Here is a 53,507-nt window from a genome sequence, read left to right as displayed (position 1 = left end):
GATTTTCGCTTTCACGCCAACCTGACGTTTAAAGGGGAGTATCAGTCGGGTGATTGGCAATGGTCACCGTATGCCAAAGTGCGCTACAAAGACGCTGACTTCAACAGCTACTACTACGCGATGTCCGAGTTTAGCGGCGAGACAGTCGGGGCAGGCGTTGATGTGAATGTGGGAATGAGTGCCCGTTATCATGTGATCTCGAATCTCTATCTTTTGGGTGAGACCAGTGTGACGCGCCTTGATGACAATGCCTATCAGGCCAACATGGTCCAAGACCGCTATCAAGGCGAGCTGTTTCTCGGCTTTGGCTTTTTTAATGATCAAGCACGCGCGCCAAAGTCTGAGCTGAATAACCATCGTTATCTTCGCGTCGCACACGGCTGGGCGACACCATCGAATATCGGTGAAATCTTCCGTTTTGATGCGGAAAAAGATCCTGATAACAACCAGTTGACGTCGCTGTTTTATGGCCATCCCTTAACGGATGAGTTGTTTGGCTTGCCGCTGGATATTTATTTAACGCCGGGGATCGTTCACCACTGGTCATCGGACGTACAATCGGCGTCAACCGAATACGTCGCGGCGATCAAAGCCTACTACACGTTCAACTGGCCAACGCAATGGCGCTTTGGCGTCGCGGAGGGGATGTCGTACATTGACAGCATAACCCATATTGAGGGGACAGAAATGGAACGTAAAGATAGAGAACCCAGCAAGCTTCTCAACTATCTTGATTTCTCATTTGATGTCAATGTGGGGTCATTGCTCGGCAATACCGACCTGAAACGTCTCTGGTTTGGCTACTCTCTGCATCATCGCAGCGCCATTTTCGAAAAAGCCTCCCAGTATGGTCGCATTAAAGGTGGCAGTAACTACAACACCGTGTATCTGCAATACGAGTTCTAATGAGTCGGCGTATTGGCGTTTCCTTTTCCTGTCACGCGCCCAGCATGTTTGCGACGGGCGCGTCGCCACACAGTTGTGATACAATCCGCGCAGTTTTATCGACAGTAACAAAATAGGACATGCTTTGACCTCGTCACAGCCAGATAAAAAGAGCGCGCCAGCCGCGCAAGTGAATTCACCCGCTCAATTACGTAAGGCGCTGGAGCAGTGTATGCTTCGCGATCGCTTTCGTTTCAGTAAACGCATCAGCGGGGCAAGTAAAATCAAAAAGGACGCGGCGCGTCATGCCGCGTTTGATGACATCGCACTCGATATGGCCAAGTCTATCATGCAGGCCGAGCTGCGAGGGCAACACACGCCGACTATCGACTACCCAGCGCAGCTGCCGGTCAGTCAAAAGAAAGACGATATCGCGAAGGCGATTGCTGAGCATCAGGTCGTGATTGTGGCCGGTGAAACCGGCTCAGGTAAAACGACTCAGTTGCCTAAAATTTGTGCCGAGCTTGGCCGTGGTCAGTATGGCTTGATTGGCCATACCCAGCCCCGTCGTCTTGCAGCGCGCTCAGTAGCGAACCGTATTGCTGAAGAGATGGAAACGCCGCTCGGCGAGTTTGTCGGCTACAAAGTGCGCTTTAACGATCAGATTTCTGACAACACCCAGATCAAGTTGATGACAGACGGTATTTTGCTGGCTGAAATTCAACACGATCGTTTTCTCAATCAATACGACACCATCATTATCGATGAAGCGCACGAGCGCAGTCTGAACATTGATTTCATCCTCGGCTATCTGAAAGAGCTGTTGCCAAAGCGCCCAGATCTGAAAATCATCATTACCTCGGCGACCATCGATCCAGAGCGTTTTTCAAAGCACTTCAACCAGGCTCCGATCATTGAAGTTTCTGGTAGAACCTACCCAGTGGAGACGCGCTATCGCCCACTGAGCGGTGAAGACGAAAGTGATCGTGATCAGCTTGAAGGTATTTTTGATGCGGTGGATGAGCTGTGCGATGAAGGGCTCGGCGACATTTTGATCTTCATGAACGGTGAGCGTGAAATTCGCGACACCGCGGACGCACTCGCTAAGCGCAACCTGAAAAGTACCGAAATTGTGCCTTTGTACGCGCGATTGTCTGCAGGTGAGCAGAACAAAATTTTCCAACCTCACGCAGGGCGTCGAATTGTGCTCGCGACCAACGTCGCGGAAACCTCGCTAACGGTACCGGGAATCAAATACGTGATTGATCCTGGTACGGCGCGCATCAGTCGTTATAGTTACCGCACCAAAGTTCAGCGCTTACCGATTGAGCCCATTTCACAAGCCAGCGCCAATCAGCGTAAGGGTCGTTGTGGACGTGTGGAAGAGGGGATCTGTATTCGCCTCTACTCAGAAGAGGATTTTAACTCTCGCCCAGAGTTTACCGATCCTGAGATCTTACGCACCAACTTAGCGTCGGTCATTTTGCAGATGACGGCTCTGGGCCTTGGTGACATCGAAGCTTTCCCATTTGTTGAAGCGCCTGATAAGCGCAACATCCAAGACGGTGTGCGTTTGCTCGAAGAGCTCGGGGCGATCAACGAAAAAGCCAAAGATCCGAAAAAACGTCTTACTCCGACTGGGCGTCAATTGGCCCGTTTGCCGATTGACCCACGTTTGGCGCGTATGGTGTTGGAAGCGCCGAAGTATGGCGCACTCAAAGAGGTGATGGTGATTGCCTCTGCGCTCTCCATTCAAGATCCGAGGGAGCGCCCAAGCGACAAACAGCAATCGTCCGATGATAAACATCGCCGCTTTTTCCATGAAGAGTCGGACTTTCTGACCTTCGTTAACCTATGGGATTACATCCAAAAGCAGCAGAAAAAATTGACGGGCAACCAGTTCCGTAAGCAGTGTAAAGAGGACTATCTCAACTACTTGCGAATTCGTGAGTGGCAAGATGTCTATTTCCAACTGCATCAGTCAATGCGAGAGATGGATGCAAAACTCAATGATGAGCCTGCGAGTTACCAAGGGGTGCACAGTGCACTGCTAGTGGGGCTATTGTCTCATATCGGTATGAAAGATCAGGAGAAGAATGAGTACCAAGGGGCACGTAATGCGCGTTTTCATATCTTCCCTGCCTCTGGCCTATTCAAAAAGCAACCTAAGTGGATTGTCTCTGCCGAGCTGGTGGAAACATCGAAACTTTGGGGCCGCATTATTGCCAAGATTCAGCCTGAGTGGGTGGAACCTCTAGCGAAGCACCTAATCAAACGAAGCCACAGTGAGCCTCATTGGTCGAAGAAACGCGCAGCGGTCATGGCGTATGAAAAAGTGATGCTGTATGGCATCCCTATTGTACCCAAGCGCTTAGTCAACTACGGAACGATTGATGCTGCGGTCAGCCGCGAAATCTTCATTCGCAGCGCATTGGTTGAGGGAGAGTGGGAAACCAAACACGCTTTCTTCAAGCAAAACCGTAAGCTACTCCAAGAAGTGGAAGAGCTCGAGCACAAGTCACGTCGACGAGATATTTTGGTCGATGATGATGAGCTGTTTGATTTTTACGATCAGCGTGTGGGGACGGACGTCGTTTCTGGGCGCCATTTCGATACTTGGTGGAAAGCGGCGGCAAAAGAGAATCCTGAGCTGCTCAATTTCGAGAAAGAGATGCTGTTCAAAGGTGATGCGAGCCATGTGACTGAGCTCGATTATCCGAATTTCTGGTATCAAAATGGTCTCAAACTCAAATTGAGCTATCAGTTCGAGCCCGGTGAGAATAGTGACGGCGTCACTGTGCACATTCCACTGCCGATTTTGAACCAAGTGGAACCCGTGGGGTTTGACTGGCAAATTCCTGGCCTGCGCCATGAGTTGGTTGTCAGCCTGATTAAATCCTTGCCCAAAATGGTGCGGAAAAACTTTGTCCCCGCGCCCAACTACGCGGATGCCTTTCTTGCCCGTGTGACGCCGATGGCGCTGCCACTACTCGATGCGTTGGAAAAAGAGCTGCGCCGCATGACGGGTGTGGAAGTGTTACGTGAAGATTGGAATCTTGCTCAGCTCCCTGATCATTTGAAAGTGACGTTCCGCGCAGTTGATCATCGCAACCGTAAACTGAAAGAGAACAGCGATTTGCACGCGCTCAAAGAGAGCCTGAAAGAGCAGGTGCAAGAGACGTTATCGAAAGTGGCCGATGATGATATCGAACAGCAAGGTCTGCACACGTGGAGTTTTGGTGAACTGCCAAAAGTCTACCAGCAGAAGCGGGGTGGGTATGATGTCAAAGCTTACCCTGCCATCATTGATGGCAAAGACAGCGTAGAAATCAAGCTATTTGAAACCGAGCAAGAGCAGATTCAAGCAATGCAAGCGGGTCAGCGCCGTTTGATATTGCTCAATGTGCCATCGCCGATTAAGTATCTGCACGCCAATCTGCCCAACAAATCGAAACTCGGTCTCTACTTTAACCCGTATGGCAAAGTGATGGACTTAATTGATGACTGCATCGCGTGTGGCGTCGATAAGCTCATTGAAGAGCAGGGCGGCTTGGTGTGGCAGCCTGAACAGTTTGAGCAGCTGAAAGAGCATGTACGCGGCGAGCTTGGTGACACAGTCGTGGATATCGCCAAGCAAGTCGAAACAATATTAACGACCGCGTTTAGCATCAACAAAAAGCTCAAAGGCAAAATCGACTTTACGATGGCGTTCGCTTTATCAGACATCAAAGCGCAAATCGAGGGGTTGATCTTCAAAGGGTTTGCGACGGAATGCGGCTGGAAGCGATTACCAGACATCTTGCGTTACATGAAAGCGATTGAACGTCGGATGGAAAAACTGCCCATCGACCCGAATAAAGATAGGCTGCATATGCTGAAAATTGAGTCGGTGACCAATGATTACAAGGAGCTGCTCAATAAGATCCCTAAAGGGATGGCGATTCCTGAGTCCGTTAAAGAGATTCGCTGGATGATAGAGGAGCTGCGTGTCAGTTACTTTGCCCAGCAACTGGGTACGCCGTACCCGGTGTCAGACAAACGGGTGAAGAATGCGATAGATGATATCTAAGGTTACTTACCGAGTACGATTAAGCAGTGAATAGATAGGCATAATACTTGCTTAGATTTAATCACGGTACGGTATTTTGACGATTGACAGGTAATGGATTGCCGCTTGCTACTCTCCATTACCTTTTTAAACGAGAGAAGGTTAATTATGAAAAAAACACTACTAGCGCTCGCTTTGATTGGGGCATCAGCGACCGCGTCAGCAGACTCATGGATTTACGGCGGCGCTTCAGTCGGTAACTCGGATTTCTTAGGAGATAGTTCAACGGCGTACAATGTTCATGTCGGTACGGGTATTTTGCCTTTTATTGGCCTTGAGGCGGGCTACAACAATCTTGGTGAGTTTGAGACGGGTACTTCAAAGGTCAAACTAGACAACGTTTACTTTGCGGCAAAACCAAGCATCAATCTTGGTCCCCTTCAAGTGTATGGTAAAGCTGGCGTGCACTCTTGGGAGCAATCTTCAAGCAACGCAGCACTAGAAGATGATGGCTACGACATCATGCTTGGTGTGGGTGCAGACTACCAAATCTTTGGCCCGCTCACTGTCGGTGCCAAATATGAGAACTACAAAATGGATAAAGAAGACATGGGCGTGTTCTCTCTAACGGCGTCGTTGAACTTCCTATAATCTTTGTTTATCCAGTCTTTAATGACCCAATGATCGAGGCGGCCAAATTGGCCGCTTTTTTTTGTTGTTATACTTTCTGTTTTCTTTTGGACTTGTCGCACTCTTAAAACGGCATAACTTAAAACCATAGGTTTTGACGATTGAATATATAGGCGAAATAACCTCGTGAAATAGACAAATCTTTTCTATGCTTCCTGTGTCAATTCAAGCAATTCCTACACAACGTCAGGCTGTGTTTTTGATTTAGATCAAATAGGGTTTTCAGTGCCCCTGCCAACATAGATGTGGTATAGGAACAAATACATAAGAGCAAGAAAGGGATAAGCAATGAAAGATCAAAGCACTCAAGGGGCTGGTCAATGTCCGGTCATGCACGGTAGCCATACCGATGCCAGTTCATCCAATGTCGCGTGGTGGCCAAAGGCGTTGAACCTAGACATCTTGCATCAACATGACAACAAAACGAATCCTCTCGGCGCGGATTTCAACTATAGAGAAGAGCTCAAAAAACTCGACGTAGAAGCACTTAAACAAGATTTAAAAGCGTTGATGACCAACAGCCAAGAGTGGTGGCCTGCAGATTGGGGACACTATGGTGGCTTGATGATTCGTATGGCGTGGCACTCAGCAGGTAGTTACCGTACCGAGGACGGTCGCGGGGGCGGTTCGACCGGTAACCAGCGCTTTGCACCACTCAACTCTTGGCCAGATAACGCCAACCTAGACAAAGCACGTCGCTTACTTTGGCCAATCAAACGCAAATACGGCAACAAAATCAGCTGGGCGGATTTGATGATTCTTGCCGGTAATATGGCGTATGAATCAATGGGCTTTAAGACCTTTGGTTTTGCCTTTGGTCGTGAAGACATTTGGCACCCAGAAAAAGACATCTATTGGGGTAGCGAGCAAGAGTGGCTAGCGCCATCTGGCTCAGAGAATAGCCGTTACTCCGGTGAGCGTGATCTTGAAAACCCATTGGCTGCGGTAATGATGGGCCTTATTTACGTTAACCCAGAAGGGGTCGACGGTAACCCAGATCCACTGAAAACCGCTCAAGATATGCGCGTGACGTTTGCGCGTATGGCGATGAACGATGAAGAGACAGTGGCACTGACGGCAGGTGGACACACCGTCGGTAAGGCGCACGGTAACGGTGACGCGGGCGAGCTTGGTCCAGATCCAGAAGCCGCAGGTCTTGAAGAGCAAGGCATGGGCTGGATGAACCACAAGTCGCGTGGCATTGGTCGCAACACAGTGACCAGTGGTATCGAAGGTGCCTGGACAACTAACCCAACCCAATGGGACGACGGCTACTTTGATTTGCTGTTTAAGTATGAGTGGCAGCTCACCAAGAGCCCAGCTGGTGCGTGGCAATGGGAGCCGGTGGATATCGCAGAAGAAGATAAGCCGGTTGATGTGGAAGACTCATCAAAACGTTACAATCCAATGATGACAGACGCTGACATGGCGCTGAAAGTGGATCCTGAGTACCGTAAGATTTCTGAACGTTTCCACAAAGATCCTGCCTATTTCGATGAAGTATTTGCTAGAGCATGGTTCAAGTTAACCCACCGCGATCTTGGCCCGAAAGCACGTTACTTTGGCCCTGATGTTCCAGCGGAAGATTTAATTTGGCAAGACCCAATCCCAGCCGGCAAATCCGATTACGATGTTGCGGGTTTGAAAGCGGCGATCGAAGCAAGCAACCTGAGCGTCAGTGAATTGGTGACAACGGCTTGGGATAGCGCTCGTACCTTCCGTGGTTCGGATAACCGTGGCGGTGCAAACGGTGCGCGTATCCGTCTTGCTCCACAAAATAACTGGGAAGGCAACGAGCCTGAGCGTTTAGCCAAGGTACTGGCTGTGCTAGAACCGCTTGCTGCGCAGTTTGGCGCTAGTGTTGCGGATACCATCGTACTTGCCGGTAATGTCGGTGTAGAAAAAGCGATTAAAGCGGCTGGGTTCAATGTGCCTGTTCCGTTTGCACCGGGTCGAGGTGATGCGACCGATGCGATGACGGATGTGGAGTCTTTCGACGTGCTGGAGCCTTTGGCGGATGGTTTCCGCAACTGGCAGAAGAAACACTACGTGGTGAACCCAGAAGAAATGCTGCTCGACCGAGCTCAGTTGATGGGCCTAACCGCGCCAGAAATGACAGTACTGCTTGGCGGTCTGCGCGTTATTGGCACTAATCACGCTGGTACTGAGCATGGTGTGTTTACTGACCGTGTCGGAGCACTGACCAACGACTTCTTCGTTAATCTAACGGATATGGCGTACAGTTGGGAACCGAAAGGTCGCAACCTGTACCACATCAATGACCGTAAGACAGGCGAAACTAAGTGGACAGCCACACGCGTTGACTTAGTCTTTGGTTCTAACTCTATCCTGCGCGCTTACGCTGAGGTGTACGCACAAGACGATAACCAAGAGAAATTGGTTAAGGATTTCGTCGCGGCGTGGACCAAAGTTATGAACGCGGATCGTTTTGATTTAGCGTAACTCTTGTTACCTAGTCTAGGTTTCACAAACCGCTCTTCGGAGCGGTTTTTTTGTGGCGGATTTTTTGTGAGAGGTTGAGGGTAGTGAATAGTGTGATCAAAGAGGTTTCCAATCATGAGCAATATGGGTCACAGTGTTGCCATGTGAGAGACTCGAACCAATAAGGAACAGGCATGACTAACCAACCACCGCTGATGTTGAACAAGGCGACCACGGGGTTGCTGATCATCGATGTGCAAGGTGAGTTAGCGCGTCTTGTACAAGAGAGTGATGCGCTGATAGCGCATTGTCTCGCCTTAGTGGAAGCGGCGAAAACGCTAGCGCTGCCTATTGTCTGGGTCGAGCAACACCCAGATAAATTGGGTAAGACCACGCCTGAGCTTCAAGCCGCCTTAACCCCGCATCAACCATTGGCAAAATGGACATTTGACGCCAATGCTGAGCCAGCGGTGTTGGAGGCTCTCAATCAAAGCGCTCGAACCCAGTGGTTAGTGTGTGGCATAGAGACGCACATTTGCGTCTATCAAACAGTGCTTGGGCTTAAGCGTTTGGGATGGGAGCCTCATCTTGTGGTGGACGCAACATCATCGCGAACGATGAGCAACAAGCAGTTGGCGTTAGAGAAGATAGCGCGAAGCGGTATAGCGCTGACTAGCGTGGAAATGGCGCTCTATGAACTGGTAAAAGATTGCCGAGACCCTGACTTTAAAGCGCTATTAAACCTGGTGAAATCACTCTCCAACCGCAATCTCCCAGATAACAAAACGGCCTCGTAATGAGGCCGTTGGACAATGAATAGCGAGTGGCTTGCGATTAAGCTTCTTGCTTTTGCAGCTCTTGCTGTTTCTCTTCTTCAACCAATGCATCAACGATAACCGCACACGCTGCATCACCTGTGATGTTAAGCGCAGTACGAATCATGTCAAAAATACGGTCTAAAGCGAACAGCAGTGGTAGACCTTCGATTGGAATCCCCGCCGCAAGCAGGACAGCAACCACAAGGAATGATGGACCCGGTACGCCCGCTTGGCCAACTGCACCTAAGGTCGACGTGACGATGATCGCAATGTATGCACCCATCGATAGGTCAATATTGAACAGTTGTGCGAAGAAGATGGCCACCAAGCCGTAGTAAATGGCGTTACCAGACATGTTGATGGTCGCACCTAGCGGCAGTACGAATGATGCCGTTGAGTTTTTCACACCCAGCTCGTGCTCCACGGTGTCCATGGTGACGGGTAGTGTTGCCATAGAAGAGGCGGTAGATAGTGCAACGGCTTGTGGCTTCTTCATTGCAACTAGGAACTTCTTCGCAGATGTCTTAGTGAAGATGTGAACCATCAGCGGGTAGGCAATGAAACCGAAGATAAGAATCGCGGCAACGTAGACAACGAATAGTTTGAATACCACCATGAGTGCGCCAAATCCAAACGTACCGACTGCTTCAGCCATCAGGCCAAATACACCGATAGGAGCGATGATCATCACTTTGTTGATCATCCAAACCATCGCGTCAACAATGCAGTTTACGCCGTTGATGATAGGTTCGCGGCGTTCTTTCGCTTGCTTCGAAATCGCAATACCAAAGAACAGACAGAACACAAGGATCTGAAGGATGTTCGCATCATTGAGTGATTGGAAAACGTTGGTTGGGATCATACCAGTGACGGTTGCCCAGAAAGTTGGAAGTTCACCCTTTGAAGCATACTCAGCTGAGAACATGCCTTCAACACCAGAGACATCAACGCCTAGACCCGGTTTGAAGACTTCACCCATTACCAAAGCGAGGGCAACGGCAGCGGCAGAGGTCAGGCCGAAGTAGGCCAGTGTAGTGATGCCCACTTTACCCGCATTTGAGCTGTTGCCCAGACCCGCAGCCCCTGAGATCAATGCCACAGCGACCAATGGGATCACGAGCATCTTGATTAGGTTGATAAAGATGGCACCAAGAGGCGCAAATACTGTCGCACCATCACCCATCATGGCACCAACGGCAGTACCAACGATCATTGCAATCACGACTTGCACGCCGATGTTGCTTAGTAAACTCTTTTCTTTTAACACTTCCATAACCTCTGTGCTAATAAATTATAAAATCCTAGAATTACCCTCTAAGTGAAAACTTATCTTTGGATAATAATATCGTGAGGTTTTTTACACGTAATTTTTACAATTGGCAATAGTCGGAGGGAGTGATCGGAGGAATAAAATACAAATTTATTGATAAACGACAAGTTTTCACAACAAAGCAAACGTTTGCCTGTTTCGGTTTAATGGTAAATATAATGACTTGGCGAATAACTTGGACTGGAATGATTGATTGGAAGGGTTGTTTGTTTTGTTAATGAAATGTTCGGTTTCTCACAAAAATGAGAAACCGACTTCATAGAAAGTAAAACGGAAAGGGGTTAGCGTTGTGTGGCCGCTTTCATCTCGCGAGTGAAAGTGGCGAGTTCCGTTAACATTTTTTCACAATCTTCGCGGTTTGTTTCGATGATTTTTACCACGGCCGACCCTGAGATCGCGCCTGCTGCACCGGCATCGAGCGCTTGTTTGACCTGACTAGGCTGCGAAATACCGAAACCGAGTAACGCCGGTGGCGCATCGAACTGGCGCAGTTTATCCAGCATATGATCAACGGGCATATTCGCTTTGGTTTCTGCACCGGTGACCCCAGCACGTGAGAGCAAATAGGTATAACCACCACCCAGGCTAGCCACCTGCTTCAACGTTTCGTCACTGGCGGTCGGCGGGGCGATGAAAATCGGGTGTACACCAAATTTCTCCGCGGCGGCGACAAACTCAGCACTTTCATTGGTGGGAACGTCGGCGATCAATACCGAATCAATGCCTACTTGGGCACAGCGTTGGTAAAAATGCTCAATACCGCGTGCGTAGACGAGGTTGGCATACATCAACAGACCGATCGGTAGCTCAGGGTATTGCGCGCGAATCTTGCCGATTTGCTCAAAACAGAGATCGGGCGTCGCACCGGCATCAAGGGCACGAATGTTGGCCCCTTGAATGGTCGGGCCATCGGCCAGCGGATCTGAAAACGGAAAGCCAAGCTCTAGCGCATCCGCACCTGATTCGACAAGGGTCTGCATTATGCGCAGGGATTGGTCTGGGTTTGGATCACAGACTGTGACGAAGGGGACAAATGCGCCTTGGTTACGTTCAGCGAGTCGCGCAAACATGTTTTGATAACGGCTCATTAGATCACTCCTTTTTCTTCTAATAGGGCGTGCACAGTGAAAATGTCTTTATCCCCACGACCGGATAGGTTGACGACCAACAACTGTTCTTTTTCTGGATTTTCTCTCGCCATTCGCAGCGCGTGAGCGAGGGCATGCGAGGACTCGAGCGCAGGAATAATGCCTTCATGGCGAGCGAGTTCTTGGAAAGCGTCAAGGGCTTCGTCGTCAGTGACGTTGTCGTACTCCGCTCGGCCAATCGCATTGAGGTGCGCGTGCTGAGGACCAACCGATGGGAAATCCAAGCCAGCCGATACTGAGTAGGACTCTTCGACTTGTCCGTGCTCGTCTTGCATCAGAGGCGCTTTCATGCCAAAGAAAATGCCGGTTTTACCGTGTTTGAGCGGTGCGCCGTGTTGGTCGGTATCGATGCCTTTGCCAGCGGGTTCCACACCTATGAGGCGAACACTCTCTTCTTCGATGAAATCTGCAAACATGCCGATGGCGTTTGAACCGCCGCCTACACAGGCAATCACGGCATCAGGCAAACGCCCTTCGCGGGCAAGAATCTGGTTTTTGGTCTCTTCGCCAATTATGCGTTGGAATTCACGTACAATGGTCGGGAAGGGGTGCGGGCCTGCCGCCGTACCCAAGAGGTAATGCGCGGTTTCGTAGGAGCCAGACCAGTCACGCAGCGCTTCATTACACGCATCTTTCAGGGTCGATGAACCAGAATGGACGGGAATCACCTCTGCGCCCATCAATTTCATGCGAAATACGTTCGGGCTTTGACGTTCGACATCTTTGGCCCCCATGTAGACGCGACATTTAAGACCAAGTAGTGCGCAAGCTAACGCGGTGGCGACCCCATGTTGACCCGCGCCTGTTTCGGCGATGATCTCGTTTTTACCCATGCGTTTGGCGAGCAGAGCTTGACCCAACACTTGGTTGGTTTTATGCGCGCCGCCGTGAAGTAAATCTTCACGTTTCAGGTACAGCTTTGTCTTGGTACCTTTGGTGAGGTTGCGCGTCAAGGTAAGTGCGGTTGGGCGTCCTGCATACTCTTGCAGCAGAGACATGAACTCGCTGCGAAAGCCATCATCCTGCTGCGCATCAATAAAGGCTTGCTCAAGCTGTTCAAGCGCAGGGACTAGGATTTGAGGGACATATTGACCGCCATATTCACCAAAGTAGGCGTCGAGTTTTGCCATGATGTAATTCCTATCTATGTTGTCGCGATTGCTCGCGCAATCAGTAATGTCTAATGGCTGCAAACGCTTGTTGCAACTTCTCTTGATCTTTTTTACCCGGCTCGCTTTCGACCCCTGAATTGAGATCCAATCCGAGGCAGCCCTGTGAGGCCGCTTTTTGGGCATTAAATGGGGTGATTCCACCTGCGAGCATTATGCGCTCAGGGTTGTCAATCAGTGACCAGTTGAACACAAGGCCGGTGCCGCCTGTCTGGCTGCCCACCTTGGTGTCCAACAGATGACGATCCACTCCCTGTTCGATAAGCGTCGGGAGCGAATCTTTAATGCCGTACGCTTTCCAAATCTCAACCCCTTCTGGCAGTGCGGCTTTCAGCTCGCTCACGTAGCCTTCATCTTCATCGCCGTGTAACTGCACCGCGCTTAAACCGAGGGATTGTACGCGCTCAGCAACGCTATCAAGCGGCTGGTTTTGAAACACGCCGACATAGCGCAAAGGCGCGCCGCTCATGGTTAAGCGCGCGGTTTCAAGGTTGACATAACGTGGAGACGCGTCGACAAAAATCAGCCCGCCGAACACGGCGCCAGCGTGGTACGCTTTGGCGGCATCATCAGGGTGAGTGAGGCCACACACCTTGTTTTCACCAAGGGTGACTTTGCGCACCGCCAGCTCAAGATCTTCTTCAGCCATTAAGGAGCTGCCAATCAAAAAGCCATCGGCGTATCGGGCCAGATCTCGGACTTGCTGGTGGGTATAAATGCCTGATTCCGAGATGATAATGGCGTCTGGCGCGAGTTCGCGTAGCGTCGGCGCCAGTGCTTTCGTGCGATTAAGATCGGTGCTCAGGTCGCGCAAATTACGGTTGTTGATGCCAATGACGCGGGCACCCAAGTGAACGGCACGGCTCAACTCTTCTTCGTTGCTCACCTCGGTCAAGACGCCCATGTTGAGGCTATGAGCCGCCGACTCCAAGGTTTTGTATTGCTCGTCATTAAGTACCGAGAGCATCAGCAGAACCGCATCCGCGCTGTAATGGCGAGCTAAGTAGACTTGGTAGCTGTCGACCATAAAGTCTTTACACAACACGGGTTGTCTCACTTGGCGGCGCACTTGAGGCAGAAAATCGAAGCTGCCTTGGAAGTATTTCTCATCGGTCAGTACCGAGATCGCATTGGCATGCTTGTCGTAAACAGAGGCGATGTAGTCCAGATTGAAATCATCGCGGATCAGCCCTTTTGATGGTGAGGCCTTTTTGCATTCGGTAATGAACACCGTCTGTTCACTGCTTAACGCGTCATAAAAGCTACGGTCAGAAGGCTCGAGTGCTGACTGAAATGTGCTCAGAGGCTCGGCGACTTTGCGCTCTGCGACCCACTGGTACTTATCACGTACGATCTTAGCCAGCACTTCCGCCATTTGTGCTTCTTGCTGTGAGACGTGTTCGGAGAGTTGCTCCGTTGAAGGTATGTTGACGTCAGTCATGGTCTCTATTCCTTAAGCATGGGCGGCAAGGCGTTGAACAAGCTCAAACGCTTTACCGGAATTCATTGCCTCGATGGCTTGTTGAGTGTTGGCTTTGAGATCGTCGTGGCCAAATAAGCGCATCAACAACGCAACGTTTGCCGCGACCGCCCCGAGTTGCGCCTCTGTGCCTTTCCCGGTGAGCATATCGGTAATGATGGCTTGGTTTTCTTGTGGTGAGCCACCTTTGATCGCCTCTAGCGGGTGTTCACCTAAGCCAAAATCCGCAGGAGTAAGAGTGTATTCAATGATTTGCCCCTCTTTGATCTCAGCCACCGTTGTCGGGCCATGAATGGCCACTTCATCCAAGCCACTGCCGTGCACCACGGCCGCGCGCTTCATTCCCATTTGTAACATGGTTTCCGCAATAGGACGAACCAGTTCTTCACTGTACACGCCCATCAATTCGATGTTAGGGCGGGCTGGGTTAATCAGTGGGCCTAAAATATTAAAGATGGTGCGAGTTTTCATCGTTTGGCGCACCGGCATCGCATGACGAACGCCGCCGTGATATTGCGGCGCGAACAGAAAGGCGACGCCGAGTTCATCCACCGCTTTACGGGTCTCTTCTGCGCTCATCGCGAGATTAATACCAAACGAGTCGAGTAAATCTGATGAGCCCGATTTGCTCGATACGCTACGGTTGCCGTGTTTGGCCACCTTTAGCCCACACGCGGCGGCGACAAATGCGGCAGTGGTCGAAATATTGATGGTGTCGTGACCGTCGCCACCGGTGCCGACGATGTCGGCAAAATCGTAATCTGGACGTGGGAACGGGTTGGCGTTCGCCAGCAGAGCTTTGGCCGCACCAGCGATCTCATCGGGTGTTTCCCCTTTGATTTTTAGTGCCGTTAGCGCTGTGGCCATTAAGATCGGATCCAATTCGCCACGGATAATGACATCAAACAGCTGTTGGCTTTCAGCTTGCGTCAGTGAGATTTGGTCATACAGTTTGTTGATGATGGCTTCCATTGTGCTTCTCCAATTCTTATCCGTGTTGTTTCTCAAGTGCCCAGTCAATCGCGTTGGCGAGCAGTGTGGCGCCATAAGTCGTCATAATCGACTCTGGGTGGAACTGGAATCCACACACTTTATCGTCTTCTTGAACCACTGACATCACTAAGCCATCCACTTCTGCCGTGACCGTTAACGTGTCAGGCACCTTGGTGGCCACTAAAGAGTGGTAACGAGCGATGGCAAGCGGTGACGGTAGGTCTGCGTAGGTCGCGTGCTTTTGATGTGACATCATGGAGACCTTACCATGAACGATGTCTCCTGCACCTTCCACCACGCCACCATAGGCTTCAACAATCGCTTGGTGGCCAAGGCAAATGCCGATCATTGGTACTTGGCCTTTTAGGCGTGTAATCAGTTCTGGCATTGAGCCAGCTTCGGACGGCGCCCCCGGACCCGGTGACAGCAACACCACAGGGTTGTCGAGTTGATGAACGGCTTGCTCAATTACCTCGGCCGCAATGTGGTTGCGATAAATTTTGACGGAGTGACCTAGTGAGCGAAATTGGTCGACCAAGTTGTAGGTAAAGGAGTCGAAGTTATCAATAAATACGATGTTCGCCATGAGATTACTCCTTATGAGCCGCTTGAATAGCGGCAATCACCGCCTGTGCTTTGCCACGGGTTTCGTCGGCTTCAGCTTGTGGGTCGGAATCAAACACCACACCAGCCCCCGCTTGGACTTGTGCAATACCATTCTCAACGTAGGCCGAGCGAATAACGATACAGGTATCGAGCGTCCCTTCGCCAGTTAGGTAGCCGACGGCACCGCCATAGCTGCCGCGCCTGGCGCCTTCGACATCGCGAATCAATTGCATAGCGCGAATTTTAGGCGCGCCAGTGAGGGTGCCCATGTTCATGCACGCTTGGTAGGCATGCAGCGCATCAAGGTCGCTGCGCAGTTGGCCCACCACGCGTGACACGAGGTGCATCACGTGGCTGTAACGGTCCACTTTGAGGAGATCGGCGACGTGCCGTGTCCCCGCTGCACTGATGCGAGCGACATCGTTGCGCGCCAGATCCACCAACATCATGTGCTCGGCGTTCTCTTTTTTGTCTGTGCGCAGCTCCAGTTCAATTCGGCTATCGAGGTCAAAATCAATCTCGCCGTTTGCACGTTTACCGCGACGGCGGGTGCCGGCAATAGGGTAAATCTCGACTTGGTTGGTGTGGGTTTCGTATTTCAACGCACTTTCAGGTGAGGCGCCAAACAAAGTGAAGAGCTCATCTTGCATGTAGAACATGTAAGGGCTTGGGTTGCTCTCTTTGAGTGCTTTGTACGCCGCCAGTGGTGAAGGGCAGGGCAAGGTAAATCGGCGTGACGGCACCACTTGAAACACATCACCTTTAACGACGTACTCTTTGAGATCGCGAACGGTCTGGCAGAAATCATCATCGCTGACGCTTGGCACGGCATCGACTTGAGCCAATTTTTTTGCCTCAGGCAAAGGTTTTAGTACTTGGCACTGGCTTTTGATCGCCTCGAGACGAGCGCGCAGCGTCGGCGCTTCACTCTCGTTGGCAAATAGGGTCGCTTGAAGTTCGCAGCTTTCGCGTTGGTGGTCGACAACCAACAGAGTTTCAGCCACATAGAAGACGTAGTCAGGACATTGGTTGGCTTGGGTTGCATCACCGAGTGGCTCAAAATTGGCGACCAAGTCATAGGCAAATAAACCGCCAAGAAACAGCGCGTGCTGATCGTGCGCTTTGAGATCGAAGCTATGTTGGATCAAACGTAACGCATCGAACGACGATGCTTCGCGCAGACGAGAGTCCTCATCGAGTGTGTCGCACGGCGCCTCAAAATGCAGCGTCAGCGTGGTTGGGGTCGCTTGGTGTTGAATCGTGTCACGAATATTGTGGCGAAGATGGTTAAGTAGGTGCTCGCCGTTGGCTGTGAGAGCAGTTAAGGTAACACTGTGGCCCATACAGACGATGCGCACTGCCGAGTCAACAATCAGCAAGCTTTTCAGGTTTTGCTTCGAGTCGATTTCTGCCGATTCAAGCAGCAGGCTATCTGTTTTGTTCTCACACAAGGTGTGGAAAAGCTGCGTCGGGTCTTTGGCATACGGCGCACTGTCTTGAATGATATCAAGTTGACCTAGCTTTTTAATTTCAATGGCCTTGTTCACAAGACCTCCTTATTCATTCTTATATCCTGGTGCCATAGTGGCATAAAGCATCGGTTTACCCAATCGAGATTTGGCAAAAAATGCCTACTCTTTAAACACTTAAACCAGAATTGTAAACAACAAAAAGCCCGCATTGGAGCGGGCTATGACACGATGAAGAATCGATTACTTACGTGCAACTGCCCACTTAGCCTGTAGCCAAGTGCGCCACCACACCATAACGTGCGTTGCAAACGTGGTTGGCAAACAAAAAATCGTATCCACCAGAACGCGAATCGCATCGGTAGCGATCACTTTCACATTCTGATTTAGGTTAATTTCTTGTAACATAGTGTGCCTTGACTAAAAATAGTACGCCTTAACGTTTTGCCGGTTAGCGAGCTAACTCAACGACTCTGAATTTATGTACTAGTTAACTAGTGCAAAGGTAAAAAGTCAACCAAAAAATGAAAATATGAGAATTGATTTACACAGCCATACCACCGCCTCAGACGGTCGACTCAGCGTCACTGAACTGATCGACCGAGCGCTAGGCTTTAACATTGACGTATTGGCGATCAGTGACCACGATACGGTTGAGGCGCTCGCACCTGCCCGCGCCTACATCCAAGAGCAAGCGCTGCCCATTACCTTAATCAATGGAATCGAGATCTCTACCGTATGGCAGAACAAAGACATTCATATTGTCGGGTTGAATATTGATCCTGATGCCTCGTCACTAACCCAGTTGATTGAGCAGCAACAGCAGCACCGTGTCGGTCGAGCGCAGCTCATTGCGCAGCGTTTAGAAAAAGCGACCCGCGAAGGCATATTTGAAGAGGTGAGTGCCATCGCGGGCGACGCGCCCATCACTCGCGCGCATTTTGCCAAGTGGTTAGTGGATAATGGTTTTGCGAAGACGATGCAACAGGTGTTTAAAAAATATCTAACACGCGGTAATCCCGGCTACGTGCCGCCCAGTTGGTGCTCAATGTCTGAGGCGGTAGAGGCCATTCACGCCGCGGGTGGTCAAGCGGTACTCGCTCACCCCGGTCGCTATGACTTAACCGCCAAATGGTTGAAGCGGCTGTTGGCGGCATTTGTGGAAGCCAACGGCGATGCAATGGAAGTGGCTCAGCCACAACAAAGCCAACAAGAAAGACGCAATTTGGCCGATTATGCTATACAATACAAACTATTAGCTTCCCAAGGCAGCGACTTCCATTATCCTTCTCCTTGGATGGAACTGGGGCGCAATCTATGGCTGCCTTCTGGCGTCGAACCAGTATGGAAAGAGTGGGGCTTATCGCTCACTGATGACCTTACTGGCCAAGACTAAACATGATGTGTTATAGAGTCGTGAGACTCGATATTGAGGATTATTATGAGCCAGTTCTTTTATGTTCACCCAGAAAACCCGCAAGCGCGCTTGATTACCCAAGCGGTCGCTATCATTCGTAACGGCGGGGTTGTGGTTTACCCTACCGATTCTGGTTATGCGCTTGGCTGCCAACTTGCAAACAAACAGGCACTTGAACGTATTTGTCAAATTCGCCGTTTGGACGAGAAGCACAACTTTACACTACTGTGTCGAGATCTCTCTGAGTTGTCACTCTATGCTCGAGTGGATAACACCGCCTTTCGCTTGTTGAAAAACAATACGCCAGGTCCGTACACCTTTATCTTCAAAGGCACGAAAGAAGTCCCACGCCGTTTGATGAACGCAAAGCGAAAAACCATCGGTATCCGTGTCCCTGATAATCGCATTGCTCTGGATTTACTCGAAGCGTTAGGCGAGCCTTTGATGTCAACCTCGCTTATCTTGCCGGGCAACCAGCACACTGAATCAGACCCGGAAGACATTCGTGATAAGTTAGAGCATGCAGTGGATGTGATCCTCAACGGTGGATACCTAGGCGAACAGCCCACCACAGTGGTCGATTTTAGTGATGGTGACCCAGTCATCGCACGCATTGGCGCAGGGGATCCGCAGCCGTTTGAGTGATCAAAAAAACGTGATCTTTGGCAAGGATTTTGAGATAATATGCGGCCGCGATTTTTGGGTCGCACTTTTTTATTTCGACGTCTGTGAAGACGACACATAGGTAAATCAATGAACGAAAAATTACAGAAAGTTTTAGCACGAGCTGGTCACGGATCGCGACGCGAGTTAGAAGCTTTAATCAAAGCTGGCCGCGTGAGCGTTAATGGCGTTGTCGCTAAACTTGGTGAGCGACTAGAAGATGAGAACGCCATCGTTCGTATCGACGGCCACACTGTCAACGCTAAAGCGCAAGAAGAAGTGATTTGTCGCGTACTAGCGTACTACAAGCCGGAAGGCGAATTGTGTACTCGTCATGACCCTGAAGGTCGTCGCACTGTATTTGACCGTTTGCCTAAGATCCGTGGTTCACGTTGGATCTCAGTAGGGCGTCTGGATGCCAACACCTCGGGTCTGCTGTTGTTTACCACCGATGGTGAGCTCGCCAACCGTCTGATGCACCCAAGCCGTCAAGTAGAACGTGAGTACCTTGTACGAGTCTTCGGTGAAGTGAACGAAGACAAAGTGAAAAACTTGGTTCGTGGTGTTCAACTCGAAGACGGTTTAGCCCGTTTTGAGGATGTGGTTTACGCGGGTGGTGAAGGTATGAACCACACCTTCTATGTGGTGATCAACGAAGGTCGAAACCGCGAAGTTCGTCGTTTGTGGGAGTCTCAGGACTGTACCGTTAGCCGCCTGAAACGTGTGCGCTATGGTGATATCTTCCTCGACAAAAAACTGCCTCGTGGCGGTTGGATGGAGCTGGATCTCAAAGAAGTGAACTACCTGCGTGAATTGGTGGAGCTTCGTCCTGAAAAAGAAACCATGTTGGATGAGAACAAAGCCAACACCTCACGCAAACGTGAGCGCTCACGCAGCCAGAAGATTCGTCGTGCCGTGAAACGTCATGAAGAGCGCGTCAACAGTGGCGGTGGTCGTAGCAACAACCCTGCACGCCGTAAGCCACGCAAAGGCGCAACCGAGCAGTCACCTCGTAAAAATACCCGTCAGCGTTGATACCACAGGTGTTAATGTGTAGGTATCACTGATACATCTATTGATTGATGCCATTGTTCAATTTGTGAAAGCAGCCGAGTTAGGCTGCTTTTTTTTCATCAATTTATGACTAACCTTAACTTTAGAGTGAAAACTGATACTTATCTCAATTGTGATGGGTGAAGAGAGACAAAGAATCGTATAGTGTGTTCGATCTATTTTAGGTCGGTGAGCTATGACGCTTTACACTATCCTTAAACAGAACGGAAATAGAGCCGCGGCTTGTCAGGGATCTTAGACGTATGGCATTGATTAAAAAAAATATTTGGTTAGCGTTTTATTTTATTCTGGCTCTATGGTCAGTGATAAGCGCGATCGCTGCCTATATGTCGTACCAAGACTCCTATGAAGATATTACTCAATCGCAAGTTAATCTCACTCGTTTGACCGCGCACGCATTCAAGTCATCCCTCACCCAGTACCAAACCATCATAGATATTGTCGGCAGTGAATTATCACGATTGGATTTTGAGCACGATCTCGACCATATCAATGCTGTGCTCGATGATACCACCGGGATTGAAAAAACCATTTTAGCGCTGGCGCTGTTTGATGTAGAGGGCTATCCGCTCACGAGTTCGCCGCGGATGGTGGATGGGCACACCAACTATCTGCGCGATAATCCTGAAACCAAATTGACCTTCGAGAAAACCCTCGCAAGTGACGAAGCGGTGATCGGGCGTACCTATTTTCACAAAGACATTGGCGAGCTTATTATCCCTTTTCGCAAAGCCATTCGTGACGAAAAAGGTGTGCCTAAGTTTGTCTTGTCCATTTCTATCTCACTCAAAGGTGGCTTTGAGTACTTCTTGACTAATAAAACAAAAATGGAAATTCACAGCTTTGATACCTTCTTATTTCGTGAAAATGATCGTTACTTCCAGATTGCGCCAATGGAGCGCATTTACGATCCGCAAGTGTATCTATATCAAGTACCACAAGAGGAGATCGATCGCAGTATACAACGTTTAGAAGTTATGACGGGGATGACGTTTGAAGAGATAAAACAAAGCAACGACGTTTATATTAACGAATTGGCCTCTCCATCAAGGCAATCATACGCTGCCAGCACTTACATCAACAAATACGATCTTTGGATAACTACTGAAGTGAAAAAGAGCGTCATAATGGCGCGATTTGTTGAGAAATTGCCTAATCTTATCGCTCTCTATGTGGTGGCAGTGAGTGTGATGTTTTTCCTATTTCGTAATATTGCGCTCAGTGAACAGCGCAAGCAACAAGAGCTTGCTCACCAAGCGAACCATGACTATTTAACCGGTATTGCCAATCGCTATAGTCTCGAGCGTTATTTATCGGGGTTGGATAAGCACGCTCGCTACAGCCTGCTGTGTATCAATGTCGACAGTTTTAAATTGGTCAATGACAACTTTGGTAACCCGGCAGGGGATGCGGTGCTGAAAAACATCGCCAATCGTTTAGTGGCCAGTGTCGGTGAAAAGCACGCGGTGTTTCGCTCAGGTAGTGACGAATTTGTTGTAGTGGCACATACGTTAGACAGAGAAGCGCTCGATGCCACCATTGATCTTTGCCGAAGCTGTTTTACCCAAGCGTTCCTCTATCGTGACTACGAGATTGTGTTAAGTTGCAGCATCAGCGTCGCCTCATCCGGTCAAGACGATGTCGATGCAGAAGCGGTCAAGCGCAACGCCGAACTGGCGATGTCACACGCTAAACAGACACGCAACGGGATTGTGTTTTATCAGCCGCGCTTTCTCACTGAGCACCTGGATAAGAGTAAAATCGAACTCGAACTCAAACGAGCGATTGAGCGCGATGAGATTTATATGATGTATCAGCCGCAATTTACCTCAAGTAAAACACTTAAAGGGGTCGAGGCGTTAGTGCGTTGGGAGCACCCTGAACTGGGTTTTGTACCACCGGATAAATTCATTCCTGTGGCTGAAAACTGTGGCTATATGAACGAACTCGGTGAGTTTATCGTGCGCCGCACGTTAGCCGAGCTCTCTGAGCTGTTTGAGGCTTTGCAGGTGGAGCTTGATGTCGCGATCAATGTTTCCGTTAAGCAGTTTCAAAGTATGCAGTTTATTCCAATGTTGGAACAGGCGATTGAGGAGCGACGCTTTAACAAACAGCGGTTGATTGTTGAGATCACGGAGAGCGTCTTAGCCGACGATTTTGAGCGCATTTGTGCCTTGCTCAATGCCCTAAAAGCCGAGCAGATACGTGTCTCATTGGATGATTTTGGTACCGGTTACTCTTCACTGAGTGTACTTAAACATTTCCCCATTGACGAAGTCAAAATCGATAAGAGTTTTGTCTCAGATATGTTGGTAAGTGAGTCCTCTTATTCTATGCTGGCTGGCGTGTTAGGCATGGTGCAAAAATTGGGGATGGAAACGGTCGCCGAGGGGATTGAATCAGAAGAGGAAGCGGGGGTGTTGAGGCGTCTCGGTTGTGATGTCTTCCAAGGTTATCACTTTGCCCGCCCGATGAAATTAGAGGCCCTTCGCCGCTTTATCCTCGACAACCGATAAGCTACTTCGCAGCACATCTAAAACACAACGGCAGCTTGTGCTGCCGTTGTGACTGATGGTTTAGAGCGTTTGGGTCAACTGATAATAACGGCCTTGTTGTTCGAGCAATGAGGCGTGGCTGCCATATTCGACCACTTGACCTTGCTCGACCAGACAAATGGCGTCCATCTTATCCAAATGAACCAGTCTGTGGGTGATAAACAGGACGGTTTTGCCGACAAAGTGCTGCTCAAACAACGTCATGATCTGTTGTTCAGTTTGTTTGTCTAGCCCTTCCGTTGGTTCATCAAGCAGTAAAATCGGCGCATCATGCAGTAGCGCGCGGGCAATCCCGATGCGACGCTTTTCGCCGCCGGAGAGTTGTCTGCCCCCGTCCCCAAGCCAAATATCTAATCCTTGAATGTCGAGCAGTGCAGCAAGGCCAACTTTATCCAGTGTCGCGCTGAGCTCGGCATCATCGGCCTCTGGCTTAGCCATCAATAAGTTATCACGCAGAGAGCCGTTCAGTATGTCGACCCGTTGGCTGACCACACTAATAGCATCTCGCAGCTGTGATTCACTCCACGCCGCTATTGGGCGCCCAGCGAGGCGTATCTCACCTTGATTGACATCCCAGTAGCGGTTGAGTAACTGAATCAAGGTCGATTTACCACTGCCGGTTTGGCCGACAATGGCGACACGATGTTGAGAAGGTATGGCAAGGGTAACGTCTTTAAGCACCCTCTGATGGCTATCAGGATAAGAGAAGCAGACCTGCTCATACTCGATGGAAAACTCGCCGTCATGAGCCACCTCTTGGTCAGGAAAGACCACATCCGGCGTAGACAAAATAATGTCATTGAGACGTCTTGCTGAAGTGAGCGTTTGGCCTAAATGCTGGAAAGCCGAGGCAATTGGCATTAGAAGCTCAACACTGGCCATGGTGGCAAAGACCACCAACGCAATTTTAGGATCAGGCGACAAGCCGCCCACACCATCCGCCGCCAACCACAGCATTAAGACTAACGTCCAGCCATTGACCAGCAGTAACAGCGCTTGCGCTAACCCGGAAACATGAGCGTTGAGGCGCTGATTGGCAAGCAGTTTGTATTGGGCGTTGAGGATCGCGTCTCGGTAGCGCCGATTGGCGCCAAATAACGTCAGTTCGCTGTAGCCTTGCAGCCAGTCGAGCGTAGTAATGCGAAGATCCGCTTTATGTTGTGTCAGCTCGCGGCCATTGCGTTTGCCTAACTTATAGAACAAAACAGGCCAGGTGAACAAGACCACTAATAGAATGGCGCCTAGCGTTAAGCCTAACTGCTGATCAAACCAAGCGACCAGCGCAGTGAGACCAAAGATACCGAGGGTACCAACGATCATTGGGCTAACCAAACGTAGGTAAACGTGATCCATCGCATCAATATCAGACACTAGGCGGTTGAGCAGATCGGCATCGCGCAAGTTTGACACTCGGCCCGGAATGAGCGGTGCGAGTTTGCTGAAGAAGAAAATACGCAGATCGGTGAGCAGCTTAAAGGTGGCGTTGTGGCTGACCACGCGCTCACCCCAGCGTCCTGCGGTGCGTCCCATGGCAAATCCACGCACAAACGCCCCGGGTAACATGTAGTTGAAGGTTTCCCGCGCAATAGTCAATCCGGCCACGGCGGCGGCAGACAAAAACCAACCGGACAGTGTTAATAGGCCGATTGAGGCAAACAGGGTAAGCAGTGCCAGTAGCATACCGAGCGACAAGCCAAACCAATGCTTTTTATACAATTTGAGGTAGGGGGCTAATTCACGCATCCAGGTTCCCCTTATCGGTGTTTGTCATAGACATACTGGCGTCCAACATCTGCGCAAAGCGTCCTGGTTGATGGGCTAAGCTGGCGAAGTCCCCACATTGAATCAACTGACCTTTGTCCATCACTAAAATCTGATCCACATTCTTTAAAGGCGTGAGTTGGTGAGTGACCATCAAACAGGTTTTGTCTTTGATTTTTGCATCCAGACCTTGCATAACAAGACGTTCGCTACGTGCATCTAAGCTGGCGGTTGGCTCATCGAGGAGCCAAAATGCACCGTCTTGAATCATAGCTCGCGCCAGGGCCAAGCGCTGCGCTTGACCGACGGACAAGCCACCGCTTCGGTCTGTCACGACATACTCTAACCCGTGATGCTCGACAAATTCGCGGCTGAAAGATTCATCAAGCGCGCCATCCAGTGCTTGTTGGCTCGGCTTGTTGACCCCAAGCGTGAGATTGTCATAAATGCTGCCGTGCAGCAGCAGTGGGTTTTGTCCTACCCAACTGATCTGCTCGCGCCAGTGCGCCAAATCCAACTCACTGCGCTCAATGCCATTAATGGTTAAACTGCCTTGGTAAGGAAGGAAGCCGAGTAGGGCGTTAATCAGGCTTGTTTTCCCCGCACCGCTCGGGCCGACGAGTGCGCAGGTTTCCCCTGCTTTTAGTTCGAAACTGACAGGGCCGAGCAGCGCCGTACCTTGCGGAGAATAAACGCTTAACTCAGTGGCCTTAATGGTTATCTTGGCTGATTCTGTCAACTTGCGATCGCCCGATTTTACCGAAGTGACATCGGTATTAAGAAATGCCACGATGCTTTCTGCAGCGCCAACGGCTTGCTGTTTACCATGATAAAAGGTCCCTAGGTCACGCAGCGGTTGGTAAAACTCCGGAGCGAGAATTAATACAAATAGGCCAGAAAATAGGGTGGCGCCCGCGCCGTAGTCACCGAAATTGAGCTCACCAATAAACGCGAAGCCGAAATACACCGCAGTGAGGGCGATAGAGATAGAGGTGAAAAACTCCAATACAGCCGAGGATAGAAACGCAATTTTCAACACGTCCATCGTGCGGGTACGAAACACTTCAGATGCGCCGCGCAGCGTGTCGGTTTCTGCGCGCGTGCGATCAAACAGTCGAATGGTGGTCATCGATTGTAAGCGGTCATAAAAATGGCCAGACAGACGTTGCAGCGCCTTGAAGTTTTTGCGGCTGGCATCCGCCGCTTTGATGCCCACTAAGGCCATAAACAGAGGCACAAGGGGGGCGGTGATCAGAAATATCAGCCCGGCTGCCCAGTTGACAGGGAAGACCACTACTAAGATAACAAGCGGTATCAACACGGAAAGGGCCATTTGCGGTAAGTAGCGGGCGAAAAAGTCGTGCATATCTTCGACTTGTTCCAGTAACAGCGTTGCCCACGCCCCAGCAGGCTTTCCTTTGATATACGCAGGGCCGAGTTCGTCGAGCTTGTCGAGAATCAATTGACGAATATAAACGCGAATCTGTTCGCCGCAGCGAAAGCCGGCGATCTCTCGTCCCCAAGCGCACAGCGCACGCACAACGACAGTGGCGGCGAGACCGGCGAAATGGGGCATAAGTTCGGTTTTATCGACGTGTTCGATAATAAGAGCATGCAATATGTGAGCGAGGAGTGATGCACCAATCAGCAAAAATACGCTTGAGAGCACACCAAGGCCAACGGCAATCATCAACCAGCGCTTGGCTTGGCGACTTTGCTGCTTTAGCCATTGATTCAAGCTACGCTGTTTCTTTTTATCCATGGTAAAGGCTTAATGAGAATTATTATTTTGATTTAAGCCGCGCATTATACAAAAGAAAACCTCGCGGGAATACCGCGAGGTTTTAGGGATTTGAGATAAGCGCCAAAAAGCGCCACAAGCGATTGGCCGTTAGGCTGATTGTGTATCCGCGAGTCCATCCAGGTAGCGCTCTGCATCTAACGCTGCCATACAGCCCGTTCCCGCAGAGGTGATGGCTTGACGGTAATTGTGATCCATCACATCACCTGCTGCAAAAATGCCAGGGATGCTGGTTTGGGTTGCGTTCCCCTCTAGACCCGATTTCACCACGATGTAGCCATCTTTCATTTCAAGCTGATCAGCGAAAATGGCGGTATTGGGTTGGTGACCGATGGCGATAAATGCCCCCATTACGTCGATTTGCTCAACCGCATCGGATTGGGTGTCCTTGATGCGTACGCCTGTTACGCCCATGTCATCGCCAACGACTTCGTCAAGAGTACGGTCGGTGTGCAGCACAATATGGCCGCTTGCCACTTTATCCATCAAGCGTTTGATGAGGATCTTTTCCGCTCGGAACGTATCGCGGCGGTGAATCAAATGCACTTCAGAGGCGATGTTGGATAGGTACAGCGCTTCTTCAACCGCGGTGTTACCACCGCCCACGACGGCGACTTTCTGGTTACGATAGAAGAAACCGTCACAGGTCGCACAGGCGGAAACACCGCGCCCTTTAAACGCTTCTTCTGACTCCAGACCAAGGTATTTTGCCGACGCGCCAGTAGAGATAATAAGAGCATCACAGGTGTAGTGACGGCTGTCGCCTTTGAGCGTAAATGGACGCTGACTGAAATCCACTTCATTGATGTGATCAAACACAATCTCGGTCTCAAAGCGTTCTGCGTGCTCTTTCATTCGCTCCATTAAACCGGGTCCGGTGAGACCTTCAGGATCGCCAGGCCAGTTTTCTACTTCCGTTGTGGTGGTCAACTGACCGCCTTGCTGCATGCCGGTAACCAGTACTGGGTTAAGGTTGGCTCGTGCGGCGTAAACCGCTGCCGTGTAGCCAGCAGGGCCAGAACCGAGAATGAGTAATTTACAGTGTTTTACGTCGCTCATTTGTGCTCCATCGCGGTGACGCTTATTGATTTTTAACTTCTCGATTATATGGGTCTAAGCACGGCGTTAACAAGGTCTGTCACTGGAATAAATGGTTATAGATTAGATCAACAAGGGTGGAGTGTGGGCGCAAAAACAGCCACTAACTCTTTGATTACAAGCATCCTCTTCAATTTGACTAGTGAACCGTGCTGGTTTTCTCATCTTCCTTTGTTATCAAATGGTTTACTTCACTAACTATTAATTATTAATTGGATAAAAATTTTGTATTGTTAATATTGTTGGATGTAAATGCCAAATAAAGTTGATTTAACGGGATATGTGCGCAAATAATAAATGTAAAATATATGTTACAAAAATTGCAGTGTATCTTCATTAAGGAGTCGATGATGCTACATAACCATGAAACAACTCTACAATTAACTCAGCTTAGTAAGGAGGCGATTCAACAACTTGCGCCTTCCTTTTCCCATCTACCGCACACTGAGCACGCCGATGGTCAGTATCGTTTGCGTCGCTACTCCGTGGTGGCTTTTCGTGATGGACAAGTGGTTGATCTGGATAAGCATGAGTTTATGCAAACCAACGATATCAACCGTTTTCAAGGGGATGTAGTGCGTCAATTCGAACCCATTGAAGCCTCGACCTTGCAAAGTGATGGCATGAGAGAGATCTGTGAGGTGTTTGTCGAATCGAACGGTTTGGCCAATGGTCAGGAGATCGAAATTCATCAAATCCGTATTTCTGCGGTTTACGACGAAACCCAAGTGGCGCCAGAGGGCGTCCACCAAGATGGCTTTGACCATATTGCGATGGTCGGGATGGGCCGCCACAATATCGAAGGGGGTGACATCATGCTCTACAACAGCTTCAATGAAGCGCCGTTTTTTAGAAAAACCTTACAAAGCGGTGAAGTGGCGATGCTGGCTGACAACAAACTTTGGCACAATGCGACGCCGATTCGCACCGTGATAGAAGGAGAAGAAGGGCATATGGATGTGTTTGTGTTGACGGCAAAGGATGCGGTAAATGAACTTCACTCCTAATTTAGTCCGCTCACAATTTGGTGCCTTAAATCAGATCCACAACCAATTGCCAGTCATCTTTCTCGATGGTCCGGGAGGCTCACAAGTGCCATTTTCGGTGCTGGAAGCGATGCAGGGTTACCTTGGTCAATACAACGCCAATTTGGGTGGACACTATTTCTCCAGTCAGCACACGACCTCGTTGATGGCTAAAGCGCGGGAGACCGCCGCTGCGCTACTCAACGCGCCTTCGGCCGACAATATTGTCTTTGGGCCCAACATGACCTCTCTCACTTTTCAGCTTAGCCGCGCCATCAGCCGTGACTGGCAAATCGGCGATGAAGTGATTGTGTCAGCGCTGGATCACTACTCGAACGTCTCTAGTTGGCAACAAGCGGCGCAAGACAAAGGTGCGGTGGTTCATCAAGCACGCGTCAATCAAGACGATTGCAGCTTAGATATTGACCATCTGCTCACGTTACTTTCACCGCGAACTAAACTGGTGGCGCTGACTTTGGCGTCGAACACCACCGGTTCTATTGTGGATGTCAAACGTGTCGTTGAGGCAGCGCAACAAGTAGGTGCTATGGTGTACGTTGACGCAGTGCATTACACGCCGCATCACTTGGTGGATGTCATTGCACTCGGTTGTGACTTTCTTGCCTGTTCCGCCTATAAGTTTTTTGGTCCTCATGTCGGCATAGCGTATGTAGCGCCAAAATGGTTGCAGGCACTAACGCCTTACAAGGTGGGGCCCGCAACAGACTTAGGCCCCGGTCGCTTTGAGACGGGTACGCAAAACTTTGAAGGCTTGGCTGGGCTGATTGCCGCGGTGCACTATCTTGCTCAGTGGGGCGAGCAAGGCGATTCGTTGCGTGACAAATTGGTGGCTTCATTTCGTCAATACAATCAGCATGAAACGGCGCTCAACGAGCGTTTTCTCTCTCGTTTGGATGAGCTACAAGGTGTCACCTTGTGGGGGCGGACTCATGCAAGCAGTGAGCTGCGCACGCCGACCTTTGCCTTAACCTTTGATGAATTTACGTCAGAAGAGGTCGCGAAACGTTTAGGTGAGCGCAACATCTGTGTCTGGAGCGGCCATTTTTATGCGCTGGGTTTGGTGAGGCAATTAGGGCTTGAAGCCAGTGGTGGTGTATTGCGTGTCGGTTTTATGCACTACAACACGCTACAAGAAGTGGATCTGTTTTTTGACGAGCTAAAACGCATTCTCAATCCATAGCACATCGCCACACTAACCTTTAGAAAAAAGCGCCAAAGGGCGCTTTTTGTACGTCGGGATTAGGTAGGCACAATGACTATGCGATCCACTCATCATTAAGTCTGATAATGCGGTTGGGGCAGTGATTATGCACTCACTTCCACTTCGTATGAGGTGAATTTACGAATATTGATCACACCTGTGTCAAAAATCATGTATTGACCTTTGATGCCTTGTAGAACGCCACTCACGACCGGCTCTTTGTCAAAGTTGTGCGAGGTGATCTTAGTCGGGTGCTTTGTCACGGGGTAGTGAATCGGAGTGATCTGGCTCGGTAGCACCTCAATGGCGTCGTCACCAAATTGTTGTTTGATCTCGGCGATCTTCTCTTCAACCAGCGGCAGTAGCTCGGCAAACTTCTCTTCCAGCGCTATTGGGGCACCGTCTTCTTTAAGCAGGGTTCGCCAGTTGGTTTTATCAGCAATGTGTTTGGCCAATTCCACTTCAATCAGACCAGAAATATGGCGCGTTTTCACTTTAAATATGGGAAGACCTTGCGTGGCCCCTTGGTCAATCCAGCGGGTTGGGATCTGGGTGTGTCTGGTAATACCCACCTTGAGACTAGAGGTATTGGACAGATACACATAGTGATCGACCATGCAGTTCTCTTCGCCCCACTGCGGCTCACGGCAGGTGCCTTGATCATAATGGCAGGTTTCTGGCTTCATGATGCACATATCACAACTGGCCAGTTTTTTCATACAGACAAAGCAGTGACCTTGTGAGTAACTTTTTTTGGTTTTCTTGCCACACGAACAGCAAAAGATGTTTCCAGTGTGCGTTAGGGTCAGCGTTTGACCGATGAGTGGGTTGAGTGCGACAGATGACTCACCGACAGGCAGTGAGTATTGGACTTGTTCTCCCAGCGATGCCGTCATTTTGCTGAGGGTGCCTTTTACGATTAGTGACATGACATTACTCTGTTTTATTTTTTATCCGCATGGCTTACGCCAAATACGTGTTCGGCCTGAGTGTAACAGAAAACAGGATGGGATTCTTGCCACCATTTTTCGCGACATTGGCCGAGATTCTCGGGCGAATGTGTGACATTGAGTCAAGGATAATGTCGCATTGTGGTAGAGTCTGTCTCATACTTTATTGACTCTTTTCGTTATAGCTATGGGTGTAGATTGAAAGCAATCCATAAAACGGTATTTGGCCTTGTGGTGCTGACCTTAGTGGTGGTGTTGCTGTATGGGATATATGGTGACCGGCGAGTGTTAGCCGTGACGCCCGATGCGTATTCGTTTTATCCGACCAGTGATCAAGGCCAAGGCGGACGCTCTCAAGCATCGTTGGCGATAGAGTCTCAGCGCAGCTTACTCCAATGCAAAATTCGCTCCTCGGAGAAATACCGTTGGCCCTATTGCGGCGTCTCTATTCATATTGATAGCCGGCCTGATATCGGGCTTGACCTGAGCCATTATCACACCATCAAACTTGCTGTTTCACTCACAAATCAAGAGGGTGAAAGTGTGCCGATGCGCTTTTATTTGCGCAATTTTAATCCAGCCTATTCAACCATCGATGATGAGTATACTCACAAATACAACGGGCTTGAGTTTCTGCCATCTGCTTCAGCGCAAGAGATGACATTACCCAAAGCCAATTTACAAGTGATGACGTGGTGGCTGGCGGATTTGGATATTCCTATTGAACATGCCGCGCCTGAGTTTACCAATGTGAATCGAATTGAGTTTGCCACCGGGTCAGGCATGGACGAGGGCGACTACACTCTGGTGATTGAGCGCATTGAATTCATCGGGGAGTATGTCTCTGGCGAAACCTTGATGGCGCTATTGTTGGCCTGTTGGGTGGGCTTAGCGCTGTCTTACAGCATGTACGAAATTAAGCGAAGTCGCCTTGCCATTCAACGAGTCAAAGCGCGCCAACATCACTTACACGCGATGAACCAATCGTTGCGCGCCAAGAACATCGAATTTGCCGAGCTTGCTCATCGCGATCCCCTTACCGGCGCGATGAACCGCCACGCGATCCGAGATTGGCTCAATGAGTATTATGATGATCTGCCGATAGGCGGCAAAGTGTTGTCGATTCTCTATTTGGATATTGACCATTTTAAACAGGTCAATGATGAGTATGGCCATGCCATTGGCGATGACATTTTAAAAGAGTTTACAATGGTACTGCTGACGTCGCTTCAAGCAGAGCAGCGTTTGGTTCGTTGGGGCGGCGAAGAGTTTGTGGTGTTCTGTCCGGGGATGAATTTGCTCGACACCTACGAACTTGGCGAGCGGCTACGACGTAAAGTTGAGGCGCACATTTGGGTGCACGGTGACCCGCTCACCACCAGTATTGGTGTGGCAACACTGGGCGCAGAGCGCACTAATGAGATGTTGATTCGTGCGGATGAAGCGCTCTATAAAGCCAAGCGCAGTGGGCGGAATCGTGTTGAACTGAGCGAGTAGTGGCGTTATTGCGCTGGTTCTGCGTCGCCGCCCGCTGCATCTAGATACTCGAACAGCGGTTCGTCGAAGTCGTCACTCTCTACCTGTTGTTCGACGGGCTCGGCGCTGGCCATAATTGGCTCTTTGGGGCCAAGAAATTTAGGCTTGGCGTTAGTGATGTAAAGGTCCAACACCGCTTTTGCCCGCGCAAACACTTCTCTTAAGCGCACCTTAGATCCCGATTGATCCGATGGGCCTGCGACGGCATAACAGCGGGCGTTGATTTGGTGATAGTTGGCAATGAACAGCGCGCGTTCACAGTGAAATTTCTGGGTGATGATTAAGAAGTTATCGGTATCGAAAATCTCTTTGGCTCGCACCACAGAGTCAAGGGTTCGAAAACCCGCGTAATCGAGAAAAATGTGGTTTTCAGGGACGTTGGCGCGCAAAAGATCGCGTTTCATCGTCCAGGGCTCGTTATACGAACGGTGGGCATTGTCACCGCTGAGCAAAAAATTCGATACTTTACCTTGATCATAAAGGGCGATCGCGGCGTCAATACGGTTGATGTAGTATGTGTTGAGTATTTTACCGAGGTATTTGCTCGTTCCGAGAACCACGGCCACATCAAATTGGTCAATCTGCTCCGCGCTGGTAAACAACTGCTCGCGAGTTTGCATCGATACCCAACGATCGATCGCGACTAACGCGATGGCGAGCGCAATCGTGGCCAATAGCAGCCATTTCACCAGTGATTTGATAATTCCCAGTGTGTGTTCGGTGGTTGAGCGGCGGTGAAACAGTTTACGCACTAAATTTGTCGATTCCTTTGAGCCCATAATCCTATGATGATGAAACAGAGTATCACGATGGAAAACATCATCCCAGGTTGGAGATTTCTCAGTGTCATATTGAGGTAAGGCGTTGCTTTTACGATGATTAAGCCGTAACCAAACGCATTAATCAAGATAAACACTGCGGTGCGGATTAAGAAATGGTAAGGGCGTAACCAACGTCTCAAAAGCGCGTTAATATCACCCCCTCCCATGACTAACAAACAGGCGATGAGAGCAGTGGATATTTCACTGAGGTAGGGCAAAAGCCCGCGACCCAATGGGTCAAGATAGTTAAATACAATCATCATAAATAAAAGCGCCCCTGCTGAGCAGAGGCGTTGAGACGGGTTAGAATGCAGTACGTTTGTAGCGGCGGTAAACTGGCTGCCAGAAACTATTATCAATCGCTTCTTCTAGCGCTTCGTCAGTAATCTCAAGGGCGACCCCTTGTTCAATGGCTTTTTTGCCCACGGCGAAGGCAATCTTCTTCGATACAGAATGAATCGCTTCGAGCGGCGGCAGCAGCGCCCCTTGACCATTAATCGCCAGCGGTGAGCAGGTCGCCAATGCGCGGCTTGATTCCATCAGCATTTCGTCTGTCACTCGCTTAGCTTGTACGGCAAGGACACCCAAGCCGATGCCTGGGAAGATATAGCTGTTGTTGCACTGTGCGATCGGGTAGGTTTTGCCGTCCAACACCACCGGCGCAAACGGGCTACCTGTTGCAACCAGTGCTTCACCATCTGTCCAGCGAAGGATGTCGTTTGGCGTCGCTTCCACGCGGCTTGTTGGGTTCGACAGTGGGAACACAATCGGGCGAGGGCAGTGCGCGTGCATCTCTTTGATCACTTCTTCACTGAACAGCCCTGGCGCGCCTGAAACGCCGACCAGCACGGTCGGTTTGGCGTTGCGCATCACATCAAGCAGCGAGAAGCCCGTCCCTTCAGATTGCCACGCTTTGGTGTTGCTGTGTTTTTGTACCAAACGCTGTTGGAAATCGAGTAGATTTGGCATGCCTTCTTGAAGCAGGCCCCAACGGTCGACCATGTAGACTTGAGAGCGCGCTTGCTCATCAGAAATCCCTTCAGAGACCATTTGCGCGATGATCGCTTCAGCAATGCCGCAGCCAGCCGAACCTGCGCCTAAGAAGGTGACGCGTTGCTCAGAGAGTTTGCTACCAGCTGCCTGACACGCGGCCAACAACGAGCCCACAGTGACGGCTGCAGTGCCTTGAATGTCATCGTTAAAGCAACACACGCGGTTTTTGTATCGTTCAAGCAGTGGCATTGCGTTCTTCTGCGCGAAATCTTCAAACTGAATCAACGCGTCAGGCCAGCGGCGGGCGACGGCTTGCATAAATTCTTCAACAAATGCGTCATACTCAGCACCAGTAATACGCGGATGACGCCAGCCCATATACATAGGGTCAGCGAGGCGTTGCGGGTTGTTTGTACCCACATCCAATACGATCGGAAGCGTGTAGGCAGGGCTGATGCCGCCACATGCGGTGTAGAGCGCCAATTTACCAATAGGAATGCCCATGCCGCCAATGCCTTGGTCGCCCAAGCCGAGGATACGTTCGCCATCGGTCACCACGATCACTTTGACGTTGTGGTTCGATGCATTGTTGAGGATATCATCAATGCGATCTCGATTGGCGTAAGAGACGAACAAGCCTCGTCCGCGACGGTAAATATTGGAAAAATTCTCACATGCTGCCCCAACGGTTGGGGTGTAGATGATCGGCATCATCTCTGAGACATGATTTTGCACCAAGCGGTAGAAGAGCGTTTCATTAGTGTCTTGAATGTTGCGCAAGTAAATGTGCTTATCCATGTCACTTTCGAAGCTTTTGTACTGCTGGTAAGCGCGTTCAACCTGTTCTTGAATGGTTTCCGTGGTTTCGGGAAGTAAACCTTCTAAGTTAAAAGAACTGCGTTCTTCTGCGGTGAACGCACTGCCTTTGTTGAGCAGAGGAGTGCTAAGAAGTGCTGGCCCTGCAAAAGGGATATAGAGTGGGCGTTTATCGTTATTCATCACATGCCTATAAGTAGGGTGTTGGCCAATGGACCTTTGGAACTAGGAACCTGAAAATGATAGGGATTCGCAAACCTAAAGTAAACCGAATATTAAACGCACGCACAGAGGGTGTGAGGTTGGGCTTTACCTCGATGCTCGTTATACTCACCCCTTTTACTATCAGCGCTCATCAACTATGTCATCGTTACCCATTGATCACTTAAAAACCGAGTTTCTCAAACGCATCCAGCACACGGATTTGGTGGTGGAAGCGCAAACTGGATCGGGAAAATCGACCCGTTTGCCTCTGTGGCTCAGTGAACTAGGTCGAGTGCTAGTTGTCGAGCCAAGGCGCATTGCCTGTACCTCGTTAGCGCAGTTTCTTTCAACCACTACCGAGAGTGAGCTTGGTAAAGAGATAGGCTATGCCATTAAGCTAGACAACCGCTACGACGACAAGACAAAAGTGGTGTTTGTCACTCCGGGCGTCGCACTGCGTTGGTACAGTGAGAACCAATTGGCCGATTTCGATTACATTGTGGTGGATGAATACCACGAGCGCCGCTGGGATACCGATTTACTGGTTGCCTTGCTTCGCCGCCCAAGAGCGCAAAAACTGGTGGTGACGTCAGCGACGCTGGATGGTGAAAAGCTTGCGCGTTACCTCAGCGCCGAACGTTTATCGGCAGAGGGTCGAGTGTATGAGGTCTCCCTTTGTCATCGTGCTACTCACTCGCAACAGTTGCCAGATGGACGTCGGTTAGACGAGCGAGTGTTCGAGGAGGTAGCTGCGATGCGCGATCTCGATGGTGACATTCTGGTGTTTCTACCCGGGCGTAAGGAGATCGCACAATGTGCCAGCCGACTTGCGCAATTAGAGCAGATTATCGTTGCGCCCTTGCATGCGTCTGTTACTGATCATCAACGAGATGTCGCCTTGACGGTACAAGCCAAGAAAAAGATCGTGCTGGCGACCAATGTGGCGGAAACGTCGTTGACCATTGATAACATCGGGCTCGTCATCGATAGCGGACTTGAGCGCAGAACCGAGCAACGCAATGGTAAAACGACCTTGAGTTTAAAAGCGATCTCAAAAGCGAGTGCCAAGCAGCGAGCGGGGCGAGCAGGGCGCGTGATGGAGGGCGTCTGTGTGCGTTTGTATGGTGAGCATGCTGCGCTGATTGAGCACACCCCACCAGAAATGCAGCGCGAAGCCCTGACCGAAGCCATGTTAGCGGCGGCGGTGTGCGGCAAGCCTCTGTCACAGCTGGATTTTTTAGAGCCACTACCAGAACGTTCGCTGAATCAAGCGGCGTCACTTCTTCGCGCGATGCAAGCGGTGGATGAGAAGGGCGTGGCGACGGAGCACGGTAAGCGACTCTATCCTTTACCCATTGACGCGCTCTATGCCGACCTTGTCTCACGTATGTCGAAAAAAGCACTCAAAGAGGCGATGATTGATATGACCGCAGTGCTCGCCACGCCGGCTTCATTGTACAAACTGACTGCGGATGAGGAGCGTCTGAGCAAGTTGGATCAGCAAGAGCCGCTAGGCTGTGATGGCGCCTTGGCCATTGGGTTAGTGCGTGGCAAGCGATATACCGGAGTAGAAGTCGACGACGCTGCTCTTGATGAAGCTCAGCGGTTATCCATGCAAATGCGTGAGCTGTTTGAATTACCTCAACTTGAGGTGGCTTCTCGCTATCAACACAGCGAGCTGATTGCGGAAATCGCACGCTTGCACCCAGAGCTCGCGTTTGTGCGTCGCTTAAAACGACCAGACGCATTCGCTAATGGAGAACTGGAGGTACAACTGCCTCGCCAGCACCGCCTGAAAGCGCAGACGCAGGCAGCACTGGTCTTAGATACGCACAGCTTACCGGGGCGAGGCGTCAAACAAACGCTGAATCTGGCGACGTTTATTCTTCCTTTGGCGTTAGACACCTTTGCAACGTTAAATCTAGGTGAGTGGCGAGAGGGTGAAGTGGTGGAGGGTGAGCAAACCCAAGTCACCCTTGAGCTGGTGTATGCAGGAAGAGTCGTGGCTACTCGCCTTGAAGAAGCGACAGGGGCACTGGCGATGACGCCGCTCATGGACGCGGTGTATGCGCAGCGTGTGTTGCCAGGATTTGCTCACAAGATGACCAAAGCGATCAAGCATTACGTGCTCTACCAGCAGTTGGCGGGTGAGGAGGCGCCAGTGGTGACATTTGAATCTTGGTTCCGAGAACAGCTGGCGCTACTTGAACTGTCGAGTGTCGAAGAGCTCGCCCTATTTAGTGAAGACGACTTCGCGTTCGAAGGTATTCCGTATTGGGAGTATGAAGAGTTTGCTCAGACGTATCCGTTTGAATGTCATCTCGGTGATTTAAACCTGCGTGTCGAATACTACCCGACAAGAAAATGTGTTGAGGTGATTTATGACTCGGGATTGAGGAAAGGCGACCCAAAACGTTGGGAGTTGCCAAAGTGGCAAGGGTGGCGCGTTCAATATCGCAAAGCAAGTCGAGTCGTCGATATTCGCTAGGATAAATTTCGCTGCTGAAAATATTTCTAGCCAATATCCAGCTTGTCTCGCTCTTGTACAGCAATTGTTACCGTATTGCTTTTTATATAGCTGTTTTAAACGAAATAGAGCTATAAAAGACCAATCTTCTATATCCTATTGCTATATGCAACCGAATCATTGATATTGAGTGTAACGTGTTGCCATGTGTACGGGGGATGATATGGAACATCAAAATAGCGCAAGAGTAGAATTTGACTACACGTCGTTCTTAAGTGCCTCATGCAGTAAAAAGTGGACATTTCTCGAAGCGATGAGCACTTTTGCCCCGATCTTTAGCCTTGCATGGAAAGACACCATCAAAGAGACGGTATCGGTTGAGGATAGGCTGTGGGACAACGCGCTAAAATCACTCTCAGCAAATCGCAGTGATGAATCCAATATTGTTATCTTGTTGGAACTCGCAAAACTTGAAGGGATATCTGAACTCAAGTTGGTGATGCCCTACGAATTGGAGCCGTCTCAAATCGAGCGAGTGTGTCGCCAGTCGCATGCTAAAATCGAATCTAATCAACAAGATGAGCTGATTATTACTTTGTAGATCAGGCGCACGCAGCCGTGATGAAATTTGCGCTATAGTGAAAATATTGAGTGAATACTTTCATGGAGCGTAAGTAGTAACAATGAAACGCCATCTCACATCTTCTCTTCTCGCTAGCCTTGTCGCTTTGCCGATGAGTGTATGGGCTGAATCTTCACCGTCAGCGCCTTCTTCAAACTGGCACAACCACTATGATTACTTGGGTGCGTACCTCAGTGCAGGCTCAATGGATCAATCTGACGCCGATAGCAAAGTGACCGATCTCACCGTCGCTGGCCGCTGGGCTGTCGGGGAACACTGGTTTACTCAGCTCGATTATTCCGCGCGTTTTTTGCACCCAGACGACATCACCACTAACCTTTATACCCTTCTGCCAGGCGTCGGCTATCGTATTGCGGCCAGTGACAAACTTGATCTGTTTGCAATGGGTAAGTTTGGTTACCTATGGGCTTCGCAAACCGATGATGCGACGGATGATAAATTTTACAGCGATCATGGCGGCGTATGGGGCGCAAGTATCGGTGCTCAATATGCGTTATCGACACATTGGAAATTGGAAGGCCAGGCGCAGTTGACGCGCAGTAACATCGTTGATGAGCAGAGCTATTCCATCAGTGCGCATTATCGCGTCAGTCAACGTTTCGTTCTGGGCGGCTTTTACACTTATCGTGACAGTGATTATGATACTGCAAGCCAAGCCGGTAGCGCGCAAACCAACGAAGCGGGCGTGTCACTGCGATTTCTGCTCTAGCCTAGGCGACTGTCCCGCAAAATAAAGCGCTTATCGAGACGAGAGTATTTGGCGAACTAGCGCACCGATAAACCCCACAAACAAAAATAGCCAGCGTATCTGCTGGCTATTGTCTATCCACTTATCACTACCGAATTAAAGTACGGCGGCGATTCCCTGACAAAGTGGCAGCATGTTTGAACGTGTCATGCCTGCAACGCTGATGCGGCCAGAGCCGACGATGTAGATAGCAAACTCATCTTTTAGTCGCGCGACTTGCTCTTTGCTGAGGCCAGAGAACGAGAACATGCCGTTTTGACGTTCAATGAAGCTAAAGTCAGCATCGACGCCTTGCTCTTTCAAGGTCGCAACAAACAGTTCACGCATCGCTTGAATACGGTCGCGCATCTCTTTCACTTCCGCTTCCCACTCGGCACGAAGCTCGGCGTTGCCAAGAATGTGCGTGACGACAGCACTGCCGTGTGCTGGTGGGTTCGAATAGATCGAACGGATGATGGCTTTGACTTGAGAAAACGCAGTTTCAGCGATTTGCTCAGTTTGTGCTACTAAGGTGAAAGCACCCACACGCTCGTTGTACAGACCAAAGTTTTTAGAGAACGAGCTCGCGACCAAAATTTCTTTGTTGTATTGAGCGAAAATACGTAGACCTTCCGCATCTTCTTCCACGCCTTTAGCAAAACCTTGGTAGGCGAAGTCAAACAGAGGGAGAAGTTGTTTTTCAGCAACCAGCTTTGCAAGAGTTTCCCACTCTTCCAATGTTGGATCGATGCCGGTTGGGTTGTGGCAGCAGCCGTGCAGCAGGACAACATCACCTGCAGACGCGTTGTCAAGATCGGCGAGCATTGCTGCGAAATCTTTGTCTTTAGTTTCGGCGTTGTAGTAGCTGTATTGCGCTGTTTCGATGCCTGCGGCGGTAAATACGCCGTTGTGGTTTGCCCAAGTAGGGTTACTGATCCAGATCTTCACATCGCCCAATTGACGCTTAATGAATTCGCCAGCTACACGTAGCGCGCCTGTACCACCAGGGGCTTGCGCTGTTTTAGCCAGTTTGTTCACGACAATGTCCGACTGCTCGCCAAACAGCAACTTTTGTACGGCAAGACCGTACTCTGCTGTGCCTTCAATCGTTAGGTATGACTTGGTTTTTTCAGTTTCGACCAGTGCAGCTTCCGCTTTTTTTACCGTGGCAAGAACAGGGGTTTCGCCTTGTTCATTTTTGTAGATACCGACGCCAAGGTTAATTTTTTCAGCGCGTGGATCTTTTTTAAACTCTTCAGTGAGTCCAAGAATAGGATCTGCCGGAGCAGCTACAACTTTTTCAAACATAATCGTCATCCATGTTAGTCGAAGGGAGGCGTTAATAAACTTGGTTATTTATACCTTTCTCCTAACAGCCATACAACCGACAATTCAGGGAAAAATGAAGAAAAGTTATATTTGGTCAATTTTTAACATCAACGCGCCTTTTTCTTGGGTTAAGTCCTCCCCTGAAGAGGAAAAGCGGGTCGCAATTTTTATGAGAAAGCGAAAAAAACCTCCGCGTGAGACGGAGGTTTTTTGCACTAAATCGAGAGGCCGAACGTTTAGAAGTTCGCCGAGCGTGGTGTACGTGGGAATGGGATCACGTCACGAACGTTGCCCATACCTGTTACGTAAGAGACGAGACGCTCGAAGCCTAGACCAAAGCCTGCATGTGGCACGGTGCCGTAACGACGTAGGTCGCGGTACCAGCTCATGTGCTCAGGGTCGATGCCGACTTCGCGCATACGTGCATCTAGGATGTCTAGACGCTCTTCACGCTGAGAACCACCGATGATTTCGCCGATGCCAGGTGCCAGTACGTCCATTGCGGCAACGGTTTTACCGTCATCGTTCGCACGCATATAGAATGCTTTGATGTCTTTCGGGTAGTTCTTCACGATAACCGGTGCTTTGAAGTGTTCTTCAGCAAGGAAGCGCTCGTGCTCAGAAGACATGTCGATGCCCCATTCAACTGGGAACTCGAACTCACGACCAGAATCAAGCAGGATCTGGATCGCGTCTGTGTAGTCCACTTGTGCGAAGTCAGAAGAGACAAACTGCTCTAGACGAGTGATGGCCTCTTTGTCGATGCGCTGTGCGAAGAACTCAAGGTCATCACGACACTCTGCAAGAACGGCTTTAAAGACGTACTTCAGCATGTCTTCCGCCAGTTTAGCGACGTCGTCTAACTCGGCAAACGCCACTTCAGGCTCAACCATCCAGAACTCCGCTAGGTGGCGGCTGGTGTTTGAGTTTTCCGCGCGGAAAGTCGGACCAAAGGTGTACACCTTGCTTAGTGCACAGGCGTAAGCTTCCGCGTTAAGCTGACCAGATACGGTTAGGAAAGTCTCTTTACCGAAGAAGTCTTCGTTATAGTCCACTTTACCATCGTCAGTGCGAGGCAGGTTTTCCATGTCTAGCGTAGATACGCGGAACATTTCACCAGCACCTTCTGCATCAGAAGCGGTGATCAGTGGCGCCGATACCCAGAAGTAGCCTTGTTCGTGGTAGAAACGGTGAATGGCTTGAGATAGACAGTTACGTACACGTGCTACCGCACCGATTACGTTGGTGCGCGGACGTAGGTGTGCCACTTCACGTAAGTACTCGATAGAGTGGCGAGTTTTCGCCATTGGGTAGGTTTCTGCGTCTTCGACCCAGCCGACCACTTTTACATCTGTAGCGGCAAGCTCAAAGTCTTGGCCTTTCGCAGGAGACTCAACAATCTTACCCGTTACTTCAACAGAGCAGCCCGTGGTGAGCTTAAGTACTTCGTCGTCGTAATTATTAAGATTATTAGGGACCACGGCCTGAATCGGGTCGAAACAAGAGCCGTCATAAATGGCAAGGAAAGAGATTCCAGCTTTGGAATCACGACGTGAACGGATCCAACCTCGTACAGTGACTTCACTGTCTACCGCTAGCTGACCTTTCAAAACGTCTGATACAGGCGCGTAAGTCATGTTTTCAATATTCTCCATTGAGTAAAAATTCAACCCAATGTTTGCAAAACCGTCATTGGACAATGCGTGAGCAAAACATTGGGTTGGGTAGAATTCTAACTATTCAATGGCACATATTACCTTTCAATTAATATGCTTCAACCATTAATGTCGATAAGTTGGCGAAAAACTGTTCATATCCACTCATTTCGGTTGAGAAAGAGAAAACTGGTTAAGAAGATCCTCTAGTTGTTCGGATAACTGTTCAAGATTCATACTAATGTCTCGTGTTTGTGCCGCCGAATCCGAGGTTGCCCGGGCGTGTTGAGTGATGACGTCGACTTTCTGCTGAACTTCTTGCGTCAAGTGCGAGGTATTGCTGCTCTGACTTTGAATGCTGGTGGCGTGGGAGAGGGCTTGCTGCATCTCTGACACCACTTCGGACATGGCGACGGATAACTGCTCCACCTCACTTGATCGTTGATGGGCGGTGTCGCACACCGTATCGACGGATGCGAGCGACGTTTGGCTATCGCTTTGAAAATCCGCAATGATCTTTTCGATACTGCCGGTCGCCTCTGCGGTGCGACTGGCCAACTGCCTGACTTCATCCGCAACTACCGCAAAGCCACGTCCTTGTTCGCCAGCACGGGCCGCTTCAATGGCCGCATTCAGCGCCAATAAGTTGGTTTGCTCTGCGATGCCTTTGATAACTTCTAAAATCGATGAGACTTCGACGGTTTGCTGATTCAAATCGACCAAATTACCTTTGACTTGCTCAATGTCGGTAACAAGATGTTTGATTTCGTCACTGGCGTTGTGCGCTCGTGTGGCGCTGTGCTCGGCAATCGTGGTGGTGTGCTTGATCAGTTCAGAGGCGTTCACCGTCGCTTGTTCGACATCGATTTGCTGCGCTTGCATCTGCTCAATATTGGCTTGAACTTCGTCGGTCTCTTGCTGTTGGTTGCCAGCGGCATCGTCGGTAATTTGCGCCACGTGCGTTAACTGATTGGCTGAGTGCGCCACCTGATGGGAAGTCGCTTGCACTTGACTCAGGCTGCTGGTCACTGTGTCCATAAATGAGTTGATGGCTTTGGCCAGTTGGCCAATTTCATCACCTTGCTTGGAGACGACGCGCTGAGTAAGGTTTTTGGAATCACTGACGCTTTGCATAAAGCGCGAGGTCTTTTGGATGGGCTGAACAATGGTTTTGCGGATGATACCCATAGTGACGAGAAAACCGACGAACCCAAAGCCGGACATGATCGCTAAGGCGATCAGTGTGCGCTGGCTGACCATCTGATTAACGTGTGACAGGTTGTACTCGAGGCGGATAGCACCGAGCACTTCGCCTTCTGGTGCCATATGACAGGCCACGCAGTTCGTGCCGCGATAGTTCTCACTCGATTTCATTGGCATGGCTACCACAATTCCTGAGCCCCATTCTGCTTGAATGGGCTCAATCACCAATTCGCCGCTGAGCGCTCGTTGGTCAATGTCATCGACGGGGCTTTGATTGTCGTTGCCTGGGCCGTAGAGCTTGCTGACGAGATCCGAGCGCAACACACGTACTTGTTCAATGCCATCTTGAGCTAACGCCTTCTGACGCAAGGTTTCTTTTTGCGCCATCGTGCCTGTCAACATCATCATATTGAGGCTATCAAAGTAGTTGCTGGCTTTATCATGGAGCTGCTCACTAAGTACCGAATTTAATAGCTCACGTTGCTGAAGGTATTGGTAGCTTGTCGAGGCAAGCAACACCAAGCCAAAAACGGAGAGTAGGGTAATCAAGAGTTTTGTTGTTATGGTTAGACGCATGATCGTTTCTTGGTATGAGTTGGAACTGACATCACTATGATCTTGGATAGATACCTCTATAGAAAGTAGGTTTATTTGAGACTGTGATGCGACACATGTTAGTCGTGTGTAAATGTGATGTGTAACTGTTGTAATCAAAAACTTGACGCTGTGACGTTTTTCCGCCGTGCTACAGATAAGAGGTGTGGAAGGGAAAGCGTTTGCTTGGTCATTCAACGGATTTCGCGCTTGTCTCGACTATACTAATTCCTTAGTATTGCCACTCTTTAAAAACCCGAGAGTCAAAATGAAAACTGAACTATACAAAGAATTCATGTTCGAAGCCGCGCATCACTTGCCCCATGTGCCAGAAGGACACAAATGTGGTCGCCTTCATGGTCATTCTTTCTTAGTTCGCCTGTATGTCGAGGGCGAGGTGGATCCTCACACTGGTTGGGTTGTCGACTTTGCGGAAATCAAAGCGGCGTTTAAACCGATTTATGACCGCCTTGACCACTACTATCTTAATGATATCAAGGGATTGGAAAACCCAACCAGTGAAGTATTGGCGAAATGGATCTGGAACGAGATCAAACCGTCACTGCCGCTATTAAGCAAGGTTGAAATTAAAGAGACCTGCACGGCCGGTTGTATTTACAAAGGCGAGTAATCGCCACAGCGTAGCGGCTGGTAAAGAATTCTGTGTATAAAGCGAAGGATAGATGACTTCGCTTTTTTTTCGTGCTCGTCCATCGACGTTGGGTTCATCGCGTTGCGCAACTGCGCTGGCCAATAATTCATCACTCAGCGTAGCAGGCGTTGCAATCACGAGGATGATGTTTAAGATGGGCTGGGCCCAAACTGGGCGCGGCAGCAGAGGATAGGCTGTTTTTCTGGCACGGATTGCTGCATCGCCTTGGATAGTTCAATGATTGTTAAAATTACTACGCCTATTATCGAGCCGACGGAAGGGTCGCCACACTGTGCCGTCACGCCTGTTCACTCGCTCTATTCTCATTCTGCTTCTTTATCGTCACTTTTCTCCCTATATCACGACGTCAAACACCATTATTCCTATTGTTTCTGACCGTTAGCCACCGCGCTAGGAAGCGCACATTTACTCCACACGCACTAACACAGAAAACAACGTTATGAATACAAAACTCTTGGGAAGCTCCCTTATTATCTCGGGTACGGCACTGGGTGCCGGCATGCTCGCTATACCTATGGTATTGGCGCAATTTGGTCTTTGGTCTGGCACCTTACTGATGATCGTGATCTGCGCGGGTACCACTTACGCCGCCTTGTTACTGCTTGAAGCAACGTTAAAATCCGGTGGCGGACTTGGCCTGAACTCCATCGCGCGCAATACGTTAGGAAAAAGTGGCCAATGGATCACCAACGCGCTTTTATACGCGCTGCTCATCTGTTTGTTGATGGCCTACATCTTAGGCGCAGCGGATTTGGTCAGTCAGTTGATGACGGCAATGGGCTTGGCTATCACCCCCACTCAAAGCCAGATTGGTTTTACTGTTCTCGCTGGTGGAGTGATCGCCGCCGGAACCGGTATTATCGATAAGCTTAACCGCGGCTTATTCTTGGTCATGATCGCGTGTCTCGCGACCACACTGGCGTTTTTGCTGCCAGATTTTCATTTTGATCACTTAAATCGAGTGCTCAATGACAATCATTGGCAACTGTTCAAAACCAGCGCCGTACTCTTTACCAGCTTTGGTTTTATGGTCGTGATCCCTTCTTTGGTTGCTTACAATTCGCAGGCGACAGACCGCAAGTTGAGAAACATGGTCATCATTGGTTCGGTGATACCGCTTTTTTGCTATTTGTGTTGGCTGTTTGCCGTGGTCGGGAATCTGAACCCTACTCAGTTGGGTGAGTTGAAAGGGGTGGGCGATTTGATCGCTGCTTTCGAGCATCATTCCCGCTGGATTGGCACCTTGCTGTCACTGTTTACCGGATTGGCATTGCTGACATCGTTTTTTGGTGTCGCTATGGCGCTGTATAACCAGAATCGCGATATGTTCCACCAAAACCGCGTCGTGACCTATGTGTTGACGTTCATCTTGCCACTTCTGGGATCGCTGTTTGCGGCGGATAAATTCTTAGCGGTGTTGGGCTATGCCGGAATTATCTTGGTGTTTTTAGCGGTGTTTGTACCGCTTGCCATGGTGTATGCGCTGCGACTGGCCGATACTCAACCACAGCGTTACACCGCAGAAGGTGGGCCGTTGATGCTGGTGCTGTCATTGCTGTTTGGTAGCGCGCTGCTCGCTTCACAAGTGCTGTTGTGATGCGTATTTTCGAGCTGAATTAACCCAACGAAAAAGGGAGCGCTGATATTCAGCGCTCCCTTTTTATTCAAACCCGAACGAGTGTAACCGACGCAAAGGTAAGCGATGGCATCACCGGATTAGCAGATCACTTTAACGGCCAAACCACCTTGCGAGGTTTCACGATATTTGGCGTTCATGTCTTTCCCCGTCTCCAGCATGGTTTCGATCACTTTATCCAGTGATACCGTTGGTGCTGACGAGCGGCGAAGCGCCATGCGAGTCGAGTTAATCGACTTCACTGCGGCAATGCCATTGCGCTCGATACAAGGGACTTGAACTTGACCTGCAACAGGGTCACAGGTGAGGCCAAGGTTGTGTTCCATCGCAATTTCCGCTGCCATACACACTTGCTCAGGGCTACCGCCCATAAGCTCTGCAAGGCCTGCCGCCGCCATCGAACAAGCGACACCGACTTCTCCCTGACAACCCACTTCAGCACCAGAAATCGAGGCGTTACGTTTGTACAGACCGCCAATGGCACCAGAGGCTGCAAAGTAGCGGATGTAATCTTTTTCTGTCACGGTTTGAATGAACTTGTCGTAGTAGGCGAGCACCGCAGGGATGATGCCACATGCACCATTGGTTGGCGCGGTTACGACACGGCCACCCGCCGCGTTCTCTTCATTCACCGCAAAGGCGAACATGTTTACCCAATCGACCACAGACATAGGATCATTGGTCGTCTTTTCAGAGGTCAACAGTTGCTGACGTAACGCCGCAGCACGGCGCGGTACACGCAGTGGCCCCGGAAGAATACCTTCGGTGTTCATACCGCGATCCATACACTCACGCATGGTTTTCCAAATGTTGGCAAAGTAGGTGCGAGACTCTTCATCAGAGTGCATCGCCGCTTGGTTTTTCATCACCAAGGTGCTGATGGATAGCCCGCTCTCTTTACATTGATTGACGAGTTCTTCCGCTGATGTGAACGGGTAAGGCACCTTGATTGGGTTGGCTTCTTCTTTACCAAAGTTTTCCTCGTCAACGATAAAACCGCCGCCGATAGAGTAATAGGTTTTAGAGTAGGCTTTCTCTTCACCAATCCAAGCATGAATCTGCATGCCATTTTCGTGCAAAGAGAGGTTACTACGGTGGAAGTTCATTCCTCCGTCTCTAGGAAACGAGACGGTATGACAGTGCATGCCAACAGGAAGGCGTTCTGTTTCTTCAACGCGAGCGATGAAGCCTGGAATCGCGTCGATATCGACTTTCTCTGGGGTGTTGCCAGCAAGACCCATGATGATGGCGATATCTGTGTGGTGACCTTTCCCTGTCAGTGAAAGTGATCCATAGACGTCAACGGTGATTTTAGTGATGTCGCGCAATTTTCCCATTGCACGTAAGTCATCAATAAACTCTTTACCCGCCTTCATTGGGCCGACTGTGTGAGAACTAGAAGGACCAACGCCGATCTTATAGATATCAAAAACACTAATCATATTGATTACCTCAAAGTAAGCCTCCCGAGCAAGAGGGAGGCTTAGTATTATTCTATTTGTTTGCTATCCGTTCTGATGAATCAGAGCCCGGTTTATAGCGCGCCGTAGATTACAGAACTAATGGCAGCAAGACCACAGATAGTTGTGAAAATCTGTACAGGTGCAGAAGTTTTGTACTTCGCCATCGCTGGGACTTTTTGCATAGCAAAAACAGGCATCAAGAATAGGATGGCAGCGATCATTGGCGCGCCCATGGTTTCAATCATGCCAAGGATGCTTGGGTTAACAATCGCCACAACCCAAGTGGTTAGAACAATGAATACCATTGAGCCTTTTTCGATTTTGCTCACTGGCGTTTGTGAACGTGATTTGATAAGTCCAACTAAACCTTCATGTGCACCCAAGAAGTGACCGAAGTAGCTTGAGGTAATCGCAGCAAATGCCACCAAAGGACCCATGTAAGAGATCAGTGGAGACTCATGCACGTTCGCAAGGTAAGAGAGTACAGAGATGTTTTGCTCTTTCGCCATCGCCAGTTGCTCAGGAGATAGAGAGAGCACCACAGAGAATACAAAGAACATTACGAAGCCCATCAGCATCATCGCTGCGCCGCCTGTGATGGCGTCGGTCTTCTTCACTGCGTTGTCACCGTGAACGCGACGTTGCTCTTTAGAGAACTGAGAGACCACAGGGCTGTGGTTGAAAGAGAACACGATGATAGGAATTGCGAGCCAAACGATAGACGGCATTGATGACCAGTCTGGAGCGACAGACATCATAGAGCTGTTCCAATCAGGGATAAGATAGAAAGAGAGCGCAAGCAAGATGAACACGAGAGGGTAAACCAGTGCTGACGTCGCTTTAAGCATCAGCTCTTTGCCGAACAAGACGCCCGCTGTCATCGCCGCGATCAACGCACCAGAGAGCAACCAGCGAGGAATCGACTCCATACCCATTTGGTTGACAAGGAAAGAGTCAACGGTATTGGTGATACCGACACCGTAAATAAGAACGATAGGGTAAATGGCGAAAAAGTAGGCAAAAGTGATGATGTTTGCGCCAGTCTTACCGAAGTGTTCTTCTACTGTATCTGTGATATCTGCGTCAGGGTTTTTCGCCGAGAGTACAAAGCGAGCCAGTGATTTGTGTGCAAACCATGTCATCGGCGCTGCGATTAGCGCTAAGATAACTAATGGCCAAAAGCCACCCGCACCGGCTTTGATCGGTAGAAATAGAACGCCAGCACCGACGGCGGTACCGAACAAAGAGAGACACCAAGTGAAGTCGGTGTAAGTAAACTTACTAGAAGATTGTGCGGTATTAACCGCAGTTGTTGTTGAATTCATGTTGTGATACTCATTTTTGGGAACAGGAAATAAGTCGGGTGCAATAGTGCCTTATTTTGTTTCACGAAAAATAGATCTAAATCATGCTTTGTGCCTGGTCGCACCAGTCGGTTTTCAAAACAGGTTTTTCATCACGAAAATGACGTGCCACTGGTGATTTATGCTAATTTTAATCATTACAAAAACTAATGCTAACTAAAAAGGTGGCTAATTTGAGGTTGGCGCAAACGATTGGCTGTGTGAGATGAATAAAGTTGATGTGAATAGATGAAAAAAGATCACTTATTGACGAGGTAGCGATAAATGTTTTTGCAGTGCTTGAATGATCTGCGCCGTCATCCCCCAGATAAAATGGTGTTGGTAAGAGAGACCGAACACTCGATGGCGATTCTGGTTGACGAGAAAGTGCTGACTGACCAATTTGGATCGGTCCAACACTAAGTTCAGCGGCACTTCAAACACTTCTGCCACTTCATTGGTGTCAATGCGTGGGGTGTAGTCTGGCTCGATAAAGGCGAGAAAGGGCGTGACCGTAAATCGGCTGACGGTGACAAGTTCCGGCATCTGGCCAAAAATGGCGATTCGCTTAGGGTCGATACCGATTTCTTCTTGAGTCTCTCGCAGCGCTGTTTGGGCCAGTGTGCCATCACTCGTTTCATACTTTCCGCCCGGAAAGCTCACCTGACCCGGGTGATGCTTTAAGTGCGCGGCCCGTTTAGTAAACAGTACGTGCAGGCCATTATTACGCTCCACAAAGCCTATCAGCACTGACGCTGGGCGCAACGATTCCGCTTTGAAGTGCGAGACGCGTTTCAGTGCTTCCTGATGATAATCCACGGTTTGAAGAAACTGAAAACGTTGTATTAAGTGATTTTTATTTAGCACAGACAATATCTTAGCCCTTGGTCGTTATTTGAAAAACCGCCGCTTATGGATCATGCTTTATTGGGTAATGGTTATTGCAAGGATAGCGTATTTTATGAAGGGCATTATATTCACTGAGTTTCTCGCCTTGGTCGAGGAAAAATTTGGTCTTGAGCAGTTAGACGCCATCTTAGACGAAGCGCAAGACAGCGGGATATATACGTCGGTTGGCAGCTACGATCACAAAAATTTGGTCAAGTTGATTGTTATTTTGAGCAAACAAACCGGCATTCCGCCTGAAGATTTGCAGCGCGTCTTTGGCCAAAGCGTGTTTGATAATCTGTTCGCGACCTTGCCTGACGCCAACAGTTTGGGGGGCTGTAAAAACTCACTGCAATTTATCAAATTGGTAGAAGACTACATTCATATTGAGGTGAAAAAGCTTTACGCCGAAGCCAATCCACCGAAGTTTGTGTTTATCTCAGAAAGTGAATCTGAAGTGGTGTTTGATTATCAAAGTGCCCGATGTATGTCGCATGTTTGCCTTGGCCTACTAGAAGGCTGCGCGCGCCATTTTGGTGAAACATTGGCGATTGAAATGAAAGACAAGACCGGCGCCGGGGATGACGTGCGTTTCCATGTGGTACTTGAAGGCTAGCCTATGGATAGTCCATCGCCGCTAGAGCGCAAGTTAGCGCGAGAAATCGCTGCGCGTAAGCAAGCAGAAAAGCTGCTCGAAAATAAAAGTTTGGAGCTGTATGAGGCGAATCAGCAGCTTCAATTGGTCTTAGCACAACTCAAAAAGCAAACCCATAAAGATTTACGCAAGCTCGACTTTGAGCAGCAGATCAACGAAGCGTTGATCCATTTTGGTCGGGCGTTCTTAAGTCGCACACTTGATGATGGCTTAATTGCCAATTTCCTAGAGCGGATTCAATCCTCTTCCGTCATCTTACGCGCTGGGGTGTTTATCTCACCCAACTTATTGTCTACGGTGATCGCCGACCAATTTGGTCACGGTAGCCAAACGACGCTTGAGAGTATCAAGCCTTATGCGGTTTGGGATGAGACGACACTCAGGCTGCCACTCGAAGTGGATTACGCGGTGATAGGTGAACTTTGTGTAGAGGTAGAACCGAGCGTGATAGAGGCCGATTTTATCGAGAGCCAAATCGCGCTGGTAGGGGAGCTGCTCTGCAATGCCATCAGTCGCCAGCTTATTATGACCAGTAACCAAGAAGCGCGCGCACGTGCCGAGGAGTCAGAGAAAGCGACCAAGGAATTTGTCGCGATGATCAACCACGAGTTACGCACACCTCTTAACGGCTTGCTCGGCAGTGCAGAGCTGCTGTCTGAAACGGAGCTCAACGAAGAGCAGCGAGCCTTACTCACCAACCTTGCCCATTCGGGTGGCCTGCTGCGCCATATCATCAATGACATTCTTGATTTCAGTAAGATGAGCGCCGGGATGATGGAATTGATTCCCAAAACCTTCCTTTGGGCGGATATTCGAGCCATGTTACTCGGTGTGTTTGAACCAAGAGCGAGAGAAAAAGGCATTGGTTTTATTATCGACGAGTGCACGGAATTGCCAGAAGCCTTCACTGGTGACTTTGAACGCATCAGTCAAATCTTAGTCAATTTAGTGGGCAACGCGGTTAAGTTTACCGAACAAGGTCAAGTGAGTGTCTCTGCGAAGTGGCAAGAAGGGCAGTTACACATCAAGGTGGTCGATACGGGGATAGGGATTGATTTTGATTCGTTAGAGCAGCTGTTTACGCCATTTGTCCAAGCTGACCGAACGGCAAAACGTAACTATGAGGGCACTGGGCTTGGGCTCGCCATCTCGAAAAATCTTGTGGAGCTGATGGGCGGTGAGATCGCAGCAGATAGCGAGAAGGGCAAAGGCAGTTGTTTCTCTTTTCATATTCCCTTGACGTTGGCTTCAATAGAAGAGTGGTCGTCGGGGCAAGTCGAGGCGAAAAAACACCAAAAACCTTTAGACGATCTTACCATTTTGGTGGTGGATGATATCCGCATGAACCAAGTGATCATCAACCAGATGTTGAAAAAACTCGCTATTGTGCCTGATATTGCTAACAACGGGCTGGAAGCTGTCGAGGCGGTCACACAGCGTCACTACGATTTGATTTTCATGGATTGTCGCATGCCCGAAATGGACGGGTTTGAGGCGACGCAATATTTACGCGATCAAAACTACACCTTACCCATTATCGCGTTGACTGCTGGCACCACACTCGAAGAGCGCGAGCGCTGCATCGAGAGTGGGATGAACGACATTCTGACTAAACCCTACACTGCCAAAGACCTACATTTGATGCTTGAAAAGTGGGGTTAAGCACTCAACACGGGTAAAATGCGGCTGAGCTTATCGAACGTCTCTTGATATTCGGCATCATTTTGACTGTCAGCCACCAAACCGCCTCCTGCCCAAACGTACATCTGGCCGCCTTCTGCCACTAAGGTGCGAATAGTGATGCTGGTATCCATTCGGCCGTGGCGACTGATGTAGCCAATGCTGCCACAGTAGGCATTGCGGCGATGCGGTTCCAACTCTTCGATGATCTCCATCGCGCGCACTTTGGGTGCGCCGGTAATTGAGCCCCCCGGAAAACATGCACGTAGCAAATCACTGGCACGGTATGGCGAGTCCAACCTGGCGGTAATTGTGCTCACCAAATGGTGTACCGCTGGGAAGCTCTCAATATCAAACAATTTCGGAACGGCAACACTGCCTGGCGCGGCGACGCGGCCGACATCATTGCGCAGCAGATCGACAATCATCAGGTTTTCCGCTTGATCTTTCTCCGCGTGCAATAAATCGTCAGCGGCGCGCTTGTCGCGTTCTGGGTTGGTGTGGCGTGGTCGGGTGCCTTTAATAGGTTTGGTCTCGATCTGGCCGCCATTGAGTTGCAGAAAGCGCTCGGGAGAGACACTCAAAATCGCGCCTTGCTCGGTGCGAATAAAGGCAGAAAAAGGGCCTTGATTGACCGCTTCGAGTTTTTGATACGCTTGCCACTCATCACCTAGATAAGGGGCCTGAAAACGCTGAGCCAAGTTGATTTGGTAACAGTCGCCCGAGCGAAGGTATTGCTGCACTTGGTCAAACTTGCGCGCGTAATCCGCTGGCGTCATATTCGATTGCCACGGCCCTTGCAGCGCAAACGTCGGCGAGGATACCTCTGATTGAGCAAACAACCATTGGTGCGCCGCCTCGATGTCTTCACCAACCAAAACCGCACTCTGTTGCGAGTGATCGACCACCAGTGCCCAGCGATACAGGCCGACGGCCATATCTGGTGTGGTGAGATCGTGCATCGCATGCACAGGTAACTGTTCCACGCGGCGGCCCAAATCGTAGGCAAAATAACCCAATGCACCGCCCACAAAGGGCAGTTCCCCGTCGTAGTCTGTGTCACTTAACCAGCGCTGTTGCGTGTCGTCGAGCAGCTGAAAAGGGTCTAACTTGCTGTCCATTTCCCCCTCAGGCGTGACCACCGTACTGGTATCGCCACGCGTTGTGACGGTGGCAATAGGCTGGGCAACCAGAATATCGAAACGGCTATCGACATGATCTCGTGACGGTGAACGTAACAACATCGCCCACGGCATCGACGCAATCGGGGCAAATAGCGTCGTCGCTAAGTGCGGATCATAAGAAAGAGGTTTGATTTGTAAGCCATTTGGCGCGTTGTTATTCATTTGTTTAATTTGTGACAAAGAGATCGTTCGTTGCATGGTATCAGAGGGAAAGCAAGAGTATCATAATGGCAACTCTGGTCGCTACATCGGCGTTTGACCCTATTACGGCGTTGGTCATACGACTCCTCTTAAGCAAACGCGTATCTATCGGCCTTATAATAAGGAAGCATAACGATAAAAGAGGCATGCAA

The 53,507-nt window shown here is 49.8% G+C and carries 41 protein-coding genes; 19 read left to right on the top strand and 22 right to left on the bottom strand.

The window, feature by feature from the left end; all coding sequences use genetic code 11:
* The 5 genes from AC6R0L_RS06495 to AC6R0L_RS06475 all read left to right on the top strand — a co-directional run.
* On the top strand, window positions 1-906 hold a 906-nt coding region (locus AC6R0L_RS06495; protein WP_500628638.1), incomplete at its 5' end, for a MipA/OmpV family protein.
* Window positions 907-1,030: 124 nt separating this feature from the next.
* Complete coding sequence (hrpA, locus tag AC6R0L_RS06490) at window positions 1,031-4,954, top strand: ATP-dependent RNA helicase HrpA (protein ID WP_500628637.1); 3,924 nt, start codon at window positions 1,031-1,033, stop codon at window positions 4,952-4,954.
* A 147-nt stretch (window positions 4,955-5,101) separates the two neighbouring features.
* On the top strand, window positions 5,102-5,584 hold the full coding sequence (locus tag AC6R0L_RS06485) for an outer membrane beta-barrel protein (RefSeq protein ID WP_487901182.1): 483 nt from the start codon (window positions 5,102-5,104) through the stop codon (window positions 5,582-5,584).
* Between the two features lie 327 nt (window positions 5,585-5,911).
* Window positions 5,912-8,086 carry a catalase/peroxidase HPI gene (gene katG / locus AC6R0L_RS06480; protein ID WP_500628636.1) on the top strand — a complete coding sequence of 725 codons (2,175 nt, stop codon included), beginning with the start codon at window positions 5,912-5,914 and terminating at the stop codon, window positions 8,084-8,086.
* A gap of 194 nt (window positions 8,087-8,280) precedes the next feature.
* Complete coding sequence (locus AC6R0L_RS06475; RefSeq protein WP_500628641.1) at window positions 8,281-8,862, top strand: isochorismatase family protein; 582 nt, start codon at window positions 8,281-8,283, stop codon at window positions 8,860-8,862.
* Window positions 8,863-8,899: 37 nt separating this feature from the next.
* Here the strand turns inward: AC6R0L_RS06475 and AC6R0L_RS06470 are convergent, their stop codons facing one another.
* The 8 genes from AC6R0L_RS06470 to AC6R0L_RS06435 all read right to left on the bottom strand — a co-directional run bounded on the left by AC6R0L_RS06470 (window position 8,900) and on the right by AC6R0L_RS06435 (window position 17,486).
* Entirely contained in the window at window positions 8,900-10,156 is a 1,257-nt protein-coding gene (locus AC6R0L_RS06470; RefSeq protein WP_487901184.1) for a dicarboxylate/amino acid:cation symporter, read from the bottom strand.
* A 338-nt stretch (window positions 10,157-10,494) separates the two neighbouring features.
* A complete protein-coding gene (trpA, locus tag AC6R0L_RS06465) occupies window positions 10,495-11,301 on the bottom strand; it encodes a tryptophan synthase subunit alpha (protein ID WP_500628635.1) in 807 nt (268 codons plus the stop codon).
* Entirely contained in the window at window positions 11,301-12,491 is a 1,191-nt protein-coding gene (gene trpB, locus AC6R0L_RS06460) for a tryptophan synthase subunit beta (RefSeq protein ID WP_500628634.1), read from the bottom strand. The genes trpA and trpB overlap by 1 nt, the downstream gene beginning before the upstream one ends.
* 40 nt (window positions 12,492-12,531) lie before the next feature.
* Entirely contained in the window at window positions 12,532-13,971 is a 1,440-nt protein-coding gene (trpCF, locus tag AC6R0L_RS06455) for a bifunctional indole-3-glycerol-phosphate synthase TrpC/phosphoribosylanthranilate isomerase TrpF (RefSeq protein WP_500628633.1), read from the bottom strand.
* A 12-nt stretch (window positions 13,972-13,983) separates the two neighbouring features.
* On the bottom strand, window positions 13,984-14,982 hold the full coding sequence (gene trpD, locus AC6R0L_RS06450; RefSeq protein ID WP_500628632.1) for an anthranilate phosphoribosyltransferase: 999 nt from the start codon (window positions 14,980-14,982) through the stop codon (window positions 13,984-13,986).
* Window positions 14,983-14,998: 16 nt separating this feature from the next.
* Complete coding sequence (locus tag AC6R0L_RS06445) at window positions 14,999-15,589, bottom strand: aminodeoxychorismate/anthranilate synthase component II (protein WP_500628631.1); 591 nt, start codon at window positions 15,587-15,589, stop codon at window positions 14,999-15,001.
* Window positions 15,590-15,593: 4 nt separating this feature from the next.
* A complete protein-coding gene (locus AC6R0L_RS06440; RefSeq protein ID WP_500628630.1) occupies window positions 15,594-17,156 on the bottom strand; it encodes an anthranilate synthase component 1 in 1,563 nt (520 codons plus the stop codon).
* A 165-nt stretch (window positions 17,157-17,321) separates the two neighbouring features.
* A complete protein-coding gene (locus tag AC6R0L_RS06435; protein ID WP_500628629.1) occupies window positions 17,322-17,486 on the bottom strand; it encodes a hypothetical protein in 165 nt (54 codons plus the stop codon).
* A 124-nt stretch (window positions 17,487-17,610) separates the two neighbouring features.
* Between AC6R0L_RS06435 and rnm the strand changes: the two genes are divergently transcribed.
* The 4 genes from rnm (at window position 17,611) to AC6R0L_RS06415 (ending at window position 22,748) form a co-directional block, all read left to right on the top strand.
* Window positions 17,611-18,474 (top strand): RNase RNM, encoded by an 864-nt coding sequence (rnm, locus tag AC6R0L_RS06430; protein WP_500628628.1) that lies wholly within the window; start codon window positions 17,611-17,613, stop codon window positions 18,472-18,474.
* Window positions 18,475-18,519: 45 nt separating this feature from the next.
* Complete coding sequence (locus AC6R0L_RS06425; RefSeq protein ID WP_500628627.1) at window positions 18,520-19,140, top strand: L-threonylcarbamoyladenylate synthase; 621 nt, start codon at window positions 18,520-18,522, stop codon at window positions 19,138-19,140.
* A gap of 108 nt (window positions 19,141-19,248) precedes the next feature.
* Window positions 19,249-20,193 (top strand): 23S rRNA pseudouridine(2605) synthase RluB, encoded by a 945-nt coding sequence (gene rluB / locus AC6R0L_RS06420; protein ID WP_500627567.1) that lies wholly within the window; start codon window positions 19,249-19,251, stop codon window positions 20,191-20,193.
* A gap of 281 nt (window positions 20,194-20,474) precedes the next feature.
* Window positions 20,475-22,748 (top strand): bifunctional diguanylate cyclase/phosphodiesterase, encoded by a 2,274-nt coding sequence (locus tag AC6R0L_RS06415; protein ID WP_500628626.1) that lies wholly within the window; start codon window positions 20,475-20,477, stop codon window positions 22,746-22,748.
* A 60-nt stretch (window positions 22,749-22,808) separates the two neighbouring features.
* Here AC6R0L_RS06415 and cydC read toward each other — a convergent pair whose 3' ends face one another.
* The 3 genes from cydC to trxB form a co-directional block, all read right to left on the bottom strand.
* Window positions 22,809-24,530: a heme ABC transporter ATP-binding protein/permease CydC gene (gene cydC / locus AC6R0L_RS06410; protein ID WP_500628625.1), complete on the bottom strand. Its 1,722-nt coding sequence runs from the start codon at window positions 24,528-24,530 to the stop codon at window positions 22,809-22,811.
* Window positions 24,523-26,310, bottom strand: a complete 1,788-nt coding sequence (cydD, locus tag AC6R0L_RS06405; protein WP_500628624.1) for a heme ABC transporter permease/ATP-binding protein CydD — start codon at window positions 26,308-26,310, stop codon at window positions 24,523-24,525. The genes cydC and cydD overlap by 8 nt, the downstream gene beginning before the upstream one ends.
* Before the next feature lie 129 nt (window positions 26,311-26,439).
* Window positions 26,440-27,408 carry a thioredoxin-disulfide reductase gene (trxB, locus tag AC6R0L_RS06400; RefSeq protein ID WP_487901195.1) on the bottom strand — a complete coding sequence of 323 codons (969 nt, stop codon included), beginning with the start codon at window positions 27,406-27,408 and terminating at the stop codon, window positions 26,440-26,442.
* 386 nt (window positions 27,409-27,794) lie between these two features.
* Between trxB and AC6R0L_RS06395 the strand changes: the two genes are divergently transcribed.
* On the top strand, window positions 27,795-28,454 hold the full coding sequence (locus AC6R0L_RS06395) for a 2OG-Fe dioxygenase family protein (protein WP_500628640.1): 660 nt from the start codon (window positions 27,795-27,797) through the stop codon (window positions 28,452-28,454).
* Complete coding sequence (locus AC6R0L_RS06390; RefSeq protein WP_500628623.1) at window positions 28,438-29,673, top strand: cysteine desulfurase-like protein; 1,236 nt, start codon at window positions 28,438-28,440, stop codon at window positions 29,671-29,673. The genes AC6R0L_RS06395 and AC6R0L_RS06390 overlap by 17 nt, the downstream gene beginning before the upstream one ends.
* Window positions 29,674-29,798: 125 nt before the next feature.
* Here AC6R0L_RS06390 and AC6R0L_RS06385 read toward each other — a convergent pair whose 3' ends face one another.
* Window positions 29,799-30,623: a DUF2797 domain-containing protein gene (locus AC6R0L_RS06385; RefSeq protein WP_500628622.1), complete on the bottom strand. Its 825-nt coding sequence runs from the start codon at window positions 30,621-30,623 to the stop codon at window positions 29,799-29,801.
* A gap of 219 nt (window positions 30,624-30,842) precedes the next feature.
* Between AC6R0L_RS06385 and AC6R0L_RS06380 the strand changes: the two genes are divergently transcribed.
* A complete protein-coding gene (locus tag AC6R0L_RS06380) occupies window positions 30,843-32,141 on the top strand; it encodes a GGDEF domain-containing protein (protein ID WP_500628621.1) in 1,299 nt (432 codons plus the stop codon).
* A 5-nt stretch (window positions 32,142-32,146) separates the two neighbouring features.
* On the opposite strand, the gene AC6R0L_RS06375 is transcribed toward AC6R0L_RS06380, so the two are convergent.
* The 3 genes from AC6R0L_RS06375 to AC6R0L_RS06365 are packed head-to-tail and all read right to left on the bottom strand — an operon-like array spanning window position 32,147 to window position 34,993.
* Complete coding sequence (locus AC6R0L_RS06375) at window positions 32,147-32,959, bottom strand: SanA/YdcF family protein (RefSeq protein WP_500628620.1); 813 nt, start codon at window positions 32,957-32,959, stop codon at window positions 32,147-32,149.
* Window positions 32,932-33,261 (bottom strand): DUF3392 domain-containing protein, encoded by a 330-nt coding sequence (locus AC6R0L_RS06370; protein ID WP_334552775.1) that lies wholly within the window; start codon window positions 33,259-33,261, stop codon window positions 32,932-32,934. Before AC6R0L_RS06370 ends, AC6R0L_RS06375 begins: the two co-directional genes overlap by 28 nt.
* 43 nt (window positions 33,262-33,304) lie before the next feature.
* Window positions 33,305-34,993 (bottom strand): NAD-dependent malic enzyme, encoded by a 1,689-nt coding sequence (locus AC6R0L_RS06365; protein WP_500628619.1) that lies wholly within the window; start codon window positions 34,991-34,993, stop codon window positions 33,305-33,307.
* Between the two features lie 178 nt (window positions 34,994-35,171).
* On the opposite strand from AC6R0L_RS06365, the gene AC6R0L_RS06360 reads away from it, so the two are divergent.
* The 3 genes from AC6R0L_RS06360 (at window position 35,172) to AC6R0L_RS06350 (ending at window position 38,833) form a co-directional block, all read left to right on the top strand.
* Window positions 35,172-37,502: a DEAD/DEAH box helicase gene (locus tag AC6R0L_RS06360; protein WP_500628618.1), complete on the top strand. Its 2,331-nt coding sequence runs from the start codon at window positions 35,172-35,174 to the stop codon at window positions 37,500-37,502.
* Window positions 37,503-37,704: 202 nt separating this feature from the next.
* A complete protein-coding gene (locus AC6R0L_RS06355) occupies window positions 37,705-38,082 on the top strand; it encodes a transporter (RefSeq protein WP_334552424.1) in 378 nt (125 codons plus the stop codon).
* Window positions 38,083-38,164: 82 nt separating this feature from the next.
* The gene (locus AC6R0L_RS06350; RefSeq protein ID WP_500628617.1) at window positions 38,165-38,833 is read left to right on the top strand and encodes an outer membrane beta-barrel protein; all 669 of its coding nucleotides are present in this window, start codon (window positions 38,165-38,167) and stop codon (window positions 38,831-38,833) included.
* 135 nt (window positions 38,834-38,968) lie between these two features.
* Here the strand turns inward: AC6R0L_RS06350 and AC6R0L_RS06345 are convergent, their stop codons facing one another.
* From AC6R0L_RS06345 to AC6R0L_RS06335, 3 genes are all read right to left on the bottom strand, one after another.
* Window positions 38,969-40,159, bottom strand: a complete 1,191-nt coding sequence (locus tag AC6R0L_RS06345; protein WP_487901205.1) for an amino acid aminotransferase — start codon at window positions 40,157-40,159, stop codon at window positions 38,969-38,971.
* 257 nt (window positions 40,160-40,416) lie between these two features.
* Window positions 40,417-41,817 (bottom strand): asparagine--tRNA ligase, encoded by a 1,401-nt coding sequence (asnS, locus tag AC6R0L_RS06340; RefSeq protein WP_487901206.1) that lies wholly within the window; start codon window positions 41,815-41,817, stop codon window positions 40,417-40,419.
* A gap of 183 nt (window positions 41,818-42,000) precedes the next feature.
* Window positions 42,001-43,614 carry a methyl-accepting chemotaxis protein gene (locus AC6R0L_RS06335; protein WP_500628616.1) on the bottom strand — a complete coding sequence of 538 codons (1,614 nt, stop codon included), beginning with the start codon at window positions 43,612-43,614 and terminating at the stop codon, window positions 42,001-42,003.
* 286 nt (window positions 43,615-43,900) lie between these two features.
* Between AC6R0L_RS06335 and queD the strand changes: the two genes are divergently transcribed.
* Both queD and AC6R0L_RS06325 read left to right on the top strand, forming a co-directional pair.
* Window positions 43,901-44,263, top strand: coding sequence for a 6-carboxytetrahydropterin synthase QueD (gene queD, locus AC6R0L_RS06330; protein ID WP_487901208.1), 363 nt, complete (start codon window positions 43,901-43,903; stop codon window positions 44,261-44,263).
* 481 nt (window positions 44,264-44,744) lie between these two features.
* Window positions 44,745-45,902, top strand: coding sequence for an amino acid permease (locus AC6R0L_RS06325; protein ID WP_500628615.1), 1,158 nt, complete (start codon window positions 44,745-44,747; stop codon window positions 45,900-45,902).
* A 119-nt stretch (window positions 45,903-46,021) separates the two neighbouring features.
* Here the strand turns inward: AC6R0L_RS06325 and AC6R0L_RS06320 are convergent, their stop codons facing one another.
* The 3 genes from AC6R0L_RS06320 to AC6R0L_RS06310 form a co-directional block, all read right to left on the bottom strand.
* Entirely contained in the window at window positions 46,022-47,383 is a 1,362-nt protein-coding gene (locus AC6R0L_RS06320; protein ID WP_334552417.1) for an L-serine ammonia-lyase, read from the bottom strand.
* 92 nt (window positions 47,384-47,475) lie between these two features.
* A complete protein-coding gene (locus tag AC6R0L_RS06315) occupies window positions 47,476-48,729 on the bottom strand; it encodes an aromatic amino acid transport family protein (RefSeq protein WP_500628614.1) in 1,254 nt (417 codons plus the stop codon).
* Between the two features lie 282 nt (window positions 48,730-49,011).
* Complete coding sequence (locus AC6R0L_RS06310; protein ID WP_487901248.1) at window positions 49,012-49,623, bottom strand: CoA pyrophosphatase; 612 nt, start codon at window positions 49,621-49,623, stop codon at window positions 49,012-49,014.
* An 85-nt stretch (window positions 49,624-49,708) separates the two neighbouring features.
* Between AC6R0L_RS06310 and AC6R0L_RS06305 the strand changes: the two genes are divergently transcribed.
* Complete coding sequence (locus AC6R0L_RS06305) at window positions 49,709-50,251, top strand: heme NO-binding domain-containing protein (protein ID WP_487901210.1); 543 nt, start codon at window positions 49,709-49,711, stop codon at window positions 50,249-50,251.
* Between the two features lie 3 nt (window positions 50,252-50,254).
* Entirely contained in the window at window positions 50,255-51,952 is a 1,698-nt protein-coding gene (locus AC6R0L_RS06300; protein ID WP_500628613.1) for an ATP-binding protein, read from the top strand.
* Here AC6R0L_RS06300 and pabB read toward each other — a convergent pair.
* The gene (gene pabB, locus AC6R0L_RS06295) at window positions 51,949-53,316 is read right to left on the bottom strand and encodes an aminodeoxychorismate synthase component 1 (RefSeq protein ID WP_500628639.1); all 1,368 of its coding nucleotides are present in this window, start codon (window positions 53,314-53,316) and stop codon (window positions 51,949-51,951) included. The two genes, AC6R0L_RS06300 and pabB, sit on opposite strands and share 4 nt — an antisense overlap.
* Between the last annotated feature and the right edge of the window lie 191 nt (window positions 53,317-53,507).

The sequence above is a fragment of the Vibrio sp. R15-SG3-ISO1A genome (genome assembly GCF_059833955.1).
The sequence above is the reverse complement of the archived record's forward strand: the minus strand, read 5'-3'. Positions and strand labels throughout refer to the sequence as shown.

Excerpts from the sequence above, each read along its gene's own strand:
- AC6R0L_RS06485 (WP_487901182.1), top strand. The coding sequence starts at position 5,102 with ATGAAAAAAACACTACTAGCGCTCGCTTTGATTGGGGCATCAGCGACC.
- katG (WP_500628636.1), top strand. The coding sequence starts at position 5,912 with ATGAAAGATCAAAGCACTCAAGGGGCTGGTCAATGTCCGGTCATGCAC.
- AC6R0L_RS06475 (WP_500628641.1), top strand. The coding sequence starts at position 8,281 with ATGTTGAACAAGGCGACCACGGGGTTGCTGATCATCGATGTGCAAGGT.
- AC6R0L_RS06470 (WP_487901184.1), bottom strand. The coding sequence starts at position 10,156 with ATGGAAGTGTTAAAAGAAAAGAGTTTACTAAGCAACATCGGCGTGCAA.
- trpA (WP_500628635.1), bottom strand. The coding sequence starts at position 11,301 with ATGAGCCGTTATCAAAACATGTTTGCGCGACTCGCTGAACGTAACCAA.
- trpB (WP_500628634.1), bottom strand. The coding sequence starts at position 12,491 with ATGGCAAAACTCGACGCCTACTTTGGTGAATATGGCGGTCAATATGTC.
- trpCF (WP_500628633.1), bottom strand. The coding sequence starts at position 13,971 with ATGACTGACGTCAACATACCTTCAACGGAGCAACTCTCCGAACACGTC.
- trpD (WP_500628632.1), bottom strand. The coding sequence starts at position 14,982 with ATGGAAGCCATCATCAACAAACTGTATGACCAAATCTCACTGACGCAA.
- AC6R0L_RS06445 (WP_500628631.1), bottom strand. The coding sequence starts at position 15,589 with ATGGCGAACATCGTATTTATTGATAACTTCGACTCCTTTACCTACAAC.
- AC6R0L_RS06435 (WP_500628629.1), bottom strand. The coding sequence starts at position 17,486 with ATGTTACAAGAAATTAACCTAAATCAGAATGTGAAAGTGATCGCTACC.
- rnm (WP_500628628.1), top strand. The coding sequence starts at position 17,611 with ATGAGAATTGATTTACACAGCCATACCACCGCCTCAGACGGTCGACTC.
- AC6R0L_RS06425 (WP_500628627.1), top strand. The coding sequence starts at position 18,520 with ATGAGCCAGTTCTTTTATGTTCACCCAGAAAACCCGCAAGCGCGCTTG.
- rluB (WP_500627567.1), top strand. The coding sequence starts at position 19,249 with ATGAACGAAAAATTACAGAAAGTTTTAGCACGAGCTGGTCACGGATCG.
- AC6R0L_RS06415 (WP_500628626.1), top strand. The coding sequence starts at position 20,475 with ATGGCATTGATTAAAAAAAATATTTGGTTAGCGTTTTATTTTATTCTG.
- cydC (WP_500628625.1), bottom strand. The coding sequence starts at position 24,530 with ATGCGTGAATTAGCCCCCTACCTCAAATTGTATAAAAAGCATTGGTTT.
- cydD (WP_500628624.1), bottom strand. The coding sequence starts at position 26,310 with ATGGATAAAAAGAAACAGCGTAGCTTGAATCAATGGCTAAAGCAGCAA.
- trxB (WP_487901195.1), bottom strand. The coding sequence starts at position 27,408 with ATGAGCGACGTAAAACACTGTAAATTACTCATTCTCGGTTCTGGCCCT.
- AC6R0L_RS06395 (WP_500628640.1), top strand. The coding sequence starts at position 27,795 with ATGATGCTACATAACCATGAAACAACTCTACAATTAACTCAGCTTAGT.
- AC6R0L_RS06390 (WP_500628623.1), top strand. The coding sequence starts at position 28,438 with ATGAACTTCACTCCTAATTTAGTCCGCTCACAATTTGGTGCCTTAAAT.
- AC6R0L_RS06385 (WP_500628622.1), bottom strand. The coding sequence starts at position 30,623 with ATGTCACTAATCGTAAAAGGCACCCTCAGCAAAATGACGGCATCGCTG.
- AC6R0L_RS06375 (WP_500628620.1), bottom strand. The coding sequence starts at position 32,959 with ATGGGCTCAAAGGAATCGACAAATTTAGTGCGTAAACTGTTTCACCGC.
- AC6R0L_RS06370 (WP_334552775.1), bottom strand. The coding sequence starts at position 33,261 with ATGATTGTATTTAACTATCTTGACCCATTGGGTCGCGGGCTTTTGCCC.
- AC6R0L_RS06365 (WP_500628619.1), bottom strand. The coding sequence starts at position 34,993 with ATGAATAACGATAAACGCCCACTCTATATCCCTTTTGCAGGGCCAGCA.
- AC6R0L_RS06360 (WP_500628618.1), top strand. The coding sequence starts at position 35,172 with ATGTCATCGTTACCCATTGATCACTTAAAAACCGAGTTTCTCAAACGC.
- AC6R0L_RS06355 (WP_334552424.1), top strand. The coding sequence starts at position 37,705 with ATGGAACATCAAAATAGCGCAAGAGTAGAATTTGACTACACGTCGTTC.
- AC6R0L_RS06350 (WP_500628617.1), top strand. The coding sequence starts at position 38,165 with ATGAAACGCCATCTCACATCTTCTCTTCTCGCTAGCCTTGTCGCTTTG.
- AC6R0L_RS06345 (WP_487901205.1), bottom strand. The coding sequence starts at position 40,159 with ATGTTTGAAAAAGTTGTAGCTGCTCCGGCAGATCCTATTCTTGGACTC.
- asnS (WP_487901206.1), bottom strand. The coding sequence starts at position 41,817 with ATGACTTACGCGCCTGTATCAGACGTTTTGAAAGGTCAGCTAGCGGTA.
- AC6R0L_RS06335 (WP_500628616.1), bottom strand. The coding sequence starts at position 43,614 with ATGCGTCTAACCATAACAACAAAACTCTTGATTACCCTACTCTCCGTT.
- queD (WP_487901208.1), top strand. The coding sequence starts at position 43,901 with ATGAAAACTGAACTATACAAAGAATTCATGTTCGAAGCCGCGCATCAC.
- AC6R0L_RS06325 (WP_500628615.1), top strand. The coding sequence starts at position 44,745 with ATGAATACAAAACTCTTGGGAAGCTCCCTTATTATCTCGGGTACGGCA.
- AC6R0L_RS06320 (WP_334552417.1), bottom strand. The coding sequence starts at position 47,383 with ATGATTAGTGTTTTTGATATCTATAAGATCGGCGTTGGTCCTTCTAGT.
- AC6R0L_RS06315 (WP_500628614.1), bottom strand. The coding sequence starts at position 48,729 with ATGAATTCAACAACAACTGCGGTTAATACCGCACAATCTTCTAGTAAG.
- AC6R0L_RS06305 (WP_487901210.1), top strand. The coding sequence starts at position 49,709 with ATGAAGGGCATTATATTCACTGAGTTTCTCGCCTTGGTCGAGGAAAAA.
- AC6R0L_RS06300 (WP_500628613.1), top strand. The coding sequence starts at position 50,255 with ATGGATAGTCCATCGCCGCTAGAGCGCAAGTTAGCGCGAGAAATCGCT.
- pabB (WP_500628639.1), bottom strand. The coding sequence starts at position 53,316 with ATGAATAACAACGCGCCAAATGGCTTACAAATCAAACCTCTTTCTTAT.